Source organism: Frankia sp. AgB32, assembly GCF_023243045.1.
In the GTDB taxonomy this organism is placed as follows: domain Bacteria; phylum Actinomycetota; class Actinomycetes; order Frankiales; family Frankiaceae; genus Frankia.
Genome location: NZ_JALKFX010000045.1, coordinates 1 through 52199, shown reverse-complemented (window position 1 = coordinate 52199; position 52199 = coordinate 1). Strand labels below are relative to the sequence as shown.

General features: G+C 74.3%; 41 protein-coding genes and 2 pseudogenes. 17 read left to right on the top strand and 26 right to left on the bottom strand.

The features are described 5' to 3' along the window. The 3 genes from MXD60_RS15675 to MXD60_RS15665 form a co-directional block, all read right to left on the bottom strand. A partial coding sequence (locus tag MXD60_RS15675; protein ID WP_248819827.1) for an alcohol dehydrogenase catalytic domain-containing protein occupies positions 1-569 on the bottom strand: 569 nt, incomplete at its 3' end. Then, entirely contained in the window at positions 566-2878 is a 2313-nt protein-coding gene (locus MXD60_RS15670; RefSeq protein ID WP_283098422.1) for an SDR family oxidoreductase, read from the bottom strand. The genes MXD60_RS15675 and MXD60_RS15670, both read right to left, overlap by 4 nt. 270 nt (positions 2879-3148) lie before the next feature. Continuing rightward, positions 3149-4066 carry a 5'-3' exonuclease gene (locus MXD60_RS15665; RefSeq protein ID WP_248819836.1) on the bottom strand — a complete coding sequence of 306 codons (918 nt, stop codon included), beginning with the start codon at positions 4064-4066 and terminating at the stop codon, positions 3149-3151. 183 nt (positions 4067-4249) lie between these two features. Between MXD60_RS15665 and MXD60_RS15660 the strand changes: the two genes are divergently transcribed. The 3 genes from MXD60_RS15660 (at position 4250) to lnt (ending at position 9201) form a co-directional block, all read left to right on the top strand. After that, positions 4250-4711, top strand: a complete 462-nt coding sequence (locus tag MXD60_RS15660; protein WP_518468041.1) for an Lrp/AsnC family transcriptional regulator — start codon at positions 4250-4252, stop codon at positions 4709-4711. A gap of 57 nt (positions 4712-4768) precedes the next feature. Beyond that, positions 4769-6313 carry an amidohydrolase gene (locus MXD60_RS15655; RefSeq protein ID WP_518468039.1) on the top strand — a complete coding sequence of 515 codons (1545 nt, stop codon included), beginning with the start codon at positions 4769-4771 and terminating at the stop codon, positions 6311-6313. Between the two features lie 137 nt (positions 6314-6450). Further along, complete coding sequence (gene lnt / locus MXD60_RS15650) at positions 6451-9201, top strand: apolipoprotein N-acyltransferase (RefSeq protein WP_248819825.1); 2751 nt, start codon at positions 6451-6453, stop codon at positions 9199-9201. Positions 9202-9296: 95 nt separating this feature from the next. On the opposite strand, the gene MXD60_RS15645 is transcribed toward lnt, so the two are convergent. Continuing rightward, the gene (locus MXD60_RS15645) at positions 9297-9647 is read right to left on the bottom strand and encodes an RNA polymerase-binding protein RbpA (protein WP_101833638.1); all 351 of its coding nucleotides are present in this window, start codon (positions 9645-9647) and stop codon (positions 9297-9299) included. A gap of 96 nt (positions 9648-9743) precedes the next feature. Here MXD60_RS15645 and MXD60_RS15640 point away from each other — a divergent pair, with 96 nt between their 5' ends. The 3 genes from MXD60_RS15640 to MXD60_RS15630 all read left to right on the top strand — a co-directional run bounded on the left by MXD60_RS15640 (position 9744) and on the right by MXD60_RS15630 (position 11246). Beyond that, positions 9744-10163: a hypothetical protein gene (locus MXD60_RS15640; RefSeq protein ID WP_248819823.1), complete on the top strand. Its 420-nt coding sequence runs from the start codon at positions 9744-9746 to the stop codon at positions 10161-10163. 87 nt (positions 10164-10250) lie between these two features. Next, positions 10251-10664: a peptide-methionine (R)-S-oxide reductase MsrB gene (msrB, locus tag MXD60_RS15635; RefSeq protein WP_248819821.1), complete on the top strand. Its 414-nt coding sequence runs from the start codon at positions 10251-10253 to the stop codon at positions 10662-10664. A gap of 90 nt (positions 10665-10754) precedes the next feature. Beyond that, positions 10755-11246, top strand: a complete 492-nt coding sequence (locus MXD60_RS15630) for a DUF4262 domain-containing protein (protein ID WP_248819819.1) — start codon at positions 10755-10757, stop codon at positions 11244-11246. A gap of 755 nt (positions 11247-12001) precedes the next feature. On the opposite strand, the gene MXD60_RS15625 is transcribed toward MXD60_RS15630, so the two are convergent. Next, the gene (locus tag MXD60_RS15625; RefSeq protein ID WP_248819816.1) at positions 12002-13945 is read right to left on the bottom strand and encodes a DNA polymerase; all 1944 of its coding nucleotides are present in this window, start codon (positions 13943-13945) and stop codon (positions 12002-12004) included. Positions 13946-14370: 425 nt separating this feature from the next. Here MXD60_RS15625 and MXD60_RS29430 point away from each other — a divergent pair, with 425 nt between their 5' ends. Together MXD60_RS29430 and MXD60_RS15615 are read left to right on the top strand one after the other, a co-directional pair. Then, a complete protein-coding gene (locus MXD60_RS29430; protein ID WP_308222500.1) occupies positions 14371-14820 on the top strand; it encodes an FDXHR family putative zinc-binding protein in 450 nt (149 codons plus the stop codon). Positions 14821-14926: 106 nt separating this feature from the next. Continuing rightward, positions 14927-17536 (top strand): DEAD/DEAH box helicase, encoded by a 2610-nt coding sequence (locus tag MXD60_RS15615; protein WP_248819815.1) that lies wholly within the window; start codon positions 14927-14929, stop codon positions 17534-17536. Here the strand turns inward: MXD60_RS15615 and MXD60_RS29425 are convergent. After that, entirely contained in the window at positions 17457-20015 is a 2559-nt protein-coding gene (locus MXD60_RS29425; RefSeq protein WP_248819814.1) for a diguanylate cyclase domain-containing protein, read from the bottom strand. The two genes, MXD60_RS15615 and MXD60_RS29425, sit on opposite strands and share 80 nt — an antisense overlap. 234 nt (positions 20016-20249) lie before the next feature. On the opposite strand from MXD60_RS29425, the pseudogene MXD60_RS29920 reads away from it, so the two are divergent. Further along, positions 20250-20466, top strand: a pseudogene (locus MXD60_RS29920) (DUF3516 domain-containing protein); the annotation flags it as partial. Here the strand turns inward: MXD60_RS29920 and MXD60_RS29420 are convergent. Next, positions 20444-22900, bottom strand: a complete 2457-nt coding sequence (locus tag MXD60_RS29420) for a diguanylate cyclase domain-containing protein (RefSeq protein WP_248819809.1) — start codon at positions 22898-22900, stop codon at positions 20444-20446. The pseudogene MXD60_RS29920 and the gene MXD60_RS29420 sit on opposite strands and share 23 nt — an antisense overlap. Positions 22901-23223: 323 nt before the next feature. On the opposite strand from MXD60_RS29420, the gene MXD60_RS15600 reads away from it, so the two are divergent. Further along, entirely contained in the window at positions 23224-23859 is a 636-nt protein-coding gene (locus MXD60_RS15600; protein WP_308222498.1) for a response regulator, read from the top strand. A gap of 119 nt (positions 23860-23978) precedes the next feature. Here the strand turns inward: MXD60_RS15600 and MXD60_RS15595 are convergent, their stop codons facing one another. Continuing rightward, positions 23979-25721 carry a bifunctional aminoglycoside phosphotransferase/ATP-binding protein gene (locus tag MXD60_RS15595; RefSeq protein WP_248819799.1) on the bottom strand — a complete coding sequence of 581 codons (1743 nt, stop codon included), beginning with the start codon at positions 25719-25721 and terminating at the stop codon, positions 23979-23981. A 399-nt stretch (positions 25722-26120) separates the two neighbouring features. Then, a complete protein-coding gene (locus MXD60_RS15590; RefSeq protein ID WP_248819797.1) occupies positions 26121-26639 on the bottom strand; it encodes a hypothetical protein in 519 nt (172 codons plus the stop codon). 678 nt (positions 26640-27317) lie between these two features. Here MXD60_RS15590 and MXD60_RS15585 point away from each other — a divergent pair. Next, positions 27318-27794, top strand: coding sequence for a TM2 domain-containing protein (locus MXD60_RS15585; RefSeq protein WP_248819795.1), 477 nt, complete (start codon positions 27318-27320; stop codon positions 27792-27794). Continuing rightward, positions 27787-28212, top strand: a complete 426-nt coding sequence (locus MXD60_RS15580; RefSeq protein ID WP_248819793.1) for a DUF2752 domain-containing protein — start codon at positions 27787-27789, stop codon at positions 28210-28212. Before MXD60_RS15585 ends, MXD60_RS15580 begins: the two co-directional genes overlap by 8 nt. Positions 28213-28349: 137 nt before the next feature. Here MXD60_RS15580 and MXD60_RS15575 read toward each other — a convergent pair whose 3' ends face one another. The 5 genes from MXD60_RS15575 to MXD60_RS15555 form a co-directional block, all read right to left on the bottom strand. After that, positions 28350-28892, bottom strand: a complete 543-nt coding sequence (locus MXD60_RS15575) for an acyl-CoA thioesterase (protein ID WP_248819791.1) — start codon at positions 28890-28892, stop codon at positions 28350-28352. 120 nt (positions 28893-29012) lie between these two features. Further along, complete coding sequence (locus MXD60_RS15570) at positions 29013-30596, bottom strand: amidohydrolase family protein (RefSeq protein WP_248819789.1); 1584 nt, start codon at positions 30594-30596, stop codon at positions 29013-29015. 9 nt (positions 30597-30605) lie between these two features. Continuing rightward, a complete protein-coding gene (locus MXD60_RS15565) occupies positions 30606-32252 on the bottom strand; it encodes an MFS transporter (RefSeq protein WP_248819787.1) in 1647 nt (548 codons plus the stop codon). Between the two features lie 257 nt (positions 32253-32509). Continuing rightward, the gene (locus tag MXD60_RS15560) at positions 32510-33661 is read right to left on the bottom strand and encodes an XdhC family protein (protein ID WP_248819780.1); all 1152 of its coding nucleotides are present in this window, start codon (positions 33659-33661) and stop codon (positions 32510-32512) included. Between the two features lie 176 nt (positions 33662-33837). Further along, complete coding sequence (locus MXD60_RS15555) at positions 33838-34764, bottom strand: glycoside hydrolase family protein (RefSeq protein ID WP_248819779.1); 927 nt, start codon at positions 34762-34764, stop codon at positions 33838-33840. A gap of 188 nt (positions 34765-34952) precedes the next feature. Here MXD60_RS15555 and MXD60_RS15550 point away from each other — a divergent pair, with 188 nt between their 5' ends. Continuing rightward, on the top strand, positions 34953-35888 hold the full coding sequence (locus MXD60_RS15550; RefSeq protein ID WP_248819777.1) for a sulfotransferase family protein: 936 nt from the start codon (positions 34953-34955) through the stop codon (positions 35886-35888). A gap of 42 nt (positions 35889-35930) precedes the next feature. Here MXD60_RS15550 and MXD60_RS15545 read toward each other — a convergent pair whose 3' ends face one another. The 5 genes from MXD60_RS15545 to MXD60_RS15525 form a co-directional block, all read right to left on the bottom strand. Then, a complete protein-coding gene (locus MXD60_RS15545) occupies positions 35931-36323 on the bottom strand; it encodes a DUF2237 family protein (protein ID WP_248819776.1) in 393 nt (130 codons plus the stop codon). Positions 36324-36432: 109 nt separating this feature from the next. After that, the gene (locus tag MXD60_RS15540) at positions 36433-38661 is read right to left on the bottom strand and encodes a HelD family protein (RefSeq protein ID WP_248819775.1); all 2229 of its coding nucleotides are present in this window, start codon (positions 38659-38661) and stop codon (positions 36433-36435) included. 201 nt (positions 38662-38862) lie between these two features. Beyond that, a complete protein-coding gene (locus MXD60_RS15535) occupies positions 38863-39543 on the bottom strand; it encodes a TetR/AcrR family transcriptional regulator (protein ID WP_518468030.1) in 681 nt (226 codons plus the stop codon). Between the two features lie 5 nt (positions 39544-39548). Beyond that, positions 39549-41510: an APC family permease gene (locus MXD60_RS15530; protein WP_248819774.1), complete on the bottom strand. Its 1962-nt coding sequence runs from the start codon at positions 41508-41510 to the stop codon at positions 39549-39551. 118 nt (positions 41511-41628) lie between these two features. Continuing rightward, a complete protein-coding gene (locus MXD60_RS15525) occupies positions 41629-42123 on the bottom strand; it encodes a DUF3592 domain-containing protein (RefSeq protein ID WP_248819773.1) in 495 nt (164 codons plus the stop codon). Positions 42124-42283: 160 nt separating this feature from the next. Between MXD60_RS15525 and MXD60_RS15520 the strand changes: the two genes are divergently transcribed. Then, positions 42284-42685: a VOC family protein gene (locus MXD60_RS15520; protein WP_248819772.1), complete on the top strand. Its 402-nt coding sequence runs from the start codon at positions 42284-42286 to the stop codon at positions 42683-42685. Here MXD60_RS15520 and MXD60_RS15515 read toward each other — a convergent pair. The 3 genes from MXD60_RS15515 to MXD60_RS15505 form a co-directional block, all read right to left on the bottom strand. After that, positions 42658-44370, bottom strand: a complete 1713-nt coding sequence (locus tag MXD60_RS15515; protein WP_248819771.1) for a sensor histidine kinase — start codon at positions 44368-44370, stop codon at positions 42658-42660. The genes MXD60_RS15520 and MXD60_RS15515 overlap by 28 nt on opposite strands. A gap of 6 nt (positions 44371-44376) precedes the next feature. After that, positions 44377-45162 (bottom strand): response regulator transcription factor, encoded by a 786-nt coding sequence (locus MXD60_RS15510; protein ID WP_248819770.1) that lies wholly within the window; start codon positions 45160-45162, stop codon positions 44377-44379. A 67-nt stretch (positions 45163-45229) separates the two neighbouring features. Beyond that, complete coding sequence (locus MXD60_RS15505; protein ID WP_248819769.1) at positions 45230-46570, bottom strand: MFS transporter; 1341 nt, start codon at positions 46568-46570, stop codon at positions 45230-45232. 175 nt (positions 46571-46745) lie between these two features. Between MXD60_RS15505 and MXD60_RS15500 the strand changes: the two genes are divergently transcribed. After that, entirely contained in the window at positions 46746-47468 is a 723-nt protein-coding gene (locus MXD60_RS15500; RefSeq protein WP_248819768.1) for a TetR/AcrR family transcriptional regulator, read from the top strand. Positions 47469-47529: 61 nt separating this feature from the next. On the opposite strand, the pseudogene MXD60_RS15495 reads toward MXD60_RS15500, so the two are convergent. The 3 genes and pseudogenes from MXD60_RS15495 to MXD60_RS15490 all read right to left on the bottom strand — a co-directional run bounded on the left by MXD60_RS15495 (position 47530) and on the right by MXD60_RS15490 (position 49045). Further along, positions 47530-48392: pseudogene (locus MXD60_RS15495) on the bottom strand (TIGR03620 family F420-dependent LLM class oxidoreductase). A 186-nt stretch (positions 48393-48578) separates the two neighbouring features. Beyond that, complete coding sequence (locus MXD60_RS28825) at positions 48579-48707, bottom strand: hypothetical protein (protein ID WP_283098420.1); 129 nt, start codon at positions 48705-48707, stop codon at positions 48579-48581. Then, positions 48704-49045 (bottom strand): cytochrome P450 family protein, encoded by a 342-nt coding sequence (locus MXD60_RS15490; RefSeq protein ID WP_248819767.1) that lies wholly within the window; start codon positions 49043-49045, stop codon positions 48704-48706. Before MXD60_RS15490 ends, MXD60_RS28825 begins: the two co-directional genes overlap by 4 nt. Positions 49046-49612: 567 nt before the next feature. Between MXD60_RS15490 and MXD60_RS15485 the strand changes: the two genes are divergently transcribed. Together MXD60_RS15485 and modA are read left to right on the top strand one after the other, a co-directional pair. Further along, the gene (locus tag MXD60_RS15485) at positions 49613-50131 is read left to right on the top strand and encodes a flavin reductase family protein (RefSeq protein WP_248819766.1); all 519 of its coding nucleotides are present in this window, start codon (positions 49613-49615) and stop codon (positions 50129-50131) included. Positions 50132-50484: 353 nt separating this feature from the next. Beyond that, positions 50485-51288 carry a molybdate ABC transporter substrate-binding protein gene (gene modA / locus MXD60_RS15480; RefSeq protein ID WP_248819765.1) on the top strand — a complete coding sequence of 268 codons (804 nt, stop codon included), beginning with the start codon at positions 50485-50487 and terminating at the stop codon, positions 51286-51288. An 83-nt stretch (positions 51289-51371) separates the two neighbouring features. Here the strand turns inward: modA and MXD60_RS15475 are convergent, their stop codons facing one another. Beyond that, positions 51372-51995, bottom strand: a complete 624-nt coding sequence (locus MXD60_RS15475; protein ID WP_248819764.1) for a neutral zinc metallopeptidase — start codon at positions 51993-51995, stop codon at positions 51372-51374. Positions 51996-52199 lie beyond the last annotated feature (204 nt).

Here is a 52199-nt window from a genome sequence, read left to right as displayed (position 1 = left end):
CCCACCGCCCCCGACCCCACCACCAGCACCCGCGCACCCGCCGGCACCCGCGCCGCCGCCACCGCCCGCACCGCCCGCGCCGCCGCATCCACCAGCACCGCGCACGCGTCCGGCACCTCCTCCGGCACCGCCCGCACCGCCACCCGCGGCACCACCATCACCCGGCTCCACCCACCCCCCGCCACCCCACCCGCCGCGGCCTGCCCCACCACCGCATCGACCACCACCCGCCCACCCGACACCACCACCACCACCCCACCACCATCACGCACCTCCTCCTGCACCCGGCCCACCACCTCCCGACCCGGCACAAACGGCAACCGCACCCCCGCAGCCAGATACCCCGACGCCCGCCCCGTCACCAACGCCAGATCCGCCCCACCGATCCCCGACAACGACGGCCGCACCCGCACCCACCCCGCATCCGGCGGCCGCGGATCCACCCCGTCCACATACCGCAACGGCACCGCCCGGCACACCGCCGCCGCCCCCCACCCACGACCCGCACCCGCCACCCGCGCCGCCACCACCCGCCCCGGCGACGCGTACAACTGCACCCCCCGCGTCACCGCCCACCACCCCGACCCGCCGCCTGCCAGCGACGCTCCACCCGACTACCCACCACCGCACGCGACTCACCCGCCGCCACCAACCACTCCTCGATCGGCCACCCCGCCCCCCGCGCCACCTGATGCAGTGCCACATCCGGATTCACCGCCACCGGATTACCCACCGCCCCCAACAACGGCAGATCCGACTGGCTGTCCGCATACGCCCACGACACCGACAGATCCGCCCCCACCACCCGCGCGTGATGACGCACGAACGCCGCCCGCGCATCACCCACCAGCGGAGACGACTCCAACCGACCCGTCAACCGGCCATCCCCACCCACCTCCAACCGCGCCGCCACCACGTCATCGAACAACGACGCCAACGGCCGCGTCACCACCTCCAACGCCCCCGTCAACAACACCGTCCGATGCCCCGCCGCCCGATGCTCCCGCACCCGGCGAATCCCCGCCGGACGCACCCGACGCAACAACACATCCCCCGCCACCTGCGCCACCAGACGCTCCAACTCCTCCGGATCCACCCCCGCATACCGCGCATACACCGCCCGCATCAGATGACCACGATCCCGCCGGTCCGCCCGCGCGTACCCCGGCAACGCCGCCGCCAACGACGCCAACTCCCGCGCGCGGCCCCACACACCCTCATCCGCCAGCCGCATCCACAGATACGACTCCACCACCGACGCCGCCGCCACCGCCCCATCCAGATCGAACACCGCCACCACCCCGTCACCGGCCGCCAGATGCCCCGACAACCGCCGCGGCGCCGCCGCCGCCCGCGGCTTACGCAACACCGCCGTCACCGCCGGGCAGTGCACCTCCTGCAGATAATGCCGCCAGTCAAAACACTTCGGATCAAACCCGAAATCGGCCTTGTCCGCCTCGTCCAAACCCTCATACAAAGCCCGCGTCGCATCATCAACATAGACAAGCTCTGCCTTCGTGTACGCCCGGTACACATCCGAATAGCGCCGCAGAAACCCCACCCGACTCTGCGCCCGCTCCAACTGCCCCGCCCACACCCGCGCCCGACGCGACGCCGGCACCTGCGACAACACCCGCCCCGCAGCCCCCACCACCAGCTCACCCCGACGCAACCGCGCCTCCGCCGCCGGCGCCCCCGCGAACGGCCACTGCGGAACCCCGATCGCCCCCCGACCCCGCTGCGGCAACGGATCCGCGATGAAGTACTCCCGCACATGCGAATACAGCTCCCGGAACCGCAACGGATTCCGGAAACCAGAACACACCGTGTAATAGGCGGGGGAGTCCACCGGCGGCACCGTCGCCGCCGCCGCCAACGTCGCGTTCACCACCAGATCAATCGGAATGATATCCACCACCGCATCCGGCGACGCCGGGAAATCCGGCAGCTCACCCCGCCCATACGCGATGATCAGCGGCTCGGCCATCTTGAACCCCTCGATCCACCCGGGGAAAGGCCGCGCCAACGCACTCTCAATGATCGACGGGCGCACCACCGTCAACGGCAGCTCCCCGTGGTTCTCCTCCAACCAGCGTTCCGCCAACGCCTTCGTGAACGTGTACGCATCCGTCCACCCCAACACCTGCGCACGTTCCCCACCCGCCGACACCAGCCGACGCGCCACCCACTCCCGACGCAGCCGCTCCGCCTCCGCCGACACCGTCTGCGCCCCCGCCGCAGCGAACCCCCGCCCCGCCGCCCGCCGGAACCGCGCCGAGTTCTCCGGCGAGCGCGACGCATCCTCCGTCTGCTCCCGCACCCGCGCCGCGAACGCCTGCTCCACCCGCCAGTCCACCCCGTGCGACAGCGGCCCCTCCGCGATATGACCCGCCCGCAACCCCGCCACATACGCCGTCGACACATGCACCAGATGCGGCGTCGAACCCCCCGCCCGCAACGCCCGCACCAGCTCCTGCACCCCACCCACGTTGATCCGGAACGCATCATCGATCGGCGGATCGAACGACACCTCCCCAGCGCAGTGGATCACCACATCGATGCCCCCCGGCAGCTGCGGCACCGACGCCAGGTCCCCCTCCACCACCTGCACCTGCCGCTCCAGCGCCGCCGCCAGCCCCGCCGCACCCCACCGCTCCCGCAACGGCCCGAACGCCGGCTTACGCAACATCCGCGTCAACCGCGCCGCCCCGCTGTGACTACCCCGCGGCCGCACCAACGCCACGACCTGGGTATCCGGGAAATCCGACAACAACCGCTCCAGCAGCGCCTCACCCATGAACCCGGTCATCCCGGTCACCAGCACACGCCGACCCGCGAGCCGCTCACGCAGCCCCACCCTGACCTCCGCTGCCGTCATCACCGGGACACCCCCACCGGGCACCCACACCGTCAACACGTCCCACGGACGAGCCGCTGCACCTCCGCTGCGCAACCCTAGGCGACGATCCGCCCCCCGCGACGCCTCCGCGCCGTTCACCGTCGGATGCCCGAGTCGCGGTACGCCCGCAGAACCTACCGTCCACCCCACCCCCCGCCCGCCAGCAGCCCCACCGTCACAGCCACCACCCCGCAGCCACCCGCACCACCTTCGAACCCCCAGGACCACCCGAACCCCCCCAGCACCACCTCAGCCGCCGGCGACCACACGCAACGCCGACTCCAACCGCCCCACCGACCCGGCCACCCCCCACCTCGCACCCAACGCGGCCAGCCCCACCGGATCAGCCGGCGCCCCCACCACCCCACCGACCTCACCCAACGGAAGGTCCCGCACCACCGCCACCACCCGCGGCGCCACCTCCAGATAGTCCCGCGCCGCCACCAGCCGCCGACGCACCGCCGCCGACACCCCCTCCACCACACCCGCCGCCGGCGCCCCCTCCACCGCCGCCAGCACCGCCGCCAGCGACCCGCACCGCCCCAGCAACACCGCCGCCGTCTTCGCTCCGATCCCCGCCACCCCCGGCAACCCATCACTCGGATCACCCCGCAACACCGCGAAATCCGCATACGCCCGCCCCGGAATGCCATACCGGGCCGTCACCGACGCCTCATCCACCACCGCGAACCGCTCCACCGCATACCGCACCCGCACCCCGGCCACGTCATCGACAAGCTGAAACAGATCCCGATCCCCACTGAGCACATCCACCGCACCCTGATGACGCGTCGCCAACGTCCCGATCACGTCATCGGCCTCGAACCCCGCCACCGACACCCGCGCGATCCCGAACGCGTCCAACACCTCATCGATGATCGGCAACTGGACCAGCAGATCCTCCTCGACCGCCTCCGCCTCCCGACCACCCACCGACTCCGCCACCCGATGCGCCTTGTACGACGCGAGCAACGCCACCCGGAACGCCGGCCGCCAGTCCGCGTCGAAACAGCACACCAGCTGCCGCGGCCGCACCTCCCGCACCTGCCGGGCCAGCACATCGAGCAGCCCCCGCACCGCCCCCACCGGCGTCCCGTCGGCCGCCCGCCCCGCCCGCGGCACCCCGTAGAACGCCCGGAAATACAACGACGGCGTATCCACCACCATCAGCCCGCCACCACCGGCCGTCCTCACACCCGCCCCCTCACCCACCACCCGGACCCGCCCGGCACCCCGGCCACCCGCGCGCCCCCGGCCCCACACCGACGACACACTCCAGCCGCGACCGTACCGGCTGTCCCACCGGGACCAGGCAACGGACCAGAAAACCACCACTACCGCCACGTCCGCGTGCGTACGCTCCGGATCGTGCTGGAAGATCTCGACCGACGAATCGTGCAGATGCTGTGCAGAGATGGGCGGATGAGTTTCACCGACCTCGGCCGGGCGACCGGCCTGTCGGTCTCCGCCGTCCATCAGCGCGTCCGCCGCCTGGAACAACGCGGTGTCATCACCTCCTACACCGCGCTCGTCGACCCTGCCCAGGTCGGCCTGCCCCTCACCGCGTTCGTCTCGATCACCCCGATCGACCCGAGCCAACCCGACGACGCCGCCGACCGCCTCGCCCACATCGTCGAGATCGAGGCCTGCCACAGCGTCGCCGGCCACGAAAGCTACCTGCTCAAAGTGCGCGTCGCCAGCCCCGCCGACCTCGAGAACCTCCTGCAACGCATCCGCGCCGCCGCCAACGTCTTCACCCGCACCATGGTCGTGCTCTCCACCCCCTACGAAGGCCGCCCCCCAGCGCTCTGACCCACCGCGGCCGACGCACCACCCACCCGAGCACCCCACCGCGCACACTCACCACTCGTGACCACTCCCACCACCCGCCACCGCACCGTCCTCTACCGCGGCGGCCACATCCACACCCCCACCAACCCCACCGCCACCGCCATGCTCACCGACACCACCACCATCACCTGGATCGGCACCGACGACGACGCCGCCACCCTGCACGCCGACACCATCCTCACCCTCGACGGCGCCCTGATCACCCCCGCCTTCGTCGACGCCCACATCCACACCACCGCCACCGGCCTCGCCCTCACCGGCCTCGACCTCAGCACCGCCCCCACCCGCACCCACGCCCTCGACGCCCTCGCCCACCACCACCGCCGCCACACCACCGTGTTCGGCACCGGCTGGGACGAAACCCGCTGGCCAGACCCCACACCCCCCACCGCCACCGAACTCGACCGCGCCACCGACGGCGCCGCCGTCTACCTCGCCCGCGTCGACGGCCACACCGCCGTCATCTCCACCGCGCTCGCCGCCGCCGCCCGCGCCGCCCACCACCCCGGCTGGCACCCCGACGGCCGCGTCACCGGCGACGCCCACCACACCGCCCGGCGCACCGCAGACGCCACCCTCCTGCCCAGCCAACGCCGCGACGCCTGGCAGGCCACCCGCACCCACGCCGCCACCCTCGGCATCGCCGCCCTGCACGAAATGGCCGGCCCCGACGTCTCCTCCGCCGACGACCTCGCCGGCCTGCTCGCCCACGCCGCCACCACCCCCGGCCCCCACATCACCGGCTACTGGGCCGGTGACCTGCCCACCGCGCTCGACCTCGACGTCGCCTGGGGAGGCGACATCTTCGTCGACGGCTCCCTCGGCTCCCACACCGCCGCCCTGCACACCCCCTACACCGACGCCCCCCACCACGGCACCCTGCACCTCGACTCCCACACCATCCGCGACATCGTCCTGGCCGCCACCCACGCCCGCCGCCAAACCGGCTTCCACACCATCGGCGACGCCGCCATCACCACCGTCCTCGACGGCCTCGACGCCGCCGCCACCACCCTCGGACGCGGCCGCATCGCCGCCGGCCGCCACCGCCTCGAACACGCAGAAATGATCACCCCCACGCAGGTGGCCCGGATCGCCGCCCACAACCTCGTCATCTCCACCCAACCCGCCTTCGACGCCCGCTGGGGCGGCCCGCACGCCATGTACGCCACCCGCCTCGGACCCACCCGCGCCCAGGCCACCAACCCCTACGCCGCCCTGGCCCGAGCCGGCATCACCCTCGCCTTCGGCTCCGACGCCCCCGTCACCCCCCTCGACCCCTGGGGGGCGATCCACGCCGCCACCGGCCACCACAACCCCGCCGCCCGCCTCACCCCCCACGCCGCCCTGCTCGCCGCCACCCGCGGCGGCTGGCGCGCCGCCCACGCCGCCCACGACGGCCACGGCATCCTCGCCCCCGGCCACCCCGCCACCTACGCCATCTGGGACCGCCCCGACACCACCGCGCGGCACCCCGGCGCACTACCCGACCCGCACGAACCCACCCCCACCTGCCGCCGCACCGTCCTGCGCGGCCAGATCCTCCACGACACCCTCACCTGACCCACCCAGATGTTCGCACAGACGTTCGATAAGGTCGAGGGGTGAAGCCGCGCCAGCCGCCACCCGAACCCCGCCGCCGGCACCACCCCGGCGGGGCCGGCTTGGTCAGCGCCCCCACCGTGACCGAAACTGAACCGGTGACCTCCTCGCCGGCCCGCCCCCGCCCCACGGACCAGGCGGCCGGTGACCCCGCCACCACGCCGGCACCCGCCCCACCGCCCGACCACACCCGCGCCACCACCACCCCCACAGCACCTGAACCAGCCCCGGGGGACACGACCACCAGCACACCGATCCCAAGGAATCCCAGCCCGGGGGAGTGCAGCCCGGGGGAGTGCAGCCCGGGGGAGTCGACCCGCACCTCCACCCGCCGCGCCACCCTGCGCCGACGCACCCCACCCGCACTCACCGCCATCACCGGCGGCCTCCTGCTCTACCTCGCCACCCCACCCGTCGGCGCCTGGCCGCTGGCACCACTGGCCGTCACCCTGCTCACCCTCACCGTCCGCGGCCGCCGCCTGCGCGCCTCCTACGCCCTCGGGTTCCTGTTCGCCCTCGCCTTCTTCCTCCCGCTCCTGCGCTTCGTCTCCTTCGTCGGCACCGATGCCTGGATCATCCTCGCCGCCGCCGAAGCCGCCATCCTCGCGCTCGTCGCCCCCGCCACCACCCTCGTCTGGCGCCTACCCGCCCCGTGGCTGTGGACCGGCGCCGTGTGGACCGCCCAGGAAGCACTGCGCGACCGCGCCCCCTTCGGCGGATTCCCCTGGGGACGCCTCGCCTTCACCCAGTCCCACAGCCCGCTGACCCCGCTGGTCGCCCTCGCCGGCGCCCCCACCCTCACCGCCACCGTCGCCCTCCTCGGCGCCCTGCTCGCCCACGCCGCGCCGCACACCCACCACGCCCTACGCCACCACACCTGGCAGCACACCCCCCGTCCCCTCGCCCCACCCCTGCTCGGCGCCCTCGCCCTCACCCTCACCGGCCCACTCGTCCCCCTGCCCACCGCCGCCCAGAACGGCACCCGCACCATCGCCGCCATCCAGGGCAACGTCCCCGCCGACGGCGGCATCCACGCCCTCGGCCGCGCCTTCCAGGTCACCGCCAACCACCTCACCCAAACCCACCAGCTCGCCGCCGACGTCGCCGCCGGCCGCAGCCCGGCCCCCGACCTCGTCCTGTGGCCCGAGAACTCCTCCGACCTCGACCCCACCCGCGACCCCACCGTCGCCGCCGCCCTGCGCGACGCCGCCCGCACCGCGGGCGCACCCGTCCTCATCGGCGCCGTCCTCGACGGACCCGGACCCGGCCACGTCCGCAACGCCGGCATGATCTGGACCGCCGACGGCTTCACCGGCCAGATGTACGTCAAACGCCACCCCGTACCCTTCGCCGAATACCTCCCCGGCCGCGCCCTGCTCACCCACCTCATCAGCCGCTTCGCCGACGACATGCCCAGCGACTTCCAACCCGGCCACACCCCCGGAGCCCTCACCGCCGCCGGCACCACCCTCGGCGACGTCATCTGCTTCGAAGTCGCCTACGACGACCTCGTCCGCGACACCATCGACCACGGCGCGCAAATCCTCGTCATCCAGACCAACAACGCCTCCTTCGGTCGCAAAGGCGAAAGCCAACAGCAACTCGCCATGTCCCGCCTACGCGCCGTCGAACACGGACGTGCCACCATCCAGGTCTCCACCAGCGGCCAGAGCGCCCTCATCACCCCCGACGGCACCCTGCTCGCCACCAGCGGCCTCTACCAGTCCGCCGTCCTCACCGCGACGCTGCCCCTGCGCACCAGCCGCACCCTCGCCGACCGCGCCGGCGACCTCCCCGAGGCGGTGCTGCTCATCCTCGGCCTGGGCGCCATGATGGCGGGAGCGTTCCACCGCCGCCGCGACCACACCACCAGCGGCCCGGACCGCACCCGCACCACCCCGCAGGCCACCACCGCCCCGCGAGACGGCACCCTCGGTGACGCCCCCCGGGCCGGGCTGACGGACATGGCCCCCGATCAGGAAAGGAACCGCGTGGATCACCACCGCGTCGTCGTCTGCGTCCCGACCTACAACGAACGGGACAACCTCCAGGACACCGCCCGGCGTCTACGCGCGGCGAACCCGACGGTCGACCTGCTCGTCATCGACGACGCAAGCCCCGACGGCACCGGCGACATAGCCGACGCACTCGCCGCCGAGGACCCCCACATCCACGTCCTGCACCGACCCGGCAAATCCGGCCTCGGCACCGCCTACGTCGCCGGCTTCACCTGGGCCCTCGAACACGACTACACCGTCATCGTCGAAATGGACGCCGACGGCTCCCACCAACCCGAACAACTACCCCGCCTGCTCGCCGCCCTCGACCACGCCGACCTCGCCATCGGCGCCCGCTGGGTACCCGGGGGAGAAGTCCACAACTGGCCCCGCCGACGCCTCCTGCTCTCCCGCGGCGCCAACATCTACGTCCGCGCCGCCCTCGGCATGCCGCTGCGAGACGCCACCGCCGGCTACCGCGCCTACCGCGCCGACGTCCTACGCGACCGCGACCTCACCGGAGTCGTCTCCCAGGGCTACTGCTTCCAGGTCGACCTCGCCTGGCAGGCCTGGCGCTCCGGCTTCCGCGTCACCGAAGTCCCCATCACCTTCGTCGAACGCGCCCGCGGCACCTCCAAGATGAGCAACACCATCGTCGCCGAAGCCTTCTGGCGCGTCGCCCTGTGGGCCGCCACCCACCGCCGCCGCCCACCCACACCCCGCCCCACCAGCCTCACCGGCGCCGGCAGCGACCAGCCCCCCACACCGCAGAACACCCCCACCCAAACCACCCGCAACGACCAGCACGCCGACGACGCCGACCAACCCGGCAACGTCACCACCAGCCACTAACCACCCACACCCCGGCACCCAGACACGCCAAAGGGTCGGGCACGCACACCGTGCCCGACCCTCCACCACCCACAGCAACCCGCCGCAGGCACCACTCAGGCGCTACGCCGCCCCTCACCGGTGCCCCGCAACACCGCCAGCCGCTCCGCCAGAACCTCCTCCAGATCGTCGGTGGTCCGACGCTCCATCAGCATGTCCCAGTGCGTCCGCGGCGGCTTCGCCTTCTTCGGCTCCGGCCGCTCACCATCGACGATCACCGACGCCCCACCACAGACCCGGCACTCCCACACCGACGGCACCTCAGCCTCCGCCGCGAAAGGCATCGTGAACTGATGGCCATTGGGACAGTCATAGGACGCCGACTGCCGCGGGGCAAGCTCGGTACTGCGGTCAGTCTCGTAGGACACGGCACCGAGACGGCTTCCCCGCAGGATGCGCTCGCCCATATAACTCCTCCGAGCGTCGAGTCGTATGCAACTACCCGTCCACAACGTTCTGGCCAGCCGAGACGTTCCCGCCGCGGAAGGACCTCTAACACAATCATGAACGCAGCGCGCCAGCACCCCACCACGAAACCCCCCACCCGCCCCATCCGCACCCTGCCCACCCTCACCCTCGGTATCGCCCGATGCGCCGTCGGCGCCCTCATCCTCACCCACGCCACCGACACCCTGCGCCTGGCCGGCACCGACCGCACCACCGCCACCCGCCTAGCCTGGACCGCCCGCCTCGCCGCCATCCGCGACCTCGCCCTCGGCGCCGGCCTGCTCACCGCACTCGCCACCCACCACGACCCCCACACCTGGCTGACCGCCGGAATGCTCGCCGACGCCGGCGACGTTTCCGTCTTCGCCACCGCCACCGCCCGCGGCCACCTCCCACCCGCCCTCGGCACCGCCATGACCGCCGCCGCACCCCTCACCCTGCGCCGCACCACCCCACCTGACACCACGGGGAAGTAGCACCCCACCCCACCCCACCACCCACCCGCCCGACACCGCCCACCCGGACACCGGGGGAGCGAACCCACCAGAAAGGACCACCAGCCCATGACCCCCACCGACCCCGCCACCAACAAGATCACCAAAACCGATGAGGAATGGCGCGCCGAACTCGGCCCCGAGCGCTACGCCATCCTCCGCCAGGCAGCCACCGAACGCGCCTTCAGCGGCGCCTACACCTACAGCAAGGAACCCGGCACCTACCGCTGCGGCGCCTGCAACGCCGCCCTGTTCACCTCCGACACGAAATACGACTCCGGCTCCGGCTGGCCCAGCTTCACCGAACCCACGAACACCGCCGCCGTCGAACTCGTCGACGACCACTCCCACGGCATGACCCGCACCGAAGTCCGCTGCGCCCGCTGCGGCAGCCACCTCGGCCACGTCTTCCCCGACGGCCCCGGCCCCACCGGCGAGCGCTACTGCATGAACAGCCTCGCCCTCCACCTCGACACCCCCTGACACCCCCCACCACCAGCACCAACCCGAAAACTGTCAGACCCCACGCCTAACCTCCCCCGCATCCCACCACCGACCCGGGGGAGCCACGCCATGAACATCGAACTCCAGTTCGACCAGCAGCACGCCGCCTGGATCCGCGCCACCATCCGCCGCCACGGCTGGGCCATCCAGGCCGTCCTCGCCGACCCCACCACCAGCGACCCCGACTACGCCTACACCATCGGCCTCACCACCCTCCACCACCCCGAACTCCTCATCACCGGCCTGCCACCCGACACCGCCGCCCACCACCTCAACCTCCTCGCCACCCGCATCCACGCCGGCAACCACCCACCCGCCCACACCACCCTCACCGACCTCACCCCACCCCGCCGCCATCACCTGCTCACCCTCGACGCCGCCGCCTCCGACGACCTGCTCCCGCACGCCAACGCCATCCACCAGCACCCCGACGGCCCACCCGTCCCCGCCTACCAGCTCATCTGGAGCGACCCCGCCGGCCACCTGCCCTGGGAACCCGGCTGCACCAGCCCCGCCGCCGACCAACCCCTCGCCGGCCCACCCCCACACCACACCCCCTGACCACACCCCACCCGGCCCACCCCGCGGCGCCCCACCAGGCGCCACCCGCCAAGATCAGAAAAAAGGGCGGGGGAGACCACCCCGCCCGAAGCACACCACCGCGCCACCAGAGACATCCACAGAAAAACAGCTTCGACGCCCACCAGAACTGCGAACCCACGGCGCCCGCCGAGACAACACCGTCGCCAACACCACCATGCGGTACCGGCACCCCCACACCACCCGACAAACCCGCGGACCCCGCCACCCAGCGGAGGTGAGCGCGCGCCGCCACGGCGGACGCCGCCCACAGCCCGATCAGACTCTGACCAGACAACCCGCAACACCAGCAGCGAGCCCCTCACATCGGAACCCGGACCAATCACAAACCCACCCACACCCCCACACCCCCCAACGCGCCGATAATGCACATTATGTCAAGTAGACGTCCAGGGCGGGATCGACGAAGCGTGGAGCCGAGCCGATCAGCTTGCCGGCGGCACCGCGGCACCGCGTGCGCTGCCTGGCCACGATGCCGACAGGCAGCGCACGCGGACAGGGATCCGAACGCACTCCAGCCCGGCCAGGTGCCGTTTTTGATCTTCCGTGTGCTCGCATCGGTGGGCTCTGGACGTGGCGGGGAGCGACTCCCCCGCCACTCAACGAGACGATCAAGGTCGGGCGCTGCCGCGGCAGGTGTGGTGTTGTTGGTGATTGAAGATCAAAGTGCTGTGCGGTGGCGTCAACAGTGTTGATTATCTTGTGTGGGGGACGGTTCAGTCGTGGGCTTCGGACCAGCGGCGCAGGATCGCCACGTCGGCGAGGATCCGCACGTTGCTGCCGGAGCTCCAGTACGCCGCGGTGCCCGCGAGGGTGCGGTGCGCCAGGTCGACGGCCTGCTCGGCGTTGGCCTCGGGGACCTGGAGGAGCAGTTCGTCGTGCAGGCACAGCACGATCTCGCCGTCGAGGGTGGGCAATGCCGCACGTACCGTGGCGGCCCAGGACTTGAACAGCTCGGCGGCGGGACCCTGCACGACGGCGTTGCGGGCGAAGCGCCCGCGGGCCAGGCGGGCGGCGTCGCTTTCCGGTTCGGCGTCGCCGGCGGGCCGGGGGTCGGTCAGGCCGCGCGGGGGCGGCGCCACGGTCCGGGCGGACGGTGGCGATGCCGGGGCGAGGCGGATCAGGCGGCCGCCGAAGGTGCGCAGGTCCTGCCCGGCTCGCCCGGCGGCGTCGGCGTTGTCGAGGAACGCCAGGGCGGCCGGGTAGGCACGACGCATCCGGCGCAGCGCCTCCCCGGCGGCACCGGAGGTCTGGCCGTACATGGCGGCGAGCACCGCGACCTTCGCGTCGGGGCGGCCGAGGTGCAGCTGCGCGGCCACGGGGGCGTACATGTCGTCGGCCTGGGTGGCGTGGGCGAGGGCCCCATCGCCGGAGACGACGGCGAGGACCCGCGGTTCGATCTGCCCCAGGGCGGCGCGGACGAACACCCGGCCGGGTTCGGCGGCGACCGCCCGACGCAGGTCGGCGGGCAGGTTGTGCAGACCCGCCTGGGCCGTCATGCGACCGGCGCCGCCGTCGCTGGCATGCCAGGTGCCGCGCAGGCGACCGTCCGTGCCGACGTGGGTGTCCAGCCAGCGGTAGCCGTAGGTGGTGGCGATCCGCTCGGCGCGCCGCCAGGTCAGCAGCGCGCCGACGACGGGATGGGTACCGCGCAGCGGTTCGAGCCGGCCGGAGCGGGTGTCGGGCACGTCGATGCCGACGGCGCGCAGCCCGGCGCGCACGGCGGCGGGGTGGCGCAGGTCGACCGGTTCGCGCAGGTGGGCGAGGACCGCGGCGTCGCGGCGCTGGCGGGCGGCGAGCTCGTCGGTGGGGGTGCGCGGCGGTGGGCCGATGAGGTCCGCCAGGAGCTGCTCGGCGTCGTGGCGGGCCAGCGGCAGACCGTCGCGTTCGAGTTCGAGGGCGAGCAGCTCGGCGGCGGATTCCGCCCGGCCGGTGAGGACCGCCAGCGCGGTGCGCCCCGGCTCGGGGCGGGGGTCGGGCAGGCGCCGCAGCGCGTCCCGCTGGTGGGCGTGGGCGCGCAGGGCGAGCGACGCCACCTCGCCGGCGCGGCGCAGCAGCTCGGCGGCGGTGCCGGCCCGCGCCGGCCAGTCGGTGTCGAGCTGGCCGTCGCCGCGCAGCGGCCCGCTCCGGTCGGCGAGTGCGCCGGGGCCGGGCGCCGGCTGGTCGGCGGACGCGTCCGGTTCGTCCGCCGCGTCCCACAGGTCGAGCTGACCGGCGGACGCCGCGGCGGCGGGACGGGAGCGGGGCGGCGGCGGCGCGGGCAGGCCGGCGACGGCGGCCCACACGGCGCCGGCGTCACCCCGGCGCCCGCCGTGCAGCAGGCGGTGTACGGCGGCGAGGTCCCAGCAGGCCGCGAGTCGCACCCGGGCGCGCAGCGCCGCCGCAGCCGCGGGGCGCGCCGACCACCACACCCAGCGAGGACGCAGACGACGCTCGATCGTCGCCAGCAGCGCCGCAGCCTGCTCCGGCGGCGCCGCGGCGACCACGAGCACCCGCGCCGGCGAGCCCTCTGCGGCGACCTCCGGCCAGGCCAGGGCGAAGCCGACGCCGGGCACCGACACCAGGGCCAGCGGCTCCCGGCTGGCCGGCCCAGCCGCCCACAGCGCGGCCAGCGGATCACCGGTCGTCGCGGGCTGCCGGCCCGCCGTCGCCGCTGTCATGACCTGATTCTCCCGGTCGGGTCCGACAGGTTCCCGTTCCCCCACCAGGCGGCCCACTCCCCCACACCCGACGCGAACCGGGTGCCCGCACCAGACCGCCGATGATCGACGAATGGGTACGGCTCCCTCTGGTGTAGTTTGCACGTCAGTTTCTTGATCGAAGCGCGGCACCGAGACGTCAACAGCGTTGATTATCTTGGATGGTGGGCGGGTGGCTCGGTTTCGGGGCGCCGGAGCGTCGAGGCGGCCCGGGAGACCGTCCGTGCGCGGAGCGGGTCCGGGGGGTATGGGCGGTGGGTCGGTTCCCGTTTCCGGCCGGTCGCGACGCGGCACAGTGTGGGAAAGCGGAAATGCCCGCGTTCGAAACGTGAAGCGGTGACAATCCCGGTCGACGGGGGATATCGCATCGGGGGAAGGGCGGATTCATGGCCGGACGGGACATTGAGTACGAGCGTCCCATCCTGCTGAGCTGCGGCGGCTGTGACGCCCGTTGGACGGCGCTGACCGCGGCGCACTGCCCGACGTGTCACGCGACGTTCGCCGGGGTGACCAGCGGTTTCGATGCTCATCGGGTCGACGGGGCCTGCCAGCCGCCGCCGCGGGTGGGGCTGCGCGAGGACCGCGGGTACTGGCTGCACGGCACCGAGCAGCCCCCGGGTCGCATCCTGCACCGCGGCCCGGCTGACCCGCCGCCCGCGGACCCCGCGCCGAGCGCGTCGGTGCCGAGTGCGCCGCCGGCGGGCGGCGCGGCGGCGCGGGAGGGCCGGCGGTCCGCGCGGCGCGGGAGCGGATCACGCGCCGCGCACCTCACCCGCGGGGACGGCGCGAACGCGCCGGGGGCGGCGGCTCCCGCGCCGCCCCGGATGGCGGGCTGACCGGTCGCGGCGCCCCGGCCGTGACGGCGGGTACACCCGCCGCTCCCCCACCCTGACGGCGCCCGCCGGGCGGTCCGCGGCCGCGGTCAGGCACGATCGACCTACCATGACACTCACCGACCACCTTCCCGCCGCGGCCGTCTCGGCCTCCGGCGGCGCCGCCGAGCCCGATCCCGACGCCCTCTACGACGCCTTCACCACCTGGGCCGGTGAACAGGGCCTGGAGTTGTACCCGGCGCAGTCCGAGGCGCTCATCGAGATCGTGTCCGGGTCGAACGTGATCCTCGCGACGCCGACCGGGTCGGGCAAGAGCCTGGTCGCGGTGGGCGCGCACTTCGCGGCGCTGGCGGCCGGGCGGCGCACGTTCTACACGGCGCCGATCAAGGCGCTGGTCAGCGAGAAGTTCTTCGCGTTGTGCGCGACGTTCGGGGCGTCGAAGGTCGGGATGCTCACCGGGGACGCCTCGGTCAACGAGTCGGCGCCGATCATCTGCTGCACCGCGGAGGTGCTGGCGAACATCGCGCTGCGCGACGGGACCGAGGCCGATGTCGGCCAGGTCGTGATGGACGAGTTCCACTACTACGCCGACCCGGACCGGGGCTGGGCGTGGCAGGTGCCGCTGCTGGAGCTGCCACGCACCCAGTTCGTGCTGATGTCGGCGACGCTCGGCGACGTGTCGCGGTTCGAGGCGGACCTGACCCGGCGCACGGGACGGCCCACCGCGGTGGTGAGTTCCGCGCAGCGCCCGGTGCCGTTGTTCTACCGGTTCGTCACCACCCCGTTGCACGAGACGATCGCCGAGCTGCTGGAGACCCGGCAGGCCCCGGTGTATGTCGTGCACTTCACCCAGGCGCAGGCGTTGGAGCGGGCGCAGGCGTTGATGAGCGTGAACGTGTCCTCGCGGGGGGAGAAGGACGCGATCGCGGCGGCGATCGGCGGGTTCCGGTTCACCGCGGGGTTCGGGAAGGTGCTCTCGCGGCTGGTGCGCCACGGCATCGGGGTGCATCACGCGGGGATGCTGCCGAAGTACCGGCGGCTGGTGGAGCAGCTCGCCCAGGCGGGGCTGCTGAAGGTGATCTGCGGGACGGACACCCTCGGGGTGGGCATCAACGTGCCGATCCGCACGGTGGTGTTCACGGCGTTGTCGAAGTACGACGGCACGCGGGTGCGACTGCTGACGGCGCGGGAGTTCCACCAGATCGCCGGGCGGGCGGGACGCGCGGGTTATGACACGGTCGGCAACGTGGTCGTGCAGGCCCCGGAGCATGTCGTCGACAACCTCAAGGCGTTGGCGAAGGCCGGGGACGATCCGAAGAAGCGGCGCAAGGTGGTGCGCAAGAAGCCCCCGGAGGGCACCGTCGGCTATGGCGAGCCGACGTTCGACCGGCTCGTCGGCGCCGATCCGGAGCCGTTGACCAGCCAGTTCACCGTGTCGCACGCAATGCTGCTGAACGTGGTGAACCGTCCGGGGGACGCGTTCGCGTCGATGCGCCATCTGCTGACCGACAACCATTCCGACGCCGCCACCCAGCGCCGGCTGATCAGCCGGGCGATCGCGATCTACCGGGCGCTGCTGGCGGCGGGGGTGGTGGAGCGGCTGGACTCCCCCGACGAGCTGGGTCGCACGGTGCGGGTGACGGTGGATCTGCAGCTCGACTTCGCGTTGAACCAGCCGCTGTCGCCGTTCGCGTTGGCGGCGCTCGAGCTGTTCGACCCGGCGGCCCCCGGCTACGCCCTGGATGTGCTCTCGGTGCTGGAGTCGACGTTGGACAATCCGCGTCAGGTGTTGCACGCCCAGCTCTCCAAGGCCCGCGGGGAGGCCGTGGCGGCGATGAAGGCGGAGGGCATCGAGTACGACCGGCGGATGGAACTGCTGGAGGAGGTCACCTACCCGCAGCCCCTCGCCGAGCTGCTGGGCGCGGCGTTCGCGACCTACCGGGGTGGGCATCCGTGGGTCGGGGACTACGAGCTGGCGCCCAAGTCGGTGGCGCGGGAGCTGTTCGAGCGGGCGATGACGTTCGCCGAGTACGTGTCGTTCTACGGGCTGGCCCGCTCGGAGGGGCTGCTGCTGCGCTATCTCGCCGACGCGTACAAGGCGTTGCGGCACACGGTGCCGGAGGACGCCCGCACCGAGGAGATCGTCGATCTCACCGAATGGCTCGGGGAGCTGGTCCGCCAGACCGACTCGAGCCTGCTCGACGAGTGGGAGCGGCTCTCCGCTCCCGACGCCGAGGGTGACGCCGCGGCGCCGGCGCTGGGCGTCGATGAGCGGCCGCCGGCGGTCACGCGCAACCCGCGGGCGTTTCGGGTGCTGGTGCGCAACGCGCTGTTCCGCCGGGTGGAACTCGCCGCGCTGCGCCGCTACGACCTGCTCGGCGAGCTCGACGCCGACCCCGCCGGCATCGGCAGTGGCGCCGCCGGGTCCGCGGGTGTGCCCGCCGCGCCGGTGTTCGACGCGCCGGTGTTCGACGCGCAGGGCTGGCGCGACGCGCTGGCGGGCTACTACGCCGAGCACGACGCGATCGGCACCGGGCCGGACGCGCGGGGCCCGGCGATGCTGCTGCTGGACACCGACGGCCCGGTGTGGAGGGCCCGGCAGATCTTCGACGACCCCGCCGGGGACCACGACTGGGGCATCAGCGCCGAGATCGACCTGGCCGCCTCCGACGAGGCCGGTATCGCCGTCGTGCGGGTTGCGGCGGTCGATCGGCTCTGAGGCCCTCGGAGGCCGCGCCCACCGGTGGGACGGGTGTCGGTGGGACGGGTGTCGGTGGGACGGGTTCGGCCGCCACGATGGTCCGCGGGGGCAGGGGCACCTGGCCGATGGCGAGGGTGGCGCCGAGGTCGACGGCGCGCGCGGTCGCCTCGACGTTGGGCAGGTCGGTGACCATGAGGCGCACGCCGAAGTCGGCGAGCAGCGCGAGCATGCGGTCGCGCAGGACGTCGTTGCGGTCCTGGGTCGGCCCGTCGACGGTGGGCAGGGTCCAGATGGCGGTCACCTGCGAGGTGAGGGCGACGGTGTCGACGGGCAGGCAGCACAGCAGCATCAGGTTGGTGTCGGCGGCGCCGAAGTCGGCCAGGCACAGTCCGACGCCGTGGGCGCCGATCTGGCCCATGCGGGCCTCCCAGCCGGCCGGGTCGAGGCCGCGTTCGGCCCCGACGAGGTCGACGACGAGTTCACCGGGGCGCAGCCGGCCGTCGGCGAGCGCGCCGCGCACGGCGCTGACCAGCGCCGGAGTCGGTGGCACGGCGGCGTGGATGACCAGGTGTACCGGCGGTGGCGTGGGCCCGGCGCGCAGCCGGGGCAGGTCGGCGAGGACCCGGTCGAGGGTGGCGTGGGTGAGCGCGGGCAGCATCCCGAGGCGTTCGCTGGTGGGCACGAGGTCCGCGGCGGGCACCTCGCCGTAGACGGGATGCGACCAGCGCAGCTCGACCCGCAGCCCGGCGGGGTGGACGTCGGGCAGATCGACGATCGGGCTGTACCGAACCCGCAGGTCGCCGTCGGAGTCCTGCCCGCGCAACGCGCGGACGAGCGCGGCGCGGGGGGTGGGCGCCGCGGCGCCGGTGGCGTCGCGGCCGAGGACGGGGGTGTAGACGGTGAGGCTGCCCTTGCCGGTGCTTTTCGCCGCGTACATCGCGGCGTCGGCGCGGTGCAGCACGCGTTCGGCGGACAGTTCCTCGTCGGCGTCGGCGACGACGAGGCCGACGCTGGCGCGCACGGTGTGGCGGGGGCCGGCGAGCAGGGCGGGGGCGCGCACGGCGGTCAGGACGCGGCTGCCGACGGTGGCGGGGGCGTCGCCACCGGGGACGATGAGGATCGCGAACTCGTCGCCGCCGAGGCGGGCGACGGTGTCTCCGGAGCGCACCGCGCGGGTCAGGCGCCGTGCGGTGACCTGTAACAGCCGGTCGCCGGCGGCGTGGCCGAGGGTGTCGTTGACCCGTTTGAAGTCGTCGAGGTCGACGTAGAGGACGGCGAAGCGGTACCGGTCGTGGCGTTGGGCCGCGAGGGCGCGGCGCAGCCGGTCGCCGAACAGCGCCCGGTTGGCCAGGCCGGTCAGGGGATCGTGGTAGGCCTGGTACTGCAGTCGTTGTTCGCTGATCTCCAGCCGGTGCAACAGGCCGATGTTGTCGGCGAGGATGACCATCTGGCGAGCGAGGCCGAGCAGCGGCAGGGCCAGCAGGACGGCGATGTCGACGAGGCGGGGCCCGGAGCCCACGGTGACGTCGAGCAGGACGGTGAGGCCGGCGACGGCCAGCGGCAGCAGCGGCAGGACGGCGTGGGCCCAGCGGGTGCGGGCCCGGGCGCGCCGGCTGGGCAGGCGCTGGCCGTGGGGGCGGGTGCTCGGGGCGGGGGCCAGGCAGGCCAGCGGCAGCAGCCACACGGCGATGAGCCAGCAGGCCAGGGGGCCGTTGCGGACGATGGCCGTTCCGACGGTGGCGTTCTGGGCGTCGGCCAGGAAGCTGACGCACATCAGGACGATGCCGACGGCGAGCAGGATGAATCCCCCGGGGCGGGCGGGGCGGCGGAAGGCCCACAGCGCGACGGCGGTGCAGATCATCAGCAGTCCCAGGGCGCAGAAGACCAGGATGACGACGAGGGTCTCGACGTCGTCGACGCCGGCGGCGACGACGCGGCGCAGGAACAGCGTCCAGGCCAGCATGCCGACCGAGCAGACGACGATGAGGCCGTCGAGCAGGGTGGCGATCCACCAGCGGGGTCCCAGTGGGCCGCGGCCGGTGGGACCCGGGCCGCCCGGGGATGCCGGGTAGCGCAGCAGCGCGAGCAGGACGAGGACGAGGGGGATGACGATGGTGAGCTGGACGTAGCTCAGGCGCGACTCGGCCGGCCCGACCAGCGGGACCGTCGCGATCAGGTACCACAGGCCGGTTATCTCGAGCATGGCCAGGGCGGCGGCGAGCAGGTAGCGCCAGGAGCGGTCGCCGGGGTCGGCGCGCCGGGCGGTGCCGAGGGCGGCGACGGTCCCGATCATCAGCACGACGATGATCGCCAGCCGCAGGGTGAGCTGGGCGATGGCGCCGGGCAGGACGGCGACGCACGCGATGGGGGCGGCGGTGCTCAGCCCGGCGGCGCCGAGCCAGCGCTGCCATGGGGTGCCCGGTGCCTGCCGGTGCCGCAGTGTCCGGCGCTGCCGCGCCGTGTGGCGGGGCAGCGGGCCCTGCCGTCTCGCGACCACGTCTCTGACGTGACCCGCATCGGCCATTTCTAACTCTTAGAAAGCATCTAACTTCACTAGGTGACGACTTGTGCGGTGCACTACGAACCCGATACCCGGGTCGCGGCGGCACAGACGGGCCCCCCGACACGGACGTTACCCGGCGACACAAGCCGGGCCGACCACTTATGCCGGTATTGTCCCATTGTGAGTACCGTACGGGTCTTCCTGCTGGATGACCATGAGATCGTCCGCTACGAGGAGCACGACGCGATCGGCACCGGACCGGATGCCCGTGGCCCGGAGATGCTGTTGCTGGACACCGACGGCCCGGTGTGGACGGCCCGGCAGATCCTCGATGATCCGGCCGGTGACCATGACTGGGGGATCAGCGCGGAGATCGATCGATCTGGCCGCCTCCGACGAGGCCGGCGTCGCGGTGGTGCGGGTTACGGCGGTCGATCCGCTCTGACCCCGCCCGGTCGGTCGGTGACCGCCGATGCCCGCCGTGCCGCGTCCGCGAACGGGGTGTCCGCGGGTCCGGTGCCGGCGGACTCGGCGGGTCCGGCGGATGCTGCCGGGCCGGTGGGTCGGATGGGGCCGGTGGGTACCGGGCCGGCGGCGAGGGTGGCGCCGAGCTCGACCGCGCGGGCCGCGGCGGCGGCGTCGGCCAGGTCGGTGACCATGAGACGCACGCCGAGGTCGGCGAACAGCCCGCGCATGCTCTCGCGCAGCGCGTCGCCCCGCACCCGCACCCGGTCGTAGGTGGTCGGCGACGTCCACACCCCGGTGATCGACGGGCCGAGGGCGACGATGTCGACGGCGAGGTAGCACAGCAGGACCAGGCTGGCGTCCTCCATGCCGAAGTCGGCCAGGCACACCCCGATCCGGTGTTCGCCGATCTCGGCGAGGCGGGCCGCCCACTCGGCCGGGTTGACGTCGCGTTCGGCGTCGACGATGTCGAGGATGAGCTCGCCGTCGCGCAGCCGGTCGGTGTCGAGGGCGTCGCGCACGGCGGTGACGAAGGCGGGGGTCGGCGGCACCGTGGCGGAGACGGCGAGGTGCACGGGGGGGGGGGGGGGTCCGTCGCGTAGGCGGGGCAGGTCAGCGAGGATCCGCTCGAAGACAGCGCGGTTGAGCGCCGGGAACATGATCTGTTGTTCGCTGGTCGCGACGAGGTCCGCGGCGGGGACCTCGTCGAGGGCGGGATGCGACCATCGCAGCTCGGCGCGCAGGCCGGCGGGTCGGGTCTCGGGCAGGTCGACGATCGGGCTGTAGCGGACCCATAACCAGCCGTCGCCGGGTTCGCCGCGCAGCGCGCGGATCAGGGCCGCACGGAAGCTGGTGGCGTCGTCCCGGCCGTCGTCGTGGGCCAGGCCCGGGGTGTACGGGGTGAGGGTGCCCTTGCCGGTGCTCTTCGCCGCGTACATGGCGGCGTCGGCGCGGTGCAGCACGCGTTCGGCGGACAGTTCCTCGTCGGCGTCGGCGACGACGAGGCCGACGCTGGCCCGCACGGTCTGGCGGGCGCCGGCGAGCAGGGCGGGGGCGCGCACGGCGGTCAGGACGCGGCTGCCGACGGTCGCGGGGGCCTCACCGCCGGGGATGAGCAGGATCGCGAACTCGTCGCCGCCGAGGCGGGCGACGGTGTCGGTGGAGCGCACGGCGCGGCTCAGCCGCTGGGCGGTGACCTGCAGGAGTCGGTCGCCGGCGGCGTGGCCGAGGGTGTCGTTGACCCGTTTGAAGTCGTCGAGGTCGACGTAGAGGACGGCGAAGCGGCGACGGTCGTGGCGTTGGGCGTCGAGGACGTCTCGTAGTCGTTCGCCGAACAGCGCCCGGTTGGCCAGGCCGGTCAGCGGGTCGTGGAAGGCCTGGTAGTGCAGCCGGCGCTCGCTGATCTCCAGGCGGTGCAGCAGACCGATGTTGTCGGCGAGGATGACCATCTGGCGAGCGAGGCCGAGCAGCGGCAGCGCGAGCAGGGCGGCGATGTCGACGGCCTGGGGGCCGGCGCCGATGGTGATGTCGTACAGGACGATCAGGCCGGCGACGCCCAGCGGCAGCAGGGGCAGGACGGCGTGGGCCCAGCGGGTGCGGGCCACCGACCGCCGGCTTGGGGTGGTCCGGCTGGTCCCGGCGGGGGCCAGGCAGGCCAGGGTGAGCAGCCAGACCGCGACGACCCAGCAGTCCAGGCTGGCGAAGCGCACCCCTCCGCTGCCGATGACGATGACCTGGGCGTAGACGAAGAAGCTCAGGCAGAGCATCACGATCCCGGTGGCGAGCAGGACGAATCCGGTGGCCGACGCCGGCCGGCGAAAGATCCACAGGGCGACGGCGGTGCAGGCCATGAGCACGCCGGCGGCGCAGTACAGCAGGACGACGACGAGAGCCTCGATGTCACCCATCCCGGTATCGACGACGCGGCGCAGGAGCAGCGTCCAGGCGAGCAGGCCGACCGAGCAGACCACGATGAGGCCGTCGAGCAGGGTGGCGATCCACCAGCGGGGGCCCAGCGGTCCGTGGAGCGTGGCGGGTGGCGCCGGGTAGCGCAGCAGGGCGAGCAGGACGAGGACGAGCGGGGCGAGGACGCTCAGCTGGGAGTAGGTGAGCTGGCCCCGTGCCGGTGAGCTGACGGGGATTCCCGCGAGGAGGTACCACCAGCCGGCGAGCTCGATGAGGGCGAAGGCGCCGACCAGCAGCCAGCGCCACGAGCGGTCGCCGGAGGGTGCACGCCGGGCGCCGCGGCCGGCACTGACGATGCCGAGCTGGCAGACACCGATGACGGCGAGGCGAATGATCATCTGCGCGGCGGCGTAGGGCAGGACCGCGGCGGCCACGACCGACAGCGCGGAGCTGAGCACCGCGGCGAGCACCCAGCACTGCCACGGCGTCCAGCCGGACCGGTGCGGCACTCGACGGCGCCGGCCCGGCGGGCGGTCGGGTGCCCAGGCGAGTTCCGCGAAGCCGGGGGGCGCAGGATCATACGAACGCGCGCCACGGCACGCCTGAACGGCGTGGCGACAGAGCCGGAGCTGCCATTTCACGACCACTCTGTAGGCTTCGCCCGCGACCACAGTCCTCTAACTGTTCGGAGGCGATTGACTTCGCTGTGCGATGAATCGTGTCGTGCGCCATGATCTCGGCACGCGGGGGCGCCGGCACGGACGGGCCCCCGACACGGGCGTCACCCCGTCAACACAGCCGGGCTGACCGATTACGCCGGTATTGTTCCATTGTGAGTACCGTACGGGTCTTCCTGTTGGATGACCATGAGATCGTCCGCCGCGGAATCCGGGAGATGCTCTCCGAATCCAGCGATATCGACGTGGTCGGCGAGGCGTCGACCGCGGCGGAGGCGCTGCGCCGCATCCCGGCCACCCGGCCGGACGTGGCCGTGCTCGACGCCCGGCTGGAGGACGGTAACGGCATCGACGTCTGCCGGGACCTGCGTTCCGCGCATCCCGAGATCGGTTGCCTGATCCTCACCTCGTACGACGACGACGACGCGCTGTTCGCCGCGATCATGGCGGGCGCCGCGGGCTACCTGCTCAAGCAGATCAAGGGCACCGACCTGGTCGGGGCGATCCGCACGATCGCCTCGGGCCGCTCCCTGCTCGACCCGGCCGTCACCCAGCGGGTGCTGACCAGGCTGCGTGAGGGGCCGGTGGAGGACCGCAAGCTCGCCGCGCTCGGGGAACGGGAACGCCAGATCCTCGTGCTCATCGCCGAGGGTCTGACCAACCGGCAGATCGCCGGGCGGATCCATCTGTCCGAGAAGACCGTGAAGAACTACGTCTCGGCGATCCTGGAGAAACTGGAACTGTCCAGCCGCACCCAGGCCGCCGTCTACGCCACCCGCGTCGACAAGTAGCGGCGATCGACAGGTAGCGGTCGCCGCCCCCGCCGGTGGCGGGCCGCGTCGCCGCCCGCGCCCGAACGCCCGCACGCCCGCTGCGCGACGGCGACGGGGTCGGGTCGGCGCGGGGATGGTCAGTCGAGGTGGTTGAGCACCGTCTTGAGTGCCTCGGCGACGGTGACGGCGGTGCGCACGATCGTCGCGGAGGGCCACGGGTCGGCGCGGGCGGCCATCGCCGCCGCGATGGCGACCGTGGCCTGTGAGGGGTCCGTACCGGCGGCGAAGCGCCGGGCGATGCGGGCGGCCGCGACCTCCGGGGCGGTCACGCAGTGCAGTTCGATGAGGTCGGCGCACACGTCGGTGGCGAGGTCGGCGACGGCGTCGCGGTGCCGGGCGCTGGACCAGGACGCGTCGAGCACGACGCTTTCCCCGCGGCACAGCGCCGTGCGGGCCCGGCGCAGCATCTCCGCGTACGTCGCGTCGGTGATCTCCGGGGCGTAGCGGCCGACGCCGAAGCCGTTGTCGTCCGCGCCGTCGGTGGCCTGCGGTGCGTCGGCGGGTGCCTCGCCGACGAGTTCCTGGCGCAGGATGTCGCTGCGCAGCAGCACCCAGCCGTCGCCGACCTCGGCGAGCCGGCTGGCAAGCGTGGTCTTGCCGGTGCCGGGCATGCCGCCGACGACGACCAGGCGCACCCGTCCGGCCCGCAGGTGGCGGTGGGCAACGGCGAGCAGTCGCCGCGCCCGCTCGGGCGCGTCGGGGTCGCCGTGGCCGTGCACGCAGGCGAGCATCGCCTGCGTGCAGGCCCGGTAGGCGACGTAGTAGTGCTGCAGCGACGCGGGGTGCACCTCGCCGCTGAACTCCCGGTAGGCCTCGAGGAACTCGGCGGCCTCCTCGGCGGCGCCGAGGCGCTCCAGGTCCATCGCGAGCGAGGCGACGTCACCGAGGACGTCCCCGGAGCGCAGCCGCGGGTCGAACTCGACGCAGTCGAGGATGCGGGGGCCGTCGTCGAGGCAGAAGATGTCCTCGGCGAGCAGGTCGCCGTGCCCGTCGCGGATCCAGCCCGCCCGGGTGCGTTCGGCGAGCAGCTCGCCGCGCCCGGCGAGGTAACGGCGGGCCAACATGCCTATGTCGTCGACGACGGCGGCGTCGAGCTGGTTGCCACGGTAGGCGGAGATCCCGGCCAGGGTCTGGCGCCAGAGCTCCTCCTGGGCGCCGCGCTCCCCCAGCGCCGCGATCCACGGGGCGCTCTCGCAGCGCTGGTGGAACACCGCCAGCGCGCGGGCCACGGCGCGCAGCATCGGGGAGACCCGGTGCCCGCGGCGCACCAGCGTGGACAGCTGCCGGCTGGCCGGCATCCGCCGCATCACCACGAGGTGGTCGACCAGCGTGCCGGCGTCGTCGTGCAGGTCGGCGACGCCGAGGTAGACGTCGGGTGCCAGGCGGCGGTTGAGGGTCACCTCCGCCGCGCACAGCGCCTCGCGGGCCTCACGGTCGGCGTCGGTGAACGCCGCCTCGACGGGTTTGCGGCGCTTGTAGACCCGCTCGGCGCTCAGGTAGAGCACGGCGCCGGGGGTCTCGTGGATCTCCCCCGCCTCAAGGTCGGCGAGATCGGGGGCGCGCAGCCGCGGCGGGGCCGGCGACGCGCCAGGGTGCGCCACAGCCCCGGCGGACCCCGTGCCCGAGGAGGACACCGTGCCCGAGGACGACACGGCGGCGGCCTGCGCGTTCGCGGCGAACACCGCGGACGGCCGCGCGGCGCGCACCATGCCCACCGGGGTCACCGCGGCCGGGCCGGGTGGGACGGGCGGGCCGGGTGTGCCGCGGCTGGCGCCGGCGCCTGCGCCGGGCAGCGCATCCCGTACGGACTGGACGGTCATCGCCTCTCCCGGGGTTACGTGGAAGTCTCACGGACCTGGCGGTCGACGCCCGTTCCACCGTCGAACAGTCGAACAGCGGCGTTCGATGGTTCTCACAGGTCATGCTCGCCGCCCGGCGCCGCGCCCGCGACCGCCAGAGGTTGCCTGTCCGGGGGACGTTCGGACCTCGCGGGGGCGGACATCCGGCCCGGCGGGCCCACGCGCCGACCGGCCGGCGCCGACGCGCGGCCGCGGGCCGGATCCATCCCCGGCGCGCCGGTGGTCACCGAAGGCTACGCCGACGGCGTGGCCGGACGCCGCGGGCGAACCCCGGGCACGCCGGCGAGTCCCGAACGCGGCGCGCGGGGCCGCGGGTGCTGTGCGTGCGCCCCGAACGCCCCGCGCGATCCCCGTGCGCCCTCAGCGATCCTCGAACTGGCGCACGAACGCCTCGCGTTCGGCCGCGGCACTGGCGACGAGGCGTTCGGCGCGGGCGAAGGCCTCGTCGTCCAGGAACAACTCGGCGCAGTACCGGTCCACCAGGCCGGCGAGGGTGTGCAGGACCGCGCGCAGTTCCGCGGGTGAGCCGGCGATCCACGGCCAGGCATTCTCCCGCATTCCGTATACCGCATGCAGAACGTCCTGCACGCTCAGGCCGCGCTGGCCGTTAGCGGCGTCGGCGCCGCCGCGGGCCGGCCCGGAATCCGACTCCGACCACATCCCAATGCGGGCGCCGAGCGCCCAGCACGTCCACGGATCGCAGGCCACGTCCAGGATTCGGTGGGCGCCGCGGAACAGGACATGCCAGCAGGTCCTTTCCGCCACGAACAGCCCGTACTTCTCGGCCAGCGGTTCGAGGGTCTCCATCACCGCCTGGTCGAACCCGATGCCGGCATGCCCCCCGCCGGCCGCCTCGCCGTGTTCGTACCGCAACCCCATGCACCTCGCCTTTCCGGCCGTTCGGGTGCCGATAACGGCATTCCAGGTCGCTGGTCCGGTTCCTCCCACGGCACCGGCAGCACCCGCCGGGCGCCGCGCGCCGCACCGGGCCAACGACACGGGGACCCGCGGTGAACTGTAGAAGAAAACGACGGATCCAGTCGCGGGAATCGGGGTGCTTGTCCACTGGACGTCGATTGTTGGCGTGGCGCCGCCGGTCCGTCGCGGCGCCCGCGGCCGCGATTCGGAAACGCCCCGACAAACGGGTTCCCGCGGGTCGGGCGCGGCGGCGGCGAGAACGCCTTCAGATCCGCAGGTCAGTACGACGCCGGGCGTACCCCGGCGAGAGTCAGCAGCCTTTCCCGCCGACCGCAACAGGACTTTGGTCCTCCCGGTGGCCACGCCACGGACGAGCGATCGCGCACGCACGAAGGGGCTATCTCCGCGCCACCCGCAGATCACACATGGGCCACGGTTGCCGACCCTGTGTGACGGGTCGCGTATCGGACAGCCGGCGGGCGGGGAACGGCTGTCGCGGGCCCGGGCGGCCTCGGTAGCATCGCCTCGATTCCGCGCCACCGGCACCGCCCGGGCCTGCCAGCAGGGCAGATCCGGGCGGCGGACCGCCACGGCGCGCACAACCGGTACACCGGGTCCGCGCATTCCCTGGGAGCACAGATGACGTCGCCATGGCAACCGCAGGACCAGCCGCAGGGCTACCAGGGCCAGCCCGGACCTGGTGAGGGCCAGCCCGGCTACCCGCAGCAGGGCTACCCGCAGCAGGGTTATCAGCAGCAGGGCTATCCCGGCCCGGGCGGATACCCGGGGCCGGCGGGCCAGCCCGGCTACCCGCCCGGCGCGCCCGGCTACCCGCCGCCCGGCTACGGCAGCCCGGCGCCGTTCGACCAGGCCGCTCCGTTCGGGCGCCACCCGATCACCGGTGAGGCGTACTCGGACAAGCAGAAGCTGACCGCCGGGCTGCTGCAGATCCTGCTCGGCGGCGTCGGCGCCGGCCGCTGGTACCTCGGCAACACCGGCATCGCGCTGGCCCAGCTGTTCACCTGCGGCGGCCTGGGCGTGTGGGCGCTGATCGATGGCATCATGATGCTGACCGGCAACGTCCGGGACAAGAACGGCCGGCCGCTGCGTGACTGATCCGCCCGCCGCGGACACCCGCGCCGGCGCCGTCCCCGCGGCGCTGGCCCGGCGCCGGCGCGTGCTGGGGCTCGGCGTCGCCGTGGCCGCCTGCGCCGGGCTGCTCTACCTCGCCGGCCATGACCCGCACGACCCGGCGATCCCGATGCCCCTGTGCCCGATCCGGCACCTGACCGGGCTGGACTGCCCGGCGTGCGGATCCCTGCGGGCCGTGTACAGCCTCCTGCACGGCCACCTGGGCGCCGCCGGCCGGGACAACGCGTTCGCGCTCGTCTGCGCACCGCCGCTCACCGCCCTGCTGGCGCGCCAGGGCCGGGCGGTGTGGCAGGGCCGGTACGCCCCCGTGCCGGCACCGGTCGCCTACGGGCTCGGCGCCGCGGCGCTCGCCTGGATGGCGGTCCGCAACCTGACTGGATGATCAGCATGGCGTCGGCGTGACGTCAACAGCGTTGATTATCTTGGTGTGGGTGCGGCGGCGCCCGTCCGCCGGGACCCCGCGCCGCCCCCGGTCGGTATCCGCTACCCGGTCGGTATCCGCTGCTCGGTCGGTGCCCGCTACGGCGCCGGGTGCCCCGCCGGGGTCTGGCCGGGGATCTCCGCCGCCCGGTCGTCGCCCGTGGTCCGCTCCCCCGCCACACGCGGCGCGGCGCCCCCGGGGCGGGCGGGGAACGAGATGGTGTCGAGCAGCGCCCGCAGCCGCGGCGGGATCACCACCGGCACCTCGTCGACGAGGTGCACCATGACGGTGTCGGACAGCCCGAGGCAGACACCGTCGCGGAACAGGCCCGAGACGTGGGTGAACGACGTCCGGCCGATGCGGCCGACGCCGCCGCCGAGGGTGTAGGTGCCCGGGAACGTCGCCCGGTCCAGGACGTCGATGGCCGTGCGGGCGACCGACAGGGTGAACGGCCGGACCGTCAGCGACTCGTTGCCGAACAGCGCCAGGTGCATCGCGAGGCGGGCGTCCTGGTAGAACGACGCCAGCGCGACGTTGTCAAGCTGCCGGTTGAGGTGCATGTCGCCGTACCGCGCGGTGACGCTGTGGCTGGCCGGGTAGCTGGCGAGGCTGAGCCGCTGAGGGTCAGGTTTCGGATCCATGGTGACACTGTGCACACCAGGCCGCCCGCCTGGTCAGGGGCCTGCCCGCCGCGGCGCCCACCCCACCGCCGCGCTACCCGCCGTGACGGCCCGCGGGCCGTCACGGATGGTGCGGGGCGTTCACCCCAGCGGCGTGCCGGCGACGATCGTGTGCCGCACGGCGCTGCTCGACGGGTCGGCGAGCGCCGCCGCCAGCGGCCGGTCCAGCAGGCACAGGTCGGCGGGCGCGCCTGCGCGGACCACGCGCGGGCGGGCCGGGTCGCCCGGTTCGCCGAGGAACAGGGCCAGGGCCGCGGCGGCGGTGAGCCGTTCCGGCGCGCCGAGCACGGTGCCGCCCGCGGTGCGCCGGTCGAGGGCCGCGCGGATCGCCCGCCACGGGTCGGGATCGCCGAACGGCGCGTCGGTGCCGGCGGCCAGGCGGATGCCGGCGCGTAGCAGCGATGCCGCCGGGTAGAGCGTGGCCGGGTCCTCCTCGACGACGTCGGCGCGGTAGCGGTCGCCGCGTTCGGCGATGAAGTTCGGCTGCGTGACCACGGTCAGCCCGGCGCGGCGCAGCGCGCCGTGCAGCTCCGCCGGCACGACCGCGGCGTGCTCCAGCCGGTCCCCCGGGGCGGGGCCGGCCAGCTCGAGCGCGGCGAGGGTGAGCACCGTCTGCGTCCGGGTGACGCAGTGCACCGCGACCGGGTGCCCGCCGCGGTGGGCCGCGGCGAACCGCTCGGCGAGCGCGGCGAGGCCGGGCAGCCGGTCATCATCAAGGATGATCTTCACCGGGCCGTCGGCGCCCCGTTCCCCGCCAGCACCGTCCTCGGGGGTCGCGGTGTGCGGGCCGCGCTCCCCCGCCGCCGCGGACGGCTCCGAGCTTCCAGGTGCTGAGCTGCCCGGTTCCGGGCGCATGAGGACCAGGCGCTGAGGCAGGGTGCCCGTCCGGGCGGCGTCGGCGAGCAGCTGGCGCTCGGCGTCGGCGCGCCCCGGGGTGGCGTCGGTGAACCCGGTGATGCCCGCGGCGGCGGCGCGCCGCCCGAGCGCGGCGAGGTCCGCGCCGACCCGCGGTATCGGCGCGGCGCGGCGCAGCCAGTCGTCCAGGCGCCACAGCCGGCCGGTGGGGTGCCCGGCGGCGTCGCGCTCGACCCCGGGCAGCGGGCAGTCCGCGACGCCGGCCAGGCGCAGCGCGAGGGAGTTGAGCACCCACAGCGCGCCGCCGCGGTGCTGGATCCGTACCGGCTGGTCGGCGAGCAGCGCGTCCAGGCGGTGGCGGTCGAGGTCGCCGGCGACGCTGGGGTGGTAGCCGACGGCGCGCACCCACCGCCAGCCCGCGCCTGCCCCCGCGCCCGCCGAGGCCAGGGAGGAGGCGGCGGCGGTGTGCAGGGCGTCGCGCAGGCCGGCGGCGTCGGTGACCTGCGGCGGGCCCGCGCGCACCGAGGACGCCGCCGCCGCCAGAGCCAGCAGGTGGACGTGATGGTCGTGCAGGCCGGGCAGCAGGGCGGCGCCGTCCGCGTCGAGCACCGGCTGCCCGCGCGCCGCCCGCAGCGGCGCGGCGCTGATCGTCACGATCCGCCCGCCGGCGATGCGTACGTCGGCGATCCCACGGGGCCCGCCGCTGCCGGGCGCCGGCGCGGCGAACGGCGCGGCGAACGGCGCGGTCAGCTCCGCCCGGCGGATCAGCAGCGAGCCGGCCCGGGACGCCCCGTCACCGGTTGTGCCCACCGCGGCAGCCTACCGGTGGGTGGTGCTCGCGGCCGGCGAGGCGGACGCCGCGCCGGCGGGCACGACGGCGGCGTGCACGACCGGGGCGAGTGGCGGGGGCAGCCCGTCGGCGCCGTACAGGCAGCCCGCCGCGGCGCCGGCGACACCCCGGGGGCGCAGCCGCACGGACAGGGCGAGGCGGTGACGCGCGGCAGGCCGCCCGTCGGCGGGGGCGCGGGGGACGAGGCCGGCCGCGGCGACGGCGAGCGCCGCGGCGAGACCGGCGACGGCGAACACGAGGCGGAAGGCGCCCAGGGTGGGTTGCGGGCCGTGCGCGCTCGGCGCGGTCAGATGCCCGAGGACGGCGGCGATCGCCGCGCTGCACAGCGCCTGGCCGACCATCCGCAGCAGCACGTTGAGGCCGTTGGCCGCGGCCGTCTGGGTCCGCGGCACCGCCTGCATCGTCAGCATCGGCATCGCCGAGTAGGCCAGGGCCGTGCCGCCGGCGCCGACCGTCGCCCCGGCGATGATCGTCGGGATGCTGCCGAGGGTCGCCATCCGCACGGCGTAGCCGGCGACGAGCGTGGCGGTGCCCGCCAGCAGGGTGACCCGCGGGCCGCGGCGCGCGGTGATCCGCGCGGCCAGCGGCGAGAGCAGGACCATCGCGACGCCGCCGGGCAGCAGGCACAGCCCGCTGGCCAGCACCGACAGGCCCAGGCCGTAGCCGGTGTCGCGGGGGATCTGGACGAGCTGGGAGGTGGACAGCGAGTTGGCGTAGAACGAGAAGCCGACGAGCAGGGCGGCGAGGTTCGGGGTGAGGATCGCGCGGCGGCGCGCCAGGCGCAGGTCGACGAGCGGGTCGGTGGCGCGCAGCTGCCAGCGGGCCCAGACGGTGAGGATCACCACCGCGGCGATCAGCGCGCCGGCCAGGCGCGGACTGGTGAATCCCCAGGCGGCGGCCTTGGACAGGGCCAGCAGCAGGCACAGCAGGCCGGCGGCGAGCCCGATGGCGCCGGGCAGGTCGAAGCGGGCGGGGGCGCGCACCGGTGACTCGCGCACGATCAGGAACGCGCCGAGAAGGTCGGCGAAGCCGAGGGCGGCGGTCACCCAGAACATCACGTGCCAGTCGGCGAACTGGATGATCATCGCGGCGAACGGCACGCCGAGGCCGGCGCCGATGCCCACGGTCGCGCTCATCATCGCCACCGCGCCGCCGACCCGCTCGGGGGGCAGCTCGTCACGCAGGATGCTGATCGACAGCGGCACCACCGCGAGGCAGGCGCCCTGCAGCCCGCGGCCGACGATCAGCAACCACAGCTGGGAGGTCATCGCGCACAGCAGGGATCCGACGGTGAGCGTCGCCAGCGCGATCAGCAGCATGCGCCGCTTGCCGAAGATGTCGCCGGCGCGGCCGAACAGCGGGGTGACGACGGCGCCGACGAGCAGGGTGGCGGTCAGCAGCCAGCTGACGTCGGACACCGAGGCGCCGGTCAGGCGCGGCAGTGTCGGCAGCAGCGGCACGATCGACATCTGTGCCACCGCGGTCAGCGTGCCGCCGACGCCCAGCACGGCCGCCAGGCGCCGGGACCGCGCCGTGCGCGCGAGGGCCGGGACCGGGGTCGGGACCGGGGTCGGGACCGGGGTTCGGGCGGCCGGTTGTTCGCCTGGTTCGTCCACGTCGCTCCTCGGGTCGCTGCTCGGCGGCGTGGCCGGACACCCGATCGGCGCGTTACCACCCCCCAAAACAGTTAATGTCCGCTAACCATCTCCGGTCAACGCACGCCACCCGCGCCCACCTGCCGAGATCGGTCAAGCTCGCAGGTCACGGCCCTGACAGGGGCGGCCGGCGCGGCCGGTGGGGTCCCCGAAGCGCGGGGCACCTCCGTGTACGGGCCGTCCCGGCCGGTGCCAACGGGCCGGCGCGGCGCGGTCCCTCAGCGGGTGGCGCCCAGCCAGGTCGAGGTCGCGGCGCTGCCGGTGGGCGTCCCGGCGGGTTCGGTGTGGATGCGCCCGGAGGTCTCGCGCAGCGGGCGGCCGGAGCCACCCCAGTGGCTCTGGATGATCTCCGCGGCGATCGACACGGCGGTCTCCTCGGGGGTGCGGGAGCCCAGGTCGAGGCCGATCGGGGAGTGCAGGCGGGCGAGGTCCGCGTCGCGCAGGCCGTCGGCGCGCAGCTGGTCCAGCCGTTCGTCGTGGGTCCGCCGTGATCCCATCGCCCCGATGTAGGCCGCCGGGGAGCGCAGCGCCGCGCGCAGCAGCGGCATGTCGAACTTCGGGTCGTGGGTGAGCACGCAGATCACGGTGCGGTCGTCGACGGCGACCCGGTCGAGATAGGCGGCGGGGCGCGCGCAGACGACCTCGTCGGCGTCGGGGAAGCGGGCCCGGGTCGCGAACACCGGGCGGGCGTCGCAGACCGTCACCCGGTAGCCGAGGAACCGGCCGATGCGCACGAGGGCGGCGGCGTAGTCGATGGCGCCGAACACGAGCATCCGCGGCGGTGGCGCGAACGTCTGGACGAACACGGGCACCCCGTCGGGGCGGCGCTGCCCGCGCGGCCCGTAGTGGCGCACGCCGCCGCGGCCGGCGGCGAGCAGACCGCGGGCGTCGTCGGCGGCGGCGACGTCCAGGCCGCCGGCGCCGAGCGAACCCGCGCCGCGGTCGGGCCACACCGCGATCTGGGCGCCGAGCGCCTCGCCGTCGATCACTGTCAGCAGTGCCACGGCCTGCTGCCCCGCGAGCGCGTCGAGGACGCCGTCGAGGGCGGCGGCGGGTCCGGGCGGGTGCGGGGTGATGATGATGTCGAGGGTGCCGCCGCAGGTCAGCCCGACGGCGAAGGCGTCGGCGTCGGAGATCCCGTAGCTCTCCAGGGCGGGCCGGCCGGTGCGCAGCGCCTCGGCGGCCGCCTCGTACACGGCGCCTTCGACGCAGCCGCCGGACACGCTGCCGACGACCTCGCCGCCCTCGGCGACCGCCATCGCGGCGCCGGGCTGGCGCGGGGCGCTGCCGCGCACCCCGCAGACCGTGGCGAGCGCGAAGCCGGTGCCCTGCGCCCGCCAGCGTCGCAGCGCGTCCGCGATCTCGCGCATGCCGCGTCTCCCCTCACCGCCGCGCGAGGGTCACCCGTTGGCCCGGGTTCAGGCTGATGACCTGTGCGTTTGTTGTCCGGCAAGCGTCGGCGGACCCTGTGAGGGCCACGATAGGTCCTGGCGGGGCCGGTGGCTGCCTGGCCGTGACCGATGCCCCATCACCGTCCGTGCGCGGCTCAGGCGGGCGGGTGCAGTTCGGTGCGCAGTTCGTGGCTGCGGTCGGGTCGGGCGGCCTCGTAGTAGAGCCGGTGGCCGCCGTCCGGGAGGGCGACGACGGTGACGTAGCGCAGCGCGCCGTCGCCGAGCGCGGATGCGGCGACGGGTTCGGTGCCGACGGCGTGGAAGCGGTCGGGGGTGACGCCGACGGCGAGGCCGGTGCGTTCCGCCCAGTTCTGGTCGGCGCTGGCCCGGCCGTCGTAGAAGGCGACGGGCTGCGGGCCGTCGGTGAGGACCGCGCTGATCCGCACGCCGCGGGCGTCCCAGTGGCCGGGGCGGGGGGCAAGCGCGGTGCCCGTCCAGGTCCAGGTGATGCCGTCGGGGCTGGTGGCGTGGCGGCTGTCCATGCGGTCGGTGGCGTCCGGGTCCTCCAGCGGGTGGCAGGACGCCCAGAGCTGCCAGACGCCACCGTGCAGGGCGACGACCGGGTCCTTCACGGCGAGGCTGGCCGGGTCACCGGGTAGCACGGTGCGGGTGCTCGCCGGGTCGAAGGCGTCCGGGGAGTCGGCTTCGAGCAGGTCGACCCACCAGTGGGCGCTGTTCGGCGCCGCGCAGCTGACGTAGAGCCGCCAGCGGCCCTCGGGGGTGCGCACGAGGGCGGGGCGCTCCAGGCTCTCGGCGCCGAACGGGTCGCGGGGCACGGTGGCGATCTCGGTGAAGGTCTCGCCGTCGGTGGAGCGGGCGATGACCAGGCCGTAGCCGCGGCCGGCGCCGACGGGGCGGCGCAGCCGGTAGGCCAGGTAGAACACGTCGTCGGCGAGGACGACGCTGGGCGCGCCGGCCCAGAACCCGGGGCCCGCGCCGGGGGCCTCGGCGACGGTGACGGCGGGGCGCCGGCCGGGCATGGGCACGGTGGTGGGAGTCACATGCTGCCGGCTGGTTGCCACGCCGCAACCCTACCGTTGCCGCCCGGATGCCGACCGGTGAAGGGCGCCCCGCGTGGGTGGGGTCGCGGCTACCATCTTGATTTCACCGGTCGAGATGGCCGGGTACCGCCGGCTGTGTCCCTGACCTGCGCGGTGGTGTCGATCCTCGTGCGCGCACCCGTGTTCCCGACCCGACCGGAGCGTTTCCGTTGGCCCTGCCCGACTTCCTCGTGATCGGTGTGCCGAAGGCCGGCACGACCGCCCTGCACGCCGCGCTGGCCCGCCATCCCGCGTTGTACCTGCCGCCGGTGAAGGAGCCGAAGTTCTTCCTCTCGGCCGGACCGCCGCCGGCCCAGGGCGGGCCCGGGGACGCGCAGACCTACCAGGAGCACGTCTGGCGCCCGTCGGACTACGAACGGTTGTTCGATCCGGCGCCGGAGGGTGCCCTGCGGGGCGAGGCGACGCCGTTCTACCTGTATGACCTCGACGCGCAGAACCGGATCCGCCGGCTGCTGCCGAAGGCGCGCCTGGTGGTCCTGCTGCGCAACCCGGTGGACCGGGCGCATTCGAACTGGACGCATCTGTGGGCGGCGGGGTTGGAGTCGGAGCGGGACTTCGTGCGGGCCTGCGCGTTGGAGCAGGTCCGGCGCGAGGCCGGCTGGGCGCCGTTCTGGCACTACGTGTCCCTCGGTCTGTACGGCGAGCAGCTCGCGCACCTGTTCGGCCTGTTCTCCCGGGAGCAGGTGCTGCTGCTGCGTTACCGGGACCTGCGGGACTCCCCCGTGGCGACGCTGGACCGGGTGTGTGAGTTCCTCGGGGTGCAGACCGGGCTGGTCGACCTGGTGCCGTCGGAGAACGTCACGCCGTTCGTCGCGGACACCCCGGTCAACGCCGCGCTGCGGGCGGCGCTGCGGACCGGGGGTCGGATCGGCCATCACTTCCCGGTGCCGGCGCGTCGGGCGGTGCGCGGGCCGCTGCTGAGCGCGTTGCGGCGGCAGCGCGGCGGGCGCCCGAAGCTCACCCCCGAGCAGCGCCGCGCGGTGCTGCCGTACTTCACCGACGACATCGCCCGGCTGGAGGAGATCACCGGGTTGGCGTACGCGGACTGGCTGACCGTCGGTCTGGAACCCGACGTCATCGACTGAGGGGTGACGCGGCCGGGCCGTCGGGCCCGGCCGCCGGGCGGCTCAGCCCAGCGAACGCGGGTCGGCCGGGACGTCGACGGCGTGCGCGCGCAGCGCCTCCAGCGGGATGACCTCCAGCGCCCGCTCGTGGGTGGAGGCGAGCACGACCGGGGCGGCTGCGCCGGCGTGGTAGGCCTGCAGCCAGCGGATCGCGACGACGCACCAGCGGTCACCGGGGCGCAGCCCGGGGAAGGAGTACTCCGGCCGGGACGTGGACAGGTCGTTGCCCACCTGACGCTGGTGGCGCAGGAACTCCGCGGTCACCACCGCGCAGACGGTGTGACTACCCATGTCCTCCGAGCCCGTGCTGCAGCACCCGTCACGGTAGAACCCGGTGACCGGGTCGGTACCGCAGGGTTCCAGATCCCCACCGAGAACGTTGCGTTCGGCTCCCACATCGCCATTTTCTCCCACTCGCGCCGCGGCCACACGACGGCTGGCCGGATCGGGCCGGATATGTCCGCGTGATCGCGGGCACGTTGCGCCCTGCTGTGACCCTGCGCGCTCAGGTCATCCCGGGTGTGCGCAGGGCGGCGGGCAGCGGGTGGGCGTGCACGACGGTCAGTGCGCTCACCGCCCGGGTGAGCACCACGTACAGGCGGCGCAGGCCGAGGGCCGGGCGGCTTTCGGCCGCGACGATCGCCGCCGGTTCGACGGCGATGACGTGGTCGAACTCCAGCCCCTTGGCCAGCGACGCGGGCGCGAGGCAGAACCGGGTCGGGGAGCCGGTGGCGGTGAGTTCGTCGACGGGCAGCGCCGCGGCGCGCAGGGCGGCGGCGAGCGCGGCGACGTCGGGGTCCGCGGCGATCACCGCGAGGGAGCCGTCGCGGGTGAGCGCGGCGCGGACGTGCTCGGTGACGGCGGCGGGCACGTCCGCGGTGGCCAGCACGGCGAGGGCACCGCGGGTCGCCCGGGCCGAGGTGGGCGGGGGCAGGTCGGGGGCGATGTCGGCGAGCAGCCGGCCGGCGAACGCGAGGATCTGCGCCGGTACCCGGAAGCCGCGGGTGAGCACCTCCAGGTGCGCGCCGGGCCGGCCGAGGTGGGTGAGCTGCGCCGGCCAGGACGTCGCCGCCCACGGGGTGGTGCCCTGGGCGAGGTCGCCGAGGACCGTCATCGACCCGTCGGCGCAGCGCCGCGCCAGCGCCCGGCACTGCATGGGGGCGAGGTCCTGCGCCTCGTCGACGATGAGATGCCCGACGCCGGCGGTGCCCTCGACGAGATGGCGGACCTCGTCGAGGAGGAACAGGTCCGCGGCCGACCAGTGCGGCGCGCGGACCGGGCCGGGTGGCGCGGCGGCGAGCAGGGTGGCCTGTTCGGCGGGGTCGAGCAGGCCGGCGGCGGCGCGGGCGAGCAGCGCGGGGTCGGTGAGCAGGCGGCGCACCAGGACGGCCGGGTCGACCGCCGGCCAGACCGCCTCGACGGCGTCGCGCACCGACCGGCCCCGGGCCAGGGTGCGCAGCGCGCCGTCGGTGAGATGGTGGCCGCCGGCCTCGGCGCGGCGGCGCACCGAGGCCGCGAGGCGCGCGGCGAGGCGGTCGCGGGCGGCGCCGTAGCGCAGGGTGCCGGCGTGCAGCGCGGCGAGGGTCTCGGCGTGCAGGTCGGTGAACTCCTGCTCCCCCACGGTCCAGCGGCCGAGGCTGGTGTGCACGGCGATCGGGCCGGTGGGTGGGCGCAGCCCGTCGTGCAGGGCGCGGCGGGTGACGTCGGCGAGGCGGGCGTCGCCCTTGAGGGTCGCGGTCGCGGCGGGCTCCGCCCGGCGGGCGGCGCCGGCGCGGGTGGAGGTCGTGGGGGCGGGGTCGAGGAGGTCGTCGAGGGTCGCGTGGCGCACGGTGCTCTCCCCGAGGGAGGGCAGCACGGCGGCGATGTAGCCGAGGAACGCCCGGTTGGGCCCGACGACGAGGACCCCGGCGCGGGCGAGGCGCTCCCGGTGGGCGAAGAGCAGGTAGGCGGCCCGGTGCAGGCCGACAGCGGTCTTGCCGGTGCCCGGCGCGCCCTGCACGCACAGGCTGAGGTCCAGCCCGGCGCGGACGATCTCGTCCTGCTCGGGTTGGATCGTGGCGACGATGTCGCGCATCGGCCCCGAGCGGGGCCGTTCGATCTCCCGGGCCACCAGCCCGTCCACCGGGGCCGGCGTCCGCGCCGCCGGTGCGGGTCCCACCGGGTCAGCGGCGGCGGCCTCGATCGTGAGGGGTTCGTCCTCGAACGCGGTGAGCTCCCCGCCGTCATACCCGAAGCGCCGCCGGCGGGACACCCCCATCGGATCGGCGCGGTGCGCCCGGTAGAACGGCCGGGCGACGTCGGTACGCCAGTCGACGACGAGCGGATCGTCACCGGCGGACTCGCGCACATGCCGGCGCCCCAGGTAGAACCGCCGCCCCGCCACCGCCACGGGCACCCGGTCACCGCCGCCGTGCCGATCACCACCATCGACGTAGTCAAGGCGGGCGAAGAACAGCGGTGTGCCGTCGCCGCCCGCGAGGCCGAGAACCCTCCGCGCCCGCGCCACCCGCAGGTACTCGTTCGTGACCTTGTCGACCTCCGCGTCGCCCTCGGCCACCCGGGTCCCCGCCGCCTCCTGCCGCATGCCGCCCAGGGCGCGGCGGCTGCGGGCGAGATAGTCCCGCTCCGCCGCCAGTTCGGACGCCAGACCGGACGCCGGGCCCGGACCGAAACCGTCCTGCCCGCCGGGACCGTCCTGGGCCACCTGGCCGTCGTCGCCGTGCCTGCCGCTCATCCCGGCCCCTTTCTTAACCGGGTAAAGCCTACCGGGTGGAGAAGTTTCGTCACCGTCGGCGGCCGGGCGTGCGCTACCCGCACCCCCGCGACGCGTAGGACCGGTGCGACACGGGGACCGGTGCGACACGGGGACCGGTGCGACACGAGGACCGGGACGGATCCGCGGACACCAGTGCGCCGCGGCTGTACCCCGGTCGCGTCAGGCGTAGGCGGGCAGGGCGCAGGCCAGGGCCGTGAAGGCGCGTCGGGTGGCGGCAGCGGCCTCGGGGTGGCGGGTGGCGGCGGGTTCGCCGGCGGACAGCCGGGCCCAGTTCTCCCGGGCCAGCACCCGCTGCACGGCGATGATCTGTGCGGCGGCGAGGCGCGCGGTGAGGTCGCCGGCCGCCGGTGCGGCCTGCGCGAGGGCCTCGGCCAACGCCCGATCGTCCTCGGCGGCGTGCTGGGCGAGGCGGCCGAGAAGGCTCGGGGTCGCGAAGACCATCCCGTGGAAGGCGAGCACCTCGGGATGTTCGTTCAGCCCGGTCACCGGTTCGCGGCGGTCGAGGCCGGCGAGCTGGTGGTCCAGCAGCGCCGTCAGTGGCGCCACCGTGTCCGCGCGGGCCCGCACCACCCGGCCGGCCTCGCCGCGGTGGTCGAGGATCCGGTGCAGGACCAGGTCCTCCTTGGTCGGGAAGTACGCGAACAGCGTGGGTTTGGACACCTGCGCCGCCGCGGCGATCTCGGCGACCGAGACGTCGTCGAAGCCCCGCTGGCAGAACAGCGTGATCGCCGCGGCCGAGAGCGCGTCGCTGGTGTGCCGTCGCCGATCGGCCCGCGTCTGCCCGGCTGGGTGCGCGTCGGTGCGGCAGGGCCGACCCGGGTGCGCGCCGGCGGTCGCCACGGCGGTCAGGCGACGTGCACGAAGGGCCGTTGCGCCGGGTCGGGTTCGGCTTCACGCAGGACCTCGCGGGTGACGGTGGCGACCTCGCCGGCGCCGAAGAACAGGAACCGCAGGAAGTTGGTGATGGGATTGCCCTCCGTCCACTCGAAGTACACGTGTGGGCGCGCGCCGGTGGACTCGCGCAGGTGCAGCAGCAGGGCGGCGATGGCGTTGGGCACCGAGGTGCTGGTCGCGCACAGGACGCGGTAGCCGTCGCGGTCCAGGCCGCGGACGTCGAGCTCGCCTTCGAACTCGGAGGAGTCGGGCACCGCGACCTCCAGGAACAGCAGCGCGACGTCGTCGGGGAGGAACAGCTCCTCGTGGGCCTTGCGGGCCTTGCCGGCGTACTCGGCGGCGTCGCCGATGTCGACTTCGTTGGCGACCAGGTGCAGCGAGCCCGCGGCGGCGGCCTCTCGGACCCAGGCCTGCGCGGTCGGGTCGAGGCGCACGCCGGTGACCCGCAGTTCGAACGAGCGCAGCGCCCGCGAGGAGAACGACACCACCATGATCGCGATGATGAAGATCGAGCCGATGATGAGCCCGTCGGGCCGTTCGATGATGTTGGCGATGGTGGTGTAGACGAACACGGCGGCGATCACGCCGAAGCCGGCGGCCCGGCGGCGCCCGCCGCGCCGCGCCGTGGCGAGGGTGACGGCGAGGGCCGCGGAGGTGATGAGCACGAGCACGCCGGTGGCGTAGGCGCCGCCCTGCTTGTCGACGCTGGCCTTGAAGAACACCGTGACGGCGAAGCCGATCGCGGTGAACACGAGCACCAGGGGGCGCACGGCGCGCGCCCAGGTCGGGGCCATGCCGTAGCGGGGCAGGTAGCGGGGGACGAGGTTGAGCAGGCCGGCGAGCGCCGAGGCGCCGGCGAACCAGAGGATGAGGATGGTGCTGACGTCGTAGACGGTGCCGAAGGCGCTGCCGAGTTCGTCGTGGGCGAGGTAGGCCAGCGCCCGCCCGTTCGCCGGGCCACCCGCCCTGAACGCGTCGGCGGGGATGAGCAGGGTGGTGGCGAGGCTGCTGGCGATCAGGTAGACGGCCATGATCAGCGCGGCGGTGGTCAGCAGGGCGCGGGTGCCGCGGATGCGCCCGGTGGGACGGTCCTCGGTGTCGCCGGCGTCGCCGCGGACCAGGGGCATCACGGCGACGCCGGTCTCGAAGCCGGACAGGCCCAGGGCGAGCTTGGGGAACACGATCAGCGCGAAGCCGATCAGCGCGATCGGGTCGGGATGTTCACGCACGAGCAGGGCGTGCCAGTCACCGACGAGATGCGGATGGGAGATGATCCTCACGAGGGCGTCGCCGACGACGACGGCGTTCAGGCCGAGGTAGATGGCCACGAGGACCACGGCGATGCCGACGGCCTCGGTGAACCCGCGCAGGAACACCCCGCCGAGCAGGGCGAGCAGCACCAGCGTGACGCCCACCCGGTGGCCCTCCAGCGCGTGCGGCGCGTAGGGGTTCTCCAGGATGTGGGCGGTGGCGTCGGCGGCGGACAGCGTGACGGTGATGAGGAAGTCGGTGCAGGCGAAACCGAGCAGGACCAGGACGAGGATCTTGCCCTTCCACCAGGACAGTTCGTGTTCGAGCATGGCGATGGATCCCTCGCCGTGCGGGCTGTCGCGGGCGACCCGCCGGTACACCGGCAGTGCTCCGGCGAGCGTCACGAGCACGAGCACGGCGGTGGCGATCGGGCTGACGGCGCCGGCGGCGAGCGCGGCGATACCCGGCTGGTAGCCGAGGGTGGAGAAGTAGTCGACGCCGGTCAGGCACATGACCCGCCACCAGGGGTGCAGCTTGTGCGCGGCGGCGGGCTGGGCGTGCGGGCCGGAGTGCTGCTGGGCCTGTTCGGTGCCGGCGAGCAGCCAGGCGCGCAGCCGCCGGGTCCGCCCGGCGCCCGGCGCCGGTTCGGCGGTGGCGGTCACGACCCGGTGGGCCTTCCGGCTGGCGCGCGTCCCGATCGGTGTGGATGTCCCGGCATGGCGAGCATCCTCCCCCGGCGGCCCGCGGGGCACACGGACCCGGTCCGATCGGTCGCCGGCGTCACCACGGGCCGGCGAACCAGGCGCGGAAGAAGGCGAGGCCGAACAGGACGAAGGACAGGGCGAACACGATCTCGAAGGCGTCCAGGACGAGGTGGCCCGCGCCGGCGGCGGACGCCGGCCTGGCCGTCTCGGGTCGGTGGCGCAGGTAGATGACGGACACGGCGCGCCCGGACGGGTGGTAGCCGTCGATCTCGACCTCCCGGGTCGTCCCGACGTCGTCGCGAAAGCGCACGGTGGTGAAGTGCCGGGTGCTCGTCGAGGTGCTCCCGTCGGAGTCCGTCGTGGTGATCCGCTCGGCGCGGGCGTGCAGGGCCAGCGCGCTCACGCGGACACCGGCCGCGCGCAGGCGCAGGTCGTCGGCCAGGCCGTGGCCGGCGGCGTAGAGGAAGAACACCGCCGAGCCCATCCAGACGACGGCGAACAGCACCTCGGCGAGCAGCCCGAACGCGCCGCCGAGCACGGCGCCGGACAGCCTCCCGCGCCGGCGCCGCATCAGCCGTCGGCGGTGTCGATGCGTGATCTCGCCTGCACGGAGACGATTGTCACGGCCCGCCCAGGACGGGTCAAGGCGGTCGAACCAGTCCGTATTCACCTGCGTCGACGGGGAGGCAGTGCGCACGGCGGCCGGGGCGGCGGTGGGCGAAACTGGCGGGATGGAGGTCCTCAGCAGTCGCGTTCTGATCCGGCCGGTGGACCCGGCGCGCAGCCGCGCGTTCTACCGCGACGTCCTGGGCCTCGCGGTCTACCGCGAGTTCGGCCCGCCCGGCAGTCCCGGCATCGTGTTCTTCCTGGGCGCCGGGCTGCTGGAGGTGTCCGGGCACCCGGCCGGGACGGACGGCGCCGGCGCCGCCGCCGCGGGGCCGGGGTTGTGGCTGCAGGTGCGCGATCTCGCCGCCGAGCACCGCCGTCTCACCGATGCCGGGGCGACGATCACGCGGGCGCCACGTCGCGAGCCGTGGGGTCTCGACGAGATGTGGATCGCCGATCCGGACGGTATCCCCCTGGTGCTCGTGGAGATTCCCGCCGATCACCCACTGCGCCGCGACCAGCGCTGATCCGGGGAGCCGCCCGCCGCGGCGGCGGTGGACGGCCCGGACGCCGCGGTGCCCGGGTGCGCCGCGGTGGGTGGCGCCCCGCCGGCGGGTGGATCGGGTGCGGGTGGTGGGGGCGCCGCGGCGGGCAGGACGATCGTGACGACGGCGCCGCCGTCGCGATGGTTGGACACCCGCGCGGTCCCGCCGTGGGCGGCGGCGATCGCGGCCACGATGGACAGGCCCAGCCCGGTGCCGCCCTGCTCCCGGCCGCGGGCGGCGTCGGCGCGACGGAACCGCTCGAAGGCGTGCGGCAGGAACGCCACCGGGAAACCCCCGCCGTGGTCACGGACCTGCACGGTCACGGTGTCGCCGGGCGCGTCGCGCCGGGCCAGCAGATCGACGACGCTGCCCGCCGGGGCGTGCCGGACGGCGTTGGTGAGCAGGTTGTCTACCCCCTGGCGCAGCAGGTCGGCGTCGCCGAGCACGGCCAGCGGCCGGTCGGCGGGGGTGATGGCGACGGCGAGGCGCACTCCGCGCTGCCCGGCGTGGCCGCCCGCCGCCCGCACGGCACGGTCGAGCACCTCGTCGACGGCGACGGGGTCGGCGCGCAGGTGGCCGCCGTCCATCCGGGCCAGGGTGAGCAGCGACTCGGCGAGGCGGATGAGCCGTTCGGTCTCCTCCGAGGCGCCGGCGATCGCCTCGCGCAGCTCGGCGACGGAGCGCCCGGGCCGGGCGGCGAGTTCCAGCTCGGCCTTGAGCACGGTCAGCGGGGTGCGCAGTTCGTGGCCGGCGTCGGCGATGAAGGCGCGGTCGCGGGCGCGGGCGGCGTGCAGCCGGGCGAGCAGGTCGTTCATGGTGCGGGCCAGCGCCTCGATCTCGTCGCGGGTCGCGGGCACCGCGAGCGCGAGGGCCGCCGCCGGCCCCGGCCCCGGCCCGGGAGCGGGGCCGGGGGCGGGGGCCGGTCGGGGGTCGGGTCCGCCGGGACCGGGTCGGGGGCCGGCCAGGGCGTGGTCCTCGGCGTCGGCCATCGCTGCGGCCTCCCGGCGCATCCGGTCGACCGGGCGCAGCGCGGCGCCGGCCAGCAGCCAGGCGGCAAGGCCGGACAGGGCGACCAGCGGCGCGGTGGCCACCACCATCACGTTGCGGACGCGGTCCTCCGCGCTGTCGGTCGGCCGGGTCGTGAGCCCCACGACGGCGATCAGGGTGGTGCGCCCGGTGGGACCGCTGACGTGCACCGGCAGGGCGTAGACCCGGATCGGCTCGTCGGTCTCCCCGTCACGGTGGGGGTGGGCCTTCGCCCACACCGCCCGCGCGTGGGCGGTGCTCAGCGCCGCGCCGGTGGCCAGCGCGGTGCGACCGGCGTCGGCGGAGGAGGCGATCACCTGACCGTCGGCGGTGAGGACCTGGGCGATCGGCCCGCCGCCGGCCAGCAGGGTGGCGGCGTCACGGGCCGAGGCCGGGTTCGGCTCGGCGCCGTCGGCGTACCGGTCGGCGATGCGTGCGGCGAGCACATCGGAGCGGGTTCGCAGCTCGGAGTCGACCGCGTCGCGCAGGTTCGCCCGCAGCAGCAGGTAGAACAGGAAACCGGCCAGCACCAGGGCGATCCCGGTGCCCACGGCGAACAGCAGGGTCAGCCGGACCCGCAGGGTCAGCCGGAAACGCCGAGTCAACCGGACTGGTGCGGGCAGCCGGACGCGGGGCGGCACCTCGGGCTACCGGCCGGCGCGCGCCGGTCCCCCGGCAGACGCGGTGTCAGCATCCGGACCGGCGTCGGCGTCCGGCACGGCGTAGGCATCCGGACCGGCGCCCGCATCCGGACCGGATGCGGGCGGGAGGCGCAGCCGGTAGCCGACGCCGCGGACGGTCTCGATGAGCGAGTCGCCGTCCGGGGGGTCGATCTTGCGGCGCAGGTAGCGGACGTACTGGTCGACGATGTTGGAGGTGGCGTCGAAGGCGTCGTCCCAGACGTGGTCGGTGACGAAGGTGCGAGTCAGCACCTGGTCGGGGTGGCGCAGCAGCAGGTGGAGCAGCGCGAACTCCTTCGCGGACAGGTCCACCGGCGCGCCGGCGACCTGGACCCGGTGCGCCGCCGGGTCCAGCTCCACCGGTCCGGCACACAGGACGACCGGGCGGTGCGTCGTGCCGCGGCGGACCAGCGCGCGCAGCCGGGCGGTGAGCTCGCCGAAGCTGAACGGCTTGGCCAGGTAGTCGTCGGCGCCCGCGTCCAGGCCGTGGATGCGGTCGTCGACGTCGACCCGCGCGGTGAGCATGAGCACCGGCGCCCAGCACTGCCGGGCGCGTAGCTGCCGGCAGACCTCGAACCCGTCGATGCCGGGCAGCATCAGGTCCAGCACGATCGCGTCGTAGGCGGTCTCGGTGGCCCGCCACACCGCGTCGACGCCGTCGCCGACGACGTCGACGGCGTAGCCCTCCTCGGCGAGGCCGCGGCGCAGCAGCGCGGCGGTGCGCTCGGAGTCCTCGACGACCAGCACCCGCATGGCTGGCATCGTATGGTCCGCCGCGTGTGACGACGGTGTGACGGCGCGGCGGGCGCCCGGCGGCCCGTCAGGCGGGGCGCCCGGGCAGGCGGGTGGCGAGCAGGCAGGTGGCGGCGCCGGCGGCGGCCAGCACGGTGAACAGGGTCCTCACCCAGCCCGCGCCGCCGTGGGTGTGGAACAGGCCGAGCAGCGCGACGCTCAGCGAGGCGGCGAACTGGACGGACATGAACAGCGCGGTGGTGCCCGCGGGCCGCTCGGCGGGCGACAGGGGGCGGAACAGGGCCGCGACCGTCGGTGACGCGGTGAGGCCGAGGGCGAGGCCGGCGACGACGAACAGGACGAGGCCGGCGGCGAGCGGCAGGTGCCGCGCGGTGGCGGCGAACACCGCCAGGGTCACGGCGACCCCGGCGCCGCCGGCGAGCACCAGCGGGCGGGCGCCGACGCGGTCACTCGCCCACCCGCCGGCCGACATCGACACCAGCAGCCCGACCCCCAGGGCGCAGACGAGCACACCCTGCGTCTGACCGTGCAGGCCATAGCGGTCGGCGGCGAACACGGGCAGGGCGGTGACCTGCCCGTACATGACCAGTCCGACGAGGCTCATGACGGCGAGGCCGGCGCCGAACCCCGGCCGGCGCGCCAGCCGCAGGTCGAGCGCGGGGGTGGCGCGGGTGCGCAGCGCATGGCGGACGTAGGCGGCGAGCAGCACCGCACCGGCGGCGGCGGCGACCGGCGGCGTCCAGCCGGCGGCGTGCCCTCCGGCCCGGTTGACCGCGTACAGCACCCCGACGTAGCCGCCGGTGAGCAGCACCAGGCCGCCGACGTCGGCGCGGGGCGGGGCGGCGGCCGGGTCACGTGGGCTGGCGGGGACGAAAACCAGGGCGCCCGCGGCGACGGCCAGGCCCAGCGGCAGGTTGACGAGGAACAGCCACTGCCAGTGGCCGGTGCGCAGCAGCAGGCCGCCGAGCAGCGGTCCGGCGGCGGGCGCGACGTTGACCACCGTGGCGAGCACGGCGAGGACCCGGCCCATCGCCTCCGGCCGGGCCAGGCCGGCGGCCAGCGCCATCGCGGACGGTTCGAGCAGCCCGCCGCCGAAGCCCTGCACGACCCGGGCGGCGATCAGCGTGGCGGGTGAACCGGCCAGCGCGCACAGCAGCGAGCCGAGTCCGAACAGTCCGAGGCCGGCGAGGAACACCGTGCGCCCGCCGTGACGGGCGCTGGCATAGCCCAGCAGCGGCAACGCGGCGGCCGCGGCCAGCAGGTAGGCGATGGTGACCCAGACGACCGTGCTCAGCGGCGCGTCGAACGCGCCGGACAGGGCGTCGAGGGCGACCGCGACGACCGTGCCGTCGAGGACCGCGATCAGTGCCGCGCCGGCGAGCACGACCACGGCCGGCCCGGTGTGCACCCTCGTCGCGTCGCCGCCGTGCCTTCGCGGACGACCGCTCGCCGCGTCGGGATCGTTCCTCGCCCGCGCTGCGAGGTCACCGGCCGCGGTCGTCGGGGCGTTGCCCACGCCTGCTTTTACTTCCATGGCCCGAAAATAAACCAGACAGTAAAATTCTGGCAAGGGTGCGGTAGGGTTGAATGCAGCGGGCGCGGTCATCGCCGACCGGCGCCGACCGGCACCGGAGGGTGGTGCCGGGATGGCGGCGCCGGCACGGGAGGTCGCGGTGCGGCAGCGGCAGATCGACAAGCGGCGGGCGATCCTCGACGCCGCGGCGCCGATCTTTGGCGAGCAGGGCTACGAGCGGGCCAGCGTCGACGCGATCGCGGCCGCCGCCGGGGTGTCCAAGCCGACGATCTACAGCTACTTCGGCGGCAAGGTGGCGCTGTTCCGCGAGTCCGTCGCGGACTCCGCGGTCGTGCAGAACGCCGATGTGCTGCGGGTGATCCAGCGTCTGGACCTGCGCCCCGAGGCCTGGCGGGCGAGCCTCTACGAGCTCGGAACGCGGCTGGTGGACTGTCAGCGCACGGAATGTTCGGTGTATCTGGCGCGGATGATCGCCGCCGAGTCCGGGCGGGACCCGGAGATCTACCGCACGGTGCGGGAGAAGGCCACCGACCCGATCCTCGAGGCCCTGGCCGGGCGGCTGGCCATGCTCGGCAACGCCGGGTTGCTCCGCGTGCCCGACCCGGCGCTCGCCGCCCGCCAGTTCCTCGCCCTGATCGGCGCCGAGCTGCCCGAGCTCACCGAGCACGGCAGCCGCGACGCGGCGGGCGAGGCGGTGCGTCGCGCCGTGGACGCGGGTGTGCGCACGTTCCTGCGTGCCCACGGCGCGCCCGACGACACTCAGTCCGGCTGAGCCCCCGGGACCGGCTGAACCCCCGGGACCGACTGGGCACCCGGGCATGCCGGGCGCCCGCTCAGCACACCGCGGCGGCGAGGCGGCGCCACTCCTCGCGTGGGAGGACCCGCTGGTCGGCGTTGAGGACCTGCAGCGTGACATGGTTCGCCCCGGCGGCGCGGTGCTCGTCGACGCGGGCGCGCACCGCGTCCTCGTCGCCCCAGGCGATCAGCGCGTCGAAGACGCGGTCGTCGGCGGAGTCGACCTCCTCCTCGGTGAACCCGAGGCGCAGCAGGCTGTTGCGGTAGTTCGGCAGGGACAGGTAGGCCTTCAGCCACTCCCCGGCGACCGCCCGGGCCTGCGCCCGGTCCGCGCACAGGACCACAGTCTGCTCGGGCAGCACGAGCGGCTCGGCGCCGAGGGCCGCGCGGGCGATGCGGGTGTGCTCCGGAGTGACCAGGTACGGGTGGGCGCCGCGGGCCCGGGTGCCGGCGAGTTCGAGCATCCGCGGGCCGAGCGCGGCGAGGACGCGGCTGGCGACCGGCACCGGCTGCTCGGCGGCGTCGAGTCCGTCGAGGAAGGTCCCCATGGCCGCGAGCGGCCGCTTGTACCGGCCCGGTTCGATGCTGTCGACCATCACACGGCGTGGCTGACGCCGATCCCCAGCAGGAACCGCTCGCCGTGCGCGGCACTGAACGCCGCGAACGACGCGGCCACCTCGGCCGGCTCGTGCAACCAGAGGTTGAGGATCCCGGTGGCCACGGTGACGGTGCTGGTGGCCTTCAGCAGGTTCTCGACGGATTCCAGGACCGGCCCGCCAATGTCGGGGATCCACACCGCGCTGTAGCCGAGTTCCTCCAGCTCCGCCGCCGCCTCGGCGGTCTCGCCGGCATCGCCGTAGCGCAGCTGCATGTTCCACACGCCCACACCAGAAAGCTCCATGCCAGTACCTCAGTCCTTCGCACGGTCCGATGGCGGCCAGCCGTCCCCCGTGCCGGAAACGGCCGCCAGGTGCCGACGCTGAGCTGGCGCGGGCCCGGTGACCAGAGAGCCCGGTGTGTCCCTACCCGACGCCGCCCGGCGCGATGCCCGGGCGGGCGCGGGTGAGCGCCGGGCCCGGGTGAGCGGTCAGCTCGGGGTGAAGCGGTTGCGGATCTGGTCGTAGGCGCGGGTGAACGTCGCCGGCATGATCTCCGGCTCGCCCGGGTCGACCAGCTCCCAGTCGGGCATGCGGCGCAGCATCTCCTCGAACATCACCCGGATCTCCAGTCGCGGACGTTCTGGGGGTGGTTGCGCATCGCGCGCGGGGAGAACTTCGGCGCGACCAGGACGCGCTGGGCGTGGTGGTCCGGCTCGTCGAGGTTGATCATCGACTCGTCGCCGGTGAGGTCGGTGTGCGGACGGGAGCCGTAGCAGGACGAGGAGAGCTCGTTGACCTTCTCCGCGGCCGTGACGTCCTCGAACCGGGAGAGCGCGCACAGCTTCTGCACCGGATCCCAGAAGGCCGGGGCGTTCTCACCCGGCCATCGGTACGACTCCCGGGGGTCGACGTAGAACGCTGGATCGAGAACGTTGATCCGCGGCGCGGCCGTCACGCTCCGCGCCCCCTGGGGCGGTCGTCTGCCTGAGCGCCATGGTCCGGAGCACGTCGCATGGCCGCAGACTATGACATTCGAGTGCCACTTCTCAACAGATGGACCTGACGGGCCTGGACCTGCCGGTCAACGCGCCCGCCCGGGCCGGCGGGCGCTGCGGCGCGTTGACCGGCCACCGGCGCCGACTTATCGTCAGGTGGTGGTTCATGTCGGGTGGTCCGCTGACGCGGCGCGCGGGCGCGCGGGCGCGCGGGCGACAGGGCGCGCGGGCGACAGGGCGCGCGGGCGTGCGGATCACCTGGCGCGTGGGCGCGCAGGCCTGCCACGGCTGTGTCGGCGGCGCCATGTCGACTTCGGTCGCAGCGGCAGCGACCTGTGTCCACCCGGCTGGTAGTCCAGCCCGCGAGCTGACGCACGCCCGACCGGCTCCGCGGCGATCCTCGTGGCGCCAGCTGTGTCCCGCCCGGCCCGGCGGGCGGCGCGGACCGGTGCGCGCCGACCGCCCCAGGGCCGGGGCCTCGGGTCCGGCCGTTCGGATTCTGTCCCCCTCGAACACGGGAGCCCCGCATGACCCCCAGGCCTCGCCCGAGCCAGCAGGCCCCGGGGTCCGCGAACATCGACGGCGAGCTGTTCCGGACCGTCTTTCGCGGCCACCCGGCCGGTGTCGCCGTCATTACCGCCGACGCGGGCGCGGGGCCCGTGGGCTTCACCGCGACCTCCCTGGCGTCGCTGTCCGCCGACCCCCCGATGGTCGTCTTCGCGATCTCCGCCAGCGCGTCGGCCTGGCCGCATCTGCGTACGGCGCCGACGTTCGTGGTCAACCTGCTGTCCTCCGCGCAGGCCGACGTCGCGCGCCGCTTCGCCCGCAGCGGCATCGACCGCTTCGCCGCACCGACCCGCTGGAGCCCGCTGCCCACCGGGGAGCCGCTGCTCGACGGCGGCCGGGCCTGGCTTCGCTGCGCCACCCGCCCGCCGATCGAGGCCGGCGACCACTTCCTCATCGTCGGGCTGGTCCTGGACGCGGGCACCGACCCGGGCGCCGCCCCGCTGATCTACCACGACCGCAACTTCCACGTCCTGCCCTGAACCGGCCGCCCCGGGGCGTGCCTGGTCGCCGTGGTGATGGACGGCGCACACCCCCCCATCTTGGCGGGACGCATCCGCGGACTTATCATGCACGCAGTTTCGCACTTGCGGCCTACTGCGCCTGAGGAGTCCGCGAGTGCGAAGGGGGGCGCCGGCTGCGGGTAAATCCGTCGGCCGCGCCGGCGATCGGGGGCGACGACGACGTCGTCATGAACACACTCGGTTACTTTGGGTGTTATTTCGCCGACCGCAAAGCACAGTGCGTATTCAATTGCAGCGGTCGGCCGTGCCCGGATGCCGGGGGCGTCGACCGGTCATGGGCGAAGGAACGGGATTACGTGAGATTTCGCAGGATGAAGACCGTGCTGGCCGTCGTGGCCAGCGCCGGTCTGTTCGCCGCCGGCTGTGGCAGCGACGGCAGTGGCGGCTCGACCGCCGCCACCACGCCGGCGGCGACCACCAGCAGCGCCGCCAGCGGCGTCACCGGGACGGTCACGGTGTTCGCGGCCGCGTCGCTGACCGGGACCTTCACGACGCTCGGCAAGCAGTTCGAGTCCGCCAACCCGGGCTCTACGGTGAAGTTCTCCTTCGCCGGCAGCTCCGCGCTCGCCACCCAGATCACCTCGGGCGCGCCGGCCGACGTGTTCGCCGCGGCGAGCCCCGCCACCATGAAGACGGTGACCGACGCCGGGCTGAACTCCTCGCCGACGAAGGTGTTCGTGCGCAACCAGCTCGTCATCGTGGTGCCCAAGGGCGACCCGAAGGGCATCAAGGACCTGCCCGACCTGGTCAAGCCCGGAGTGAAGGTGGCGCTGTGCGCCGACGCGGTGCCCTGTGGCGCGGCGGCGAAGAAGGCCCTGGCCGCCGCCGGGGTGAACCTGACCCCGGTGACCCTCGAGCAGGACGTCAAGTCCGCCCTGTCGAAGGTCACCCTCGGTGAGGTCGACGCGGCGCTGGTCTACCGCACCGACGCGCTCGCCGCCGGTGACAAGGTCGAGGGGATCGAGTTCCCCGAGTCCGCGAAGGCGATCAACGACTACCCGATCGCGACGCTCAAGGGCGGCAAGAACGCCGCTGGTGGGAAGGCGTGGGTCGACTACGTCACCTCCTCCACCGGGCAGGCCGTCCTGACCAAGGCCGGTTTCCAGACCCCGTGACCTGACCCGGATCCGCACGCGGCGCCCCGTTCCACCGTCCCGGTGGGGCGGGGCGCTGTTGTCGTTGCCGGCCGGCGGGACGCTCAGGCGGTCACGTCGCCGGTGCGGGACCGGCCGATGCGGTGGCAGGTGTCGCTGCCCTGCAGGAAGCCGAGGGAGAACGCCTGGGCACGCTGCAGAGGGGTGCCATGCGCGTCCGGGGCGGTCGCCGGCTCCTGGTCGTACCAGCCGCCGCGGGTGTCGCCGAGGCTGAAGAACAGCAGCGAGCCGTGCAGGGCGTCGGTGAACTCGATGCGCCCGGCGTCGCGGGCGGCGGCGGCCTGGCGGCCGGCGAAGCAGTCGGCCTGGTTCTCCTCGGCCCGGTTGACGACGCCGATGGTGTTCGCGATGCGGTCGCCGCGGTGGGCGAGTTCGTGCATGAGGACGAACAGCGGGAACGGCGGGCCGCCGACACCGGCGAGTTCGTCGAGGAAGTCCACGCTGTAGGCGACGGTGTCGTCGAGGGTGCAGTACAGCGCGTTGTCGGCGAACTGGTCGGGGGTGCCCTGCTTCCCGCAGGCGTCATCCGGCACCTGGCCGTTGTGGTACGGCACGAATTTCGGCGGCGTCCAGGCCTTGCCCAGTTCCCCGTGCCAGAAGGTGTTCACGGCGCCGGCGCAACCCGTCGCCTCGGTGATCAGCTGCTCGGCGTCCTGGACGGTGCGCACCGCTCCCCCGCAGGACGCCGGCGCAGGGGTCGCGCTGGGGGTCGCCGGCGCGGCGCGATCGCCCGCCGCACCGCTGTCCGCCTGCGGCCCGCGGGGGGGGGGGGGCGCCCCGGGGGGGGGGGCGGGCCCCCGACGATTGCGGCGTCCACCGCGGTCACGGTCACCCCCACAACAACGACCAAGCAGTAAATAGGACGTATTCCC

Excerpts from the sequence above, each read along its gene's own strand:
- MXD60_RS15670 (WP_283098422.1), bottom strand. The coding sequence starts at position 2,878 with ATGACGGCAGCGGAGGTCAGGGTGGGGCTGCGTGAGCGGCTCGCGGGT.
- MXD60_RS15665 (WP_248819836.1), bottom strand. The coding sequence starts at position 4,066 with ATGGTGGTGGATACGCCGTCGTTGTATTTCCGGGCGTTCTACGGGGTG.
- MXD60_RS15645 (WP_101833638.1), bottom strand. The coding sequence starts at position 9,647 with ATGGGCGAGCGCATCCTGCGGGGAAGCCGTCTCGGTGCCGTGTCCTAC.
- MXD60_RS15640 (WP_248819823.1), top strand. The coding sequence starts at position 9,744 with ATGAACGCAGCGCGCCAGCACCCCACCACGAAACCCCCCACCCGCCCC.
- msrB (WP_248819821.1), top strand. The coding sequence starts at position 10,251 with ATGACCCCCACCGACCCCGCCACCAACAAGATCACCAAAACCGATGAG.
- MXD60_RS15630 (WP_248819819.1), top strand. The coding sequence starts at position 10,755 with ATGAACATCGAACTCCAGTTCGACCAGCAGCACGCCGCCTGGATCCGC.
- MXD60_RS15625 (WP_248819816.1), bottom strand. The coding sequence starts at position 13,945 with ATGACAGCGGCGACGGCGGGCCGGCAGCCCGCGACGACCGGTGATCCG.
- MXD60_RS29430 (WP_308222500.1), top strand. The coding sequence starts at position 14,371 with ATGGCCGGACGGGACATTGAGTACGAGCGTCCCATCCTGCTGAGCTGC.
- MXD60_RS15615 (WP_248819815.1), top strand. The coding sequence starts at position 14,927 with ATGACACTCACCGACCACCTTCCCGCCGCGGCCGTCTCGGCCTCCGGC.
- MXD60_RS15595 (WP_248819799.1), bottom strand. The coding sequence starts at position 25,721 with ATGACCGTCCAGTCCGTACGGGATGCGCTGCCCGGCGCAGGCGCCGGC.
- MXD60_RS15590 (WP_248819797.1), bottom strand. The coding sequence starts at position 26,639 with ATGGGGTTGCGGTACGAACACGGCGAGGCGGCCGGCGGGGGGCATGCC.
- MXD60_RS15585 (WP_248819795.1), top strand. The coding sequence starts at position 27,318 with ATGACGTCGCCATGGCAACCGCAGGACCAGCCGCAGGGCTACCAGGGC.
- MXD60_RS15575 (WP_248819791.1), bottom strand. The coding sequence starts at position 28,892 with ATGGATCCGAAACCTGACCCTCAGCGGCTCAGCCTCGCCAGCTACCCG.
- MXD60_RS15560 (WP_248819780.1), bottom strand. The coding sequence starts at position 33,661 with ATGCGCGAGATCGCGGACGCGCTGCGACGCTGGCGGGCGCAGGGCACC.
- MXD60_RS15540 (WP_248819775.1), bottom strand. The coding sequence starts at position 38,661 with ATGAGCGGCAGGCACGGCGACGACGGCCAGGTGGCCCAGGACGGTCCC.
- MXD60_RS15525 (WP_248819773.1), bottom strand. The coding sequence starts at position 42,123 with ATGCGGCGCCGGCGCGGGAGGCTGTCCGGCGCCGTGCTCGGCGGCGCG.
- MXD60_RS15520 (WP_248819772.1), top strand. The coding sequence starts at position 42,284 with ATGGAGGTCCTCAGCAGTCGCGTTCTGATCCGGCCGGTGGACCCGGCG.
- MXD60_RS15510 (WP_248819770.1), bottom strand. The coding sequence starts at position 45,162 with ATGCGGGTGCTGGTCGTCGAGGACTCCGAGCGCACCGCCGCGCTGCTG.
- MXD60_RS15485 (WP_248819766.1), top strand. The coding sequence starts at position 49,613 with ATGACCCCCAGGCCTCGCCCGAGCCAGCAGGCCCCGGGGTCCGCGAAC.
- modA (WP_248819765.1), top strand. The coding sequence starts at position 50,485 with ATGAAGACCGTGCTGGCCGTCGTGGCCAGCGCCGGTCTGTTCGCCGCC.